General features: G+C 40.3%; 49 protein-coding genes and 1 tRNA gene (2 of these 50 running past the window's edge). 28 read left to right on the top strand and 22 right to left on the bottom strand.

Annotation, left to right across the window (positions count from 1 at the left end):
• From OQE68_RS13390 to OQE68_RS13365, 6 genes are all read left to right on the top strand, one after another.
• Nucleotides 1–4,808: the 3' portion of a HEAT repeat domain-containing protein gene (locus OQE68_RS13390; protein ID WP_180568102.1), read on the top strand. 1,729 nt of this gene lie to the left of the window's left edge; only the last 4,808 of its 6,537 coding nucleotides appear in the window; the start codon falls outside the window, past its left edge; it ends in the stop codon at nucleotides 4,806–4,808.
• A complete protein-coding gene (locus OQE68_RS13385; RefSeq protein ID WP_180568103.1) occupies nucleotides 4,801–6,678 on the top strand; it encodes an SWIM zinc finger family protein in 1,878 nt (625 codons plus the stop codon). The genes OQE68_RS13390 and OQE68_RS13385 overlap by 8 nt, the downstream gene beginning before the upstream one ends.
• A 56-nt stretch (nucleotides 6,679–6,734) precedes the next feature.
• On the top strand, nucleotides 6,735–8,027 hold the full coding sequence (locus OQE68_RS13380; RefSeq protein ID WP_180568104.1) for a retron St85 family RNA-directed DNA polymerase: 1,293 nt from the start codon (nucleotides 6,735–6,737) through the stop codon (nucleotides 8,025–8,027).
• A 171-nt stretch (nucleotides 8,028–8,198) separates the two neighbouring features.
• Nucleotides 8,199–8,486, top strand: a complete 288-nt coding sequence (locus tag OQE68_RS13375) for a hypothetical protein (RefSeq protein WP_180568105.1) — start codon at nucleotides 8,199–8,201, stop codon at nucleotides 8,484–8,486.
• An 83-nt stretch (nucleotides 8,487–8,569) separates the two neighbouring features.
• Nucleotides 8,570–9,745, top strand: a complete 1,176-nt coding sequence (locus tag OQE68_RS13370; protein WP_180568106.1) for a phage tail protein — start codon at nucleotides 8,570–8,572, stop codon at nucleotides 9,743–9,745.
• Nucleotides 9,746–9,880: 135 nt separating this feature from the next.
• Nucleotides 9,881–10,336 carry a hypothetical protein gene (locus tag OQE68_RS13365; RefSeq protein WP_180568107.1) on the top strand — a complete coding sequence of 152 codons (456 nt, stop codon included), beginning with the start codon at nucleotides 9,881–9,883 and terminating at the stop codon, nucleotides 10,334–10,336.
• 47 nt (nucleotides 10,337–10,383) lie between these two features.
• Here the strand turns inward: OQE68_RS13365 and glmS are convergent, their stop codons facing one another.
• Nucleotides 10,384–12,216: a glutamine--fructose-6-phosphate transaminase (isomerizing) gene (gene glmS / locus OQE68_RS13360; protein ID WP_180568108.1), complete on the bottom strand. Its 1,833-nt coding sequence runs from the start codon at nucleotides 12,214–12,216 to the stop codon at nucleotides 10,384–10,386.
• 116 nt (nucleotides 12,217–12,332) lie between these two features.
• Between glmS and OQE68_RS13355 the strand changes: the two genes are divergently transcribed.
• The gene (locus OQE68_RS13355) at nucleotides 12,333–13,079 is read left to right on the top strand and encodes a TrmB family transcriptional regulator (RefSeq protein ID WP_180568109.1); all 747 of its coding nucleotides are present in this window, start codon (nucleotides 12,333–12,335) and stop codon (nucleotides 13,077–13,079) included.
• 504 nt (nucleotides 13,080–13,583) lie between these two features.
• Here the strand turns inward: OQE68_RS13355 and OQE68_RS13350 are convergent.
• Nucleotides 13,584–14,453, bottom strand: a complete 870-nt coding sequence (locus tag OQE68_RS13350; protein WP_180568110.1) for a type 2 periplasmic-binding domain-containing protein — start codon at nucleotides 14,451–14,453, stop codon at nucleotides 13,584–13,586.
• 72 nt (nucleotides 14,454–14,525) lie between these two features.
• Nucleotides 14,526–14,912 (bottom strand): acetyl-CoA sensor PanZ family protein, encoded by a 387-nt coding sequence (locus OQE68_RS13345; protein ID WP_180568111.1) that lies wholly within the window; start codon nucleotides 14,910–14,912, stop codon nucleotides 14,526–14,528.
• Between the two features lie 127 nt (nucleotides 14,913–15,039).
• Here OQE68_RS13345 and OQE68_RS13340 point away from each other — a divergent pair, with 127 nt between their 5' ends.
• A complete protein-coding gene (locus tag OQE68_RS13340) occupies nucleotides 15,040–15,462 on the top strand; it encodes a hypothetical protein (protein ID WP_255490833.1) in 423 nt (140 codons plus the stop codon).
• 17 nt (nucleotides 15,463–15,479) lie between these two features.
• Entirely contained in the window at nucleotides 15,480–16,019 is a 540-nt protein-coding gene (locus OQE68_RS13335) for a MerR family transcriptional regulator (RefSeq protein ID WP_180568113.1), read from the top strand.
• A gap of 8 nt (nucleotides 16,020–16,027) precedes the next feature.
• Here the strand turns inward: OQE68_RS13335 and hslR are convergent, their stop codons facing one another.
• The gene (gene hslR / locus OQE68_RS13330; protein WP_180568114.1) at nucleotides 16,028–16,435 is read right to left on the bottom strand and encodes a ribosome-associated heat shock protein Hsp15; all 408 of its coding nucleotides are present in this window, start codon (nucleotides 16,433–16,435) and stop codon (nucleotides 16,028–16,030) included.
• Nucleotides 16,436–16,451: 16 nt separating this feature from the next.
• A complete protein-coding gene (gene yrfG / locus OQE68_RS13325) occupies nucleotides 16,452–17,123 on the bottom strand; it encodes a GMP/IMP nucleotidase (RefSeq protein ID WP_180568115.1) in 672 nt (223 codons plus the stop codon).
• An 80-nt stretch (nucleotides 17,124–17,203) separates the two neighbouring features.
• Between yrfG and nudE the strand changes: the two genes are divergently transcribed.
• From nudE to OQE68_RS13300, 5 genes are all read left to right on the top strand, one after another.
• Complete coding sequence (gene nudE / locus OQE68_RS13320) at nucleotides 17,204–17,755, top strand: ADP compounds hydrolase NudE (RefSeq protein WP_180568116.1); 552 nt, start codon at nucleotides 17,204–17,206, stop codon at nucleotides 17,753–17,755.
• A gap of 62 nt (nucleotides 17,756–17,817) precedes the next feature.
• Nucleotides 17,818–18,639: a 3'(2'),5'-bisphosphate nucleotidase CysQ gene (cysQ, locus tag OQE68_RS13315; RefSeq protein ID WP_180568117.1), complete on the top strand. Its 822-nt coding sequence runs from the start codon at nucleotides 17,818–17,820 to the stop codon at nucleotides 18,637–18,639.
• 57 nt (nucleotides 18,640–18,696) lie between these two features.
• Entirely contained in the window at nucleotides 18,697–19,488 is a 792-nt protein-coding gene (locus tag OQE68_RS13310; RefSeq protein ID WP_180568118.1) for a substrate-binding periplasmic protein, read from the top strand.
• A 260-nt stretch (nucleotides 19,489–19,748) separates the two neighbouring features.
• Nucleotides 19,749–21,389, top strand: a complete 1,641-nt coding sequence (locus OQE68_RS13305; protein WP_180568119.1) for a peptide ABC transporter substrate-binding protein — start codon at nucleotides 19,749–19,751, stop codon at nucleotides 21,387–21,389.
• 80 nt (nucleotides 21,390–21,469) lie between these two features.
• Nucleotides 21,470–23,089 carry an ABC transporter substrate-binding protein gene (locus tag OQE68_RS13300; protein ID WP_180568120.1) on the top strand — a complete coding sequence of 540 codons (1,620 nt, stop codon included), beginning with the start codon at nucleotides 21,470–21,472 and terminating at the stop codon, nucleotides 23,087–23,089.
• 20 nt (nucleotides 23,090–23,109) lie between these two features.
• On the opposite strand, the gene OQE68_RS13295 is transcribed toward OQE68_RS13300, so the two are convergent.
• The 3 genes from OQE68_RS13295 to OQE68_RS13285 form a co-directional block, all read right to left on the bottom strand.
• Nucleotides 23,110–23,185 (bottom strand) — tRNA-Thr (locus OQE68_RS13295).
• Nucleotides 23,186–23,913: 728 nt separating this feature from the next.
• Nucleotides 23,914–24,039 (bottom strand): hypothetical protein, encoded by a 126-nt coding sequence (locus tag OQE68_RS13290; protein ID WP_255490834.1) that lies wholly within the window; start codon nucleotides 24,037–24,039, stop codon nucleotides 23,914–23,916.
• 483 nt (nucleotides 24,040–24,522) lie between these two features.
• Nucleotides 24,523–25,479 (bottom strand): GGDEF domain-containing response regulator, encoded by a 957-nt coding sequence (locus OQE68_RS13285; RefSeq protein WP_180568121.1) that lies wholly within the window; start codon nucleotides 25,477–25,479, stop codon nucleotides 24,523–24,525.
• Between the two features lie 168 nt (nucleotides 25,480–25,647).
• Between OQE68_RS13285 and OQE68_RS13280 the strand changes: the two genes are divergently transcribed.
• Together OQE68_RS13280 and OQE68_RS13275 are read left to right on the top strand one after the other, a co-directional pair.
• Nucleotides 25,648–26,400: a flagellar brake protein gene (locus OQE68_RS13280; protein ID WP_180568122.1), complete on the top strand. Its 753-nt coding sequence runs from the start codon at nucleotides 25,648–25,650 to the stop codon at nucleotides 26,398–26,400.
• A 289-nt stretch (nucleotides 26,401–26,689) separates the two neighbouring features.
• Nucleotides 26,690–27,160, top strand: coding sequence for a hypothetical protein (locus OQE68_RS13275; RefSeq protein WP_180568123.1), 471 nt, complete (start codon nucleotides 26,690–26,692; stop codon nucleotides 27,158–27,160).
• A gap of 222 nt (nucleotides 27,161–27,382) precedes the next feature.
• On the opposite strand, the gene OQE68_RS13270 is transcribed toward OQE68_RS13275, so the two are convergent.
• A complete protein-coding gene (locus OQE68_RS13270; RefSeq protein WP_180568124.1) occupies nucleotides 27,383–28,945 on the bottom strand; it encodes an alkaline phosphatase family protein in 1,563 nt (520 codons plus the stop codon).
• A 161-nt stretch (nucleotides 28,946–29,106) separates the two neighbouring features.
• Here OQE68_RS13270 and OQE68_RS13265 point away from each other — a divergent pair, with 161 nt between their 5' ends.
• Together OQE68_RS13265 and trmL are read left to right on the top strand one after the other, a co-directional pair.
• Complete coding sequence (locus OQE68_RS13265; RefSeq protein ID WP_180568125.1) at nucleotides 29,107–29,670, top strand: GNAT family N-acetyltransferase; 564 nt, start codon at nucleotides 29,107–29,109, stop codon at nucleotides 29,668–29,670.
• 40 nt (nucleotides 29,671–29,710) lie between these two features.
• The gene (gene trmL / locus OQE68_RS13260) at nucleotides 29,711–30,178 is read left to right on the top strand and encodes a tRNA (uridine(34)/cytosine(34)/5-carboxymethylaminomethyluridine(34)-2'-O)-methyltransferase TrmL (RefSeq protein WP_180568126.1); all 468 of its coding nucleotides are present in this window, start codon (nucleotides 29,711–29,713) and stop codon (nucleotides 30,176–30,178) included.
• 100 nt (nucleotides 30,179–30,278) lie between these two features.
• On the opposite strand, the gene secB is transcribed toward trmL, so the two are convergent.
• The 3 genes from secB to OQE68_RS13245 all read right to left on the bottom strand — a co-directional run bounded on the left by secB (nucleotide 30,279) and on the right by OQE68_RS13245 (nucleotide 31,703).
• On the bottom strand, nucleotides 30,279–30,764 hold the full coding sequence (secB, locus tag OQE68_RS13255) for a protein-export chaperone SecB (RefSeq protein ID WP_180568127.1): 486 nt from the start codon (nucleotides 30,762–30,764) through the stop codon (nucleotides 30,279–30,281).
• A 215-nt stretch (nucleotides 30,765–30,979) separates the two neighbouring features.
• Nucleotides 30,980–31,240 carry a glutaredoxin 3 gene (gene grxC, locus OQE68_RS13250; RefSeq protein ID WP_180568128.1) on the bottom strand — a complete coding sequence of 87 codons (261 nt, stop codon included), beginning with the start codon at nucleotides 31,238–31,240 and terminating at the stop codon, nucleotides 30,980–30,982.
• 49 nt (nucleotides 31,241–31,289) lie between these two features.
• The gene (locus OQE68_RS13245; RefSeq protein ID WP_180568129.1) at nucleotides 31,290–31,703 is read right to left on the bottom strand and encodes a rhodanese-like domain-containing protein; all 414 of its coding nucleotides are present in this window, start codon (nucleotides 31,701–31,703) and stop codon (nucleotides 31,290–31,292) included.
• Nucleotides 31,704–31,923: 220 nt separating this feature from the next.
• On the opposite strand from OQE68_RS13245, the gene gpmM reads away from it, so the two are divergent.
• The 3 genes from gpmM (at nucleotide 31,924) to OQE68_RS13230 (ending at nucleotide 36,347) form a co-directional block, all read left to right on the top strand.
• Entirely contained in the window at nucleotides 31,924–33,474 is a 1,551-nt protein-coding gene (gene gpmM, locus OQE68_RS13240; RefSeq protein WP_180568130.1) for a 2,3-bisphosphoglycerate-independent phosphoglycerate mutase, read from the top strand.
• Nucleotides 33,475–33,689: 215 nt separating this feature from the next.
• Nucleotides 33,690–34,871, top strand: a complete 1,182-nt coding sequence (locus OQE68_RS13235; RefSeq protein ID WP_180568131.1) for a murein hydrolase activator EnvC family protein — start codon at nucleotides 33,690–33,692, stop codon at nucleotides 34,869–34,871.
• A 159-nt stretch (nucleotides 34,872–35,030) separates the two neighbouring features.
• Nucleotides 35,031–36,347 (top strand): S41 family peptidase, encoded by a 1,317-nt coding sequence (locus tag OQE68_RS13230; RefSeq protein WP_180568132.1) that lies wholly within the window; start codon nucleotides 35,031–35,033, stop codon nucleotides 36,345–36,347.
• Between the two features lie 64 nt (nucleotides 36,348–36,411).
• On the opposite strand, the gene guaD is transcribed toward OQE68_RS13230, so the two are convergent.
• A complete protein-coding gene (gene guaD, locus OQE68_RS13225; RefSeq protein WP_180568133.1) occupies nucleotides 36,412–37,713 on the bottom strand; it encodes a guanine deaminase in 1,302 nt (433 codons plus the stop codon).
• A 398-nt stretch (nucleotides 37,714–38,111) separates the two neighbouring features.
• Nucleotides 38,112–38,777, bottom strand: a complete 666-nt coding sequence (locus OQE68_RS13220; protein ID WP_180568134.1) for a TetR/AcrR family transcriptional regulator — start codon at nucleotides 38,775–38,777, stop codon at nucleotides 38,112–38,114.
• A gap of 324 nt (nucleotides 38,778–39,101) precedes the next feature.
• On the opposite strand from OQE68_RS13220, the gene OQE68_RS13215 reads away from it, so the two are divergent.
• Nucleotides 39,102–40,337: an ABC transporter substrate-binding protein gene (locus OQE68_RS13215; RefSeq protein ID WP_180568135.1), complete on the top strand. Its 1,236-nt coding sequence runs from the start codon at nucleotides 39,102–39,104 to the stop codon at nucleotides 40,335–40,337.
• 742 nt (nucleotides 40,338–41,079) lie between these two features.
• Nucleotides 41,080–41,454, top strand: coding sequence for a DUF2750 domain-containing protein (locus tag OQE68_RS13210; RefSeq protein ID WP_180568136.1), 375 nt, complete (start codon nucleotides 41,080–41,082; stop codon nucleotides 41,452–41,454).
• A 452-nt stretch (nucleotides 41,455–41,906) separates the two neighbouring features.
• On the opposite strand, the gene hisF is transcribed toward OQE68_RS13210, so the two are convergent.
• The 4 genes from hisF to hisB all read right to left on the bottom strand — a co-directional run bounded on the left by hisF (nucleotide 41,907) and on the right by hisB (nucleotide 44,905).
• Entirely contained in the window at nucleotides 41,907–42,680 is a 774-nt protein-coding gene (hisF, locus tag OQE68_RS13205) for an imidazole glycerol phosphate synthase subunit HisF (RefSeq protein WP_180568137.1), read from the bottom strand.
• A gap of 200 nt (nucleotides 42,681–42,880) precedes the next feature.
• Nucleotides 42,881–43,615 carry a 1-(5-phosphoribosyl)-5-[(5-phosphoribosylamino)methylideneamino]imidazole-4-carboxamide isomerase gene (hisA, locus tag OQE68_RS13200; RefSeq protein WP_180568138.1) on the bottom strand — a complete coding sequence of 245 codons (735 nt, stop codon included), beginning with the start codon at nucleotides 43,613–43,615 and terminating at the stop codon, nucleotides 42,881–42,883.
• A gap of 23 nt (nucleotides 43,616–43,638) precedes the next feature.
• Nucleotides 43,639–44,283: an imidazole glycerol phosphate synthase subunit HisH gene (gene hisH, locus OQE68_RS13195; RefSeq protein WP_180568139.1), complete on the bottom strand. Its 645-nt coding sequence runs from the start codon at nucleotides 44,281–44,283 to the stop codon at nucleotides 43,639–43,641.
• A gap of 28 nt (nucleotides 44,284–44,311) precedes the next feature.
• Nucleotides 44,312–44,905 (bottom strand): imidazoleglycerol-phosphate dehydratase HisB, encoded by a 594-nt coding sequence (hisB, locus tag OQE68_RS13190; RefSeq protein ID WP_180568140.1) that lies wholly within the window; start codon nucleotides 44,903–44,905, stop codon nucleotides 44,312–44,314.
• Nucleotides 44,906–45,257: 352 nt separating this feature from the next.
• On the opposite strand from hisB, the gene OQE68_RS13185 reads away from it, so the two are divergent.
• The 3 genes from OQE68_RS13185 to OQE68_RS13175 all read left to right on the top strand — a co-directional run bounded on the left by OQE68_RS13185 (nucleotide 45,258) and on the right by OQE68_RS13175 (nucleotide 49,008).
• On the top strand, nucleotides 45,258–45,923 hold the full coding sequence (locus tag OQE68_RS13185) for a fumarylacetoacetate hydrolase family protein (RefSeq protein WP_180568141.1): 666 nt from the start codon (nucleotides 45,258–45,260) through the stop codon (nucleotides 45,921–45,923).
• A 147-nt stretch (nucleotides 45,924–46,070) separates the two neighbouring features.
• The gene (locus OQE68_RS13180) at nucleotides 46,071–47,300 is read left to right on the top strand and encodes a M12 family metallo-peptidase (protein ID WP_180568142.1); all 1,230 of its coding nucleotides are present in this window, start codon (nucleotides 46,071–46,073) and stop codon (nucleotides 47,298–47,300) included.
• Between the two features lie 355 nt (nucleotides 47,301–47,655).
• Complete coding sequence (locus tag OQE68_RS13175; protein WP_180568143.1) at nucleotides 47,656–49,008, top strand: helix-hairpin-helix domain-containing protein; 1,353 nt, start codon at nucleotides 47,656–47,658, stop codon at nucleotides 49,006–49,008.
• Nucleotides 49,009–49,062: 54 nt separating this feature from the next.
• On the opposite strand, the gene OQE68_RS13170 is transcribed toward OQE68_RS13175, so the two are convergent.
• Nucleotides 49,063–50,610 (bottom strand): substrate-binding periplasmic protein, encoded by a 1,548-nt coding sequence (locus OQE68_RS13170; RefSeq protein WP_180568144.1) that lies wholly within the window; start codon nucleotides 50,608–50,610, stop codon nucleotides 49,063–49,065.
• A gap of 138 nt (nucleotides 50,611–50,748) precedes the next feature.
• Between OQE68_RS13170 and OQE68_RS13165 the strand changes: the two genes are divergently transcribed.
• The gene (locus OQE68_RS13165) at nucleotides 50,749–50,955 is read left to right on the top strand and encodes a hypothetical protein (protein WP_180568145.1); all 207 of its coding nucleotides are present in this window, start codon (nucleotides 50,749–50,751) and stop codon (nucleotides 50,953–50,955) included.
• A 249-nt stretch (nucleotides 50,956–51,204) separates the two neighbouring features.
• Here the strand turns inward: OQE68_RS13165 and OQE68_RS13160 are convergent, their stop codons facing one another.
• Both OQE68_RS13160 and OQE68_RS13155 read right to left on the bottom strand, forming a co-directional pair.
• Entirely contained in the window at nucleotides 51,205–54,720 is a 3,516-nt protein-coding gene (locus OQE68_RS13160; protein ID WP_180568146.1) for a LamG-like jellyroll fold domain-containing protein, read from the bottom strand.
• A gap of 296 nt (nucleotides 54,721–55,016) precedes the next feature.
• Nucleotides 55,017–56,402 (bottom strand): aminoacyl-tRNA deacylase and HDOD domain-containing protein, encoded by a 1,386-nt coding sequence (locus tag OQE68_RS13155; RefSeq protein ID WP_180568147.1) that lies wholly within the window; start codon nucleotides 56,400–56,402, stop codon nucleotides 55,017–55,019.
• A 380-nt stretch (nucleotides 56,403–56,782) separates the two neighbouring features.
• Here OQE68_RS13155 and OQE68_RS13150 point away from each other — a divergent pair, with 380 nt between their 5' ends.
• Complete coding sequence (locus OQE68_RS13150) at nucleotides 56,783–57,175, top strand: CBU_0592 family membrane protein (protein ID WP_219339993.1); 393 nt, start codon at nucleotides 56,783–56,785, stop codon at nucleotides 57,173–57,175.
• 114 nt (nucleotides 57,176–57,289) lie between these two features.
• Here the strand turns inward: OQE68_RS13150 and OQE68_RS13145 are convergent, their stop codons facing one another.
• Nucleotides 57,290–57,671, bottom strand: partial view of an MATE family efflux transporter gene (locus tag OQE68_RS13145; RefSeq protein WP_180568148.1) — the final stretch only. It continues 1,022 nt past the right edge of the window; the window shows 382 of its 1,404 coding nt (coding positions 1,023–1,404); its start codon lies beyond the right edge, outside the window; its stop codon occupies nucleotides 57,290–57,292.

Raw genomic sequence — 57,671 nt, 5'->3', positions numbered from 1 at the left:
AGTTTGCCTTAGAAGCCGGCTTGGCAGACCAGTCCACGTCTGCCAAATCCAAATCTGCCAAGCCAAAGCCTGTTGAATCAAAGCCTGCCGAAAAAGCCAAAGAGCTGCCTAAAACCCGCAAAACCAAACTTGCACTCACCACTGCCGACTATGCACCGCTACTGCAAGCCACAGCCAGTTTATCCTTGGATAGCTGCTTGCTCGGTGCACATTGCCTGGCCTTGTTGAATGATCCACGAGCCTTTGGCTTATTACTCCAATTAAGTCGAGCAGAAGACAGCAGTGCACGAGTACGGGTTTGTCATGCGCTAGCCAACTTAAATGACCCACGAACCGATCAGCGGCTACAAACGCTGCTTAATGACTCTGCTACTGAAGTCAGAGACGCTGCATTTACTGCGCTTGCAGCTATTCATGAGAGTCAACCACTCACCGCTGTACAGTTGGGATTAACCAGCCAGCATGCAGATGTGCGTCGCCGTGCTTTGCAAAGCCTGGTAAGGGTGGCCAAAAAAGATGAGGTTTCCACAGTACATGAAGCGCTTTTCCAGCACGCCTTAAACGATGGCACCCCCAATGTGCGTAGTGAAGCCTTTAAAGCGGTGCTAAATCTACCCATGGGTGGCAGCCAGGAGTCAGCATTGCGATTTGCCTTACAGAGCACCCATGCAGATATCCGTCGTGAAGTGCAAACTGAGCTAATAGCCGAGGCCAGCCAAAGCTGGGCCTGGGCCTTGTTACTAGCGTTATTCAGTGATCCAGACCAAGGCATTCGTTATGAGGCCCTAGCCTTCACCTTAAAGAAGACCAAAGGCCGCGACTATGCACCACTGGCTGCTGCGCTGAAGAGCCCCTACCGTGATACGCGCTTAACTGCCATTAGCGAACTGAGCAAAAAACCTGGCGAACAGTCCCAGCAGCTATTGATCAGTGCAATCAATGATAGTGAACGAGACGTTCGTAAACAGGCTATTCAGGCATTAGTGGATGCCAAGGCCAATGCCGCCTTAAAGCAGGCTATGCGCAGTGAGTACCAGGATGTGGTATTACAAGCTGCCAATGCCTGCGCCCGATTAGGTGATGACGCAGCGCTTGAACCACTATTGAGCCTGGTAACGCTAACAAAGCCTGAAAACAAGGACGACGCTAAGCGCTGGCAAGCCACTATTGAATCGGCATTAACAGGTTTAAGTCAGTTACAGTCGCCTGCTTGTGTGCCTGCTGTAGCGCCCTTACTGGCAAGTGACATTAGTGCTATTCGCCGGGCTGCCGCCAAGGTATTGACCTGGTGCTGCGATGTAAACCAGCAGGAAGTGCTAGAGAAGGCCCTGCAACACCAAGATAGTGAAGTGAAGCTCGCTGCTGCTCATGGCCTGGTTTTGCTAGACAACACCCATCAGCTGGCCATGCAACAAGCCCTGGCGCAAAGTCGCAGCCAACCTGAAAAGCTACTTTGTGTGGGTGCACTCATCGGCTTTGGTGATGAGTGCCCCGACAGGCTGAGCAGCTACCTGGATGATCCAGATCATTTAGTGAGCTTTCCTGCGCTGGTCGTGCATTTGCTGCAAGGTTACAAAGGCCAGTCTCCTACTCATCTGTTAGCCATGCTATCAGTCGAAAACCCGATGTTTCGCCTGATTGCCGCCCAAGCCATTGAGCACTTTCACCATCAAGAGGCTTATACCACTCTGCTAAGTGCGCTGTTTAATACTCAGTCTGGTGAAAAGTGGCAGATCAGCAACGACGTGATTGAGCTGTTTGCTGAGCTAGTGATATCCGGTAACAGTCGTTTGCGCTGCAAAACCTTACAGTTATTGGCGCACCTGTTTGCCGACAAGCAAGATGCCTGGGACCACGCCTGGCAGCACCACACCCAACGCTATCAAACAGAAATCAATGGGCTACTGGCAGCAGTAGGAAAACCCAAGTCGGCCAAAACTAAGCCAACCCAAGCCAAGTCAGCAAAAATAAAAGTCGACCAAACCGAGTTGGAGCAAATGGCCTTTGGTACCTATTGTGGTTTGGTCCGTGAGCAAGGCAAAGCAGCCGGTCGCCGTAAGGTGGCTTATACCGATAGTTCCATTATCACCGTACGCCAATCGGCACTCACGCTACTGTCCGCTATGTGTCAGCGTGACACTAGCCTGCTTGCAGCAGCTGAGTCAGTGTTTATGCAGGCATTGGGTGACCCTAACCAGGCCGTGCGGCTATATGCGCTAGACCAGTTACAAATATTAGGTACTGACACTAGCCTGCTTGCCAATGAGTGTCTGGAAACCGGCCATAATGATCTGGGGGTAAAAGCCCTGGAAATGCTGACCGAAGGGGAAAGCCTGAAGCAAGGCCAGGCCATTCTGCAACAGGCAATGGTGAGCCGTACTGATGACCTGGCACTGGAAGCCGCTAAGTTACTACTGAAAACCAGTAACCCCATCACCGTGGCCAAACCTGCCCTGGATGCAGTGGACAGAACCGTCCGGCTAAGAGCCATCGACTGGCTGGCTGATGACTATGACAACCCAAAAGCCCAGACGCTGCTGCATAAAGCACTGAACTCCCGCCACCCAGAAGTACAAGAAAGCAGCACTTATGCCCTGGCAGTTAAGAAAGATACCAAAGCCTTTGATGCACTCGTTACCCTGCTAAGTAACCTGCTACTTGATCACTCAGCCAGAGGCTTTAGCCGTGAACAGCGCCGGGCAATTCAAGCCCTGGTTAAGTTAGGTGACCCCAAAGGAGCCAATGCACTACTCGACCTGATTGAGCAGCTAGAGCCATTGGCTAACACCACTAGCGAGCAAATCAGCACCCTGTTTGAAGCAGCTGGTAACTTTCGAGAAACCACTGTTGCTTCCAGGCTGCTAACCATGATGGATAAGCCGGGATGGCAGCAAGGGGCTTACTTGGCCTTACTCAGCATCAGTGGCTACGACCAGCCTATTGAAGACCCTGAAGATGAAAAGGTCGATAAAAGCTGGCTTGAGCAGCAACACCCCCGCCATGATCAGCTACTGAAGCAGCTGCTAGAGCGTTGTGTTGAGTTAGGCAAAGTTAACCTGATACTGGGCTTGATTGATGCCGCACGCTGGTCTCCCACAGATGCAGTAAACGATGTGTTAGCCACCTTGACTCACCATGCTGACAATGAGGTAAGAGAACTCAGTGTCTATGCCCTTGGCTGGCGGATCAGAAAACGTAACGGCCCTAGTACTGGCGTCGTTAACGCCCTTACCCATCAACACCCTATCACTCAGTTTTGGGCAGCTTACTGCTTGGCCCTAGCTGGTAATGCCCAAGGTATCAGCATCTTGTTGGCTGGGGTCGACACCCTGGCTGACTTAAAACTGCGTCAATATGCGGTGCAAGCATTAGGCAAACTGGGTGATGAGCGTGCCTTGGATACCCTTTTACGACTGGCAAAAGATGACGAGCATGCTCTACAAGAAGTGGCTGCTGAAGCCATTGGTCACTTAGGCCAATCTGATCAGGCTGAAACCATATTTGAGCTGTTGCAGCGCTTTGTCACCAGTGATCGTTGGGGCTTGGTGATTAATGGCCTGCATGGCTTGCGTTACTTTGATACCCATGCTGGCTGGCAGCTAGTCCGAGAAAAAGCCGTAGATGCTTACTTCTTTGGCCGGGAAACTGCCCTGGAAGTACTGGGCTATAACAATGACCCAGCCACCCAAGACCTGTTATTGGCGGTACTGGCAGAAGACGGTGCTAATTACTATGGCTGGGGAGCAATAGCCCTAAACAGTGCCAGACGATTATTTGGGGGTGACGCCTTAGCACCTGATTATGCCTTTTTAAGTTGTGGGGCTGAGGCTTACCGAACAGATGATGACTTCAGCCGTTCATTACAGCGGGTTTGCCAGACTGGCGAAGCCAAAGAAATATTTCGTATTCTGCCTGACTGCGCTAATGGCGTTCGTACTCAACTGGCCATGAGCTTGCTAAACCGAGAGCCATTGCCCCTCAAAGAGGCCACTACCGCTCTGAGCAGTCCTCATATGGAAACCGTGGAAGTAGCCGCAACCTTAATGGGCTACAGCAGTGCTACAGCCAAGGCTGGCATAAAAGCTATCGAAGCCGCACTGGCTAACTGGGCCACTCAATGGGCTGAAATGAGAGAGTTAGAACGTAAAGGCATGAGCCATTACCACGCTGATGAAAGCGAAAACCTCTCTCGAACCCTGCAACGGCTGGTATGGGTAGCGGGTGTAGCAGACTGTAGCGCTGATAGCTTGCTGAGTTTAGCCAATGCTCATCAGGATGACCCTGCCTTCAGTGATATTCGGTTTGCGGTTTACACAGCGCTGGCAACCATCAAGCCCACCAGCGCTATTCAATCTTTAATGGCGGAAGCGATCTTCCATACCGATAGCCGCATCCGTAGCTTGGCAGCCGCTGTTATCAACAACACAAAAGCAACTCCCGTTGAAGCTTTGGCAGCTCAGGCAGTCAGTGATCGGCTGGTTTATCAGCAGCTTACCCAACGGTTCGACGCTAAATCACTGAATGAAGCCAACCTATCAAATGCTCACTTACAAGGGATCGTGCTTCCCCAAGTGGTTAACAGCCAAAATACTGATGCCTTACTGGCAACCACACTAAATAGCGAGCTGGCTGAAAACACTCGCTTAGGGGCTATTGAAGCACTGGCACAGGTCGCCAGCACGAAGGGGGAGTCAGCCTTGGTTAAGGTAGCAACCAATGAGTCGCTGGATGAGGACTTACGCAAAATGGCATGGCGTTGTTTGCGTCGATCTAAGCGGGTAAGGGCAGCAGGAAAAAATTATGAGTAATGATAAAACAACAACGGAAGCGGAAAGCAGCCCTTCCCATACTGAAATAGCCATTGAGTATACAGGGCAAAGCCAGGTCACCACTAAAGACGCTAGTGCTGAGCTAAGCCTGTTTGGCAATATCAAGCGTGATCCAGTAAGTCTGGTGGGCAAAGTTAAGCAACCCATGGCCCTGCGAGAGGCACTTGCTACGCTGTATGCCATCGTTGGTAGTGATTATCGCTACAAACCTAAGGATCGTACGGCGTATCAAGCCTATCGGCGGATGCGTAATGAGTCAGCTAACAAGAATGCCTGGCAAGCCCAGCAAGACTATTTTAGTTGGCTGCTACGTAACGACCCACTAGCCTTTCTGATTTTAGATCCGGTCATCAGTGTGCAGCCAGATCAGCTAATGTTGGAAGTGTTTTCCAAAGATGAAGGCACCTATGCCAATCTGGCCATAGATCTATCTGCCCTGGAGTTGGAAGGCACGCCTACTTGTGGCACCACCAATATCGATTTTAGTGAAGCCCTGAATGACAGCATTCAGCAATTCCGCAGCTATCGAGATGCCACCCTGCGAGTGGGTCAGGCAACTGTTGCCGTAGAGGTTGAAGGGGACAACACTCTAGAAAAGCAAATTAAGGTGCCAGACTCCTGGTTACGAGGCTTTCTCCAAGTACAATCTGCCGCTATGTTGCCCAGTGACAGCTTTAGCCTGGCTCCAATGGACCTGTATAACTGCCTGCGTCAGCTACGCATGAATGCAGATGTAAAAGGCAAACGTCGTGGCTTACGAGTTGAGTTAGTCCCAGGGGAAGCCCCCCGATTAGTGTTAGAGCCCTGGGAAACCGTGATTGAATCCAGTGCAGGCATTTATCAGGGCAAACAGGCCAAAGTGGTTCGATTATGGGGGCGACGTCGGTTGATGTTATTGAAGCGACTACTGCCCTTTATTGAGTCGGTGGATGTGCATATTGCCGGTAGCGGCCTGCCCTGCTTTTGGGTATTACATTGTGGGCCAATGACATTAACCCTGGGATTAACGGGGTTTACTGCCAATGACTGGTCTCAGGCGTGTACTTTTGATTTACTGCTACCCAGAGCATCAGCTACTGATAAAAATGATGCAGGCAATAAAGCGCTGAAAAAAATCATTCAGCACCTCAGTAACAGCTGGTTTGCCAGCCGGGACACTATCGCCACTACAACAAAATTAAAGCAATCAGAGCTCATTGCAGCCTTACAACTTGGCTGCCAACATGGACAACTGATGTATGATATTGCCCACCAGGTTTATCGACTGCGCCCACTGACTAATACGCCATTAGACCTATCGCGATTGGAATTTCGCAACCAGCGGGAACGGAAGGCCCATGATTTATTAGCAAGAAAAAATGCTATCACCATTAGCAGTGAAAACCGTATTTATGGCACTGGTACAGAAATAACGGGCAAAGTAGAAGTTAACGAAGACAAGCGGGATTATCGCCCCCAATTTTTAATGTCGGAAGAAGGCTTTGTTTCAAAAGCAGAATGCAGTTGCAGTCTATTTCGCAAGCAAGGGTTAAAAGCCGGTCCCTGCGAACATTTAATTGCCTTACGACTAGCCTTTGCCAAACGGGAAATACAGCGTAAAAACAACAGTAAATCGCGCAATACGGTTACCATGGAAACCCGTACTTATAGCCGCCGAGATAAACAAGGGGAGCATGTGTATCAGCTATCTCTGGATCATAAACGGGTTAATTGCCGATGGGGACGGGCTGGGTCAAATTTGCGATTACAACGTTTTCAATTTAATTCCGTAGCCATGGCCCGAGCGGATTATTTATCGCGAATCGATAAGCTCATAAGTAAAGGCTATTTAGACGCATCTGCCGAATAATACCCTTTTTGAATGCTTTTTATGCTTTGGGTAAAAAGAATTAATAGTGAAAAAATATGACTCAAAAAATAAATCAGTTATGGAATGCTATCGAAAAAGCCGGCAGCATGAATGCTTATATCGATAGCCAATTACGAGAACACGGTTTTTTAGTTAAACGTCGTGATACCGATAATATGTCTAAGCGTGAATTAGACCGGTATAAAAAAGAACTAAAAGCAGAGGCCGCTGAAAAAAGGCGTTTAAAGAAAGTGGCCTGGCAAGCCTATAAAGCCAATCATATTGTGCATTTAGGTGATGGTGTTTATTGGAATGATCATGACAATTTTGATCGCTGGGATTTAAATAACGCAGAAGAACGTGCGGCTGAAAATGAATTACCAACATTAGACAAACCACAACAGTTAGCCCAGGCACTGGGTATTACCATCCCCCAGTTACGCTGGCTGGCTTTTCATCGAGATGCCGCAACTGAATTACATTATCGTCGCTTTACTATCCCCAAAAAAGACGGCAGTGATCGTGCTATCTGGGCACCTAAAACCTTGCTAAAACGAGCGCAATATTGGATTAATGACAATATCACCCGTCAGTTAGTCGTACATGGCGCGGCGCATGGGTTTATCGCGGGACGTTCTATTTTAAGTAATGCTGAGGTGCATACCAACGCAAAAATTGTGCTAAAAATGGATCTGAAAAACTTTTTCCCCACTATTACTTTAAAACGAGTAAAAGGCTTATTCCGCAAAGCAGGCTACCGCGAGCAAATTGCCACTTTATTGGCTTTATTAGTCACAGAAGCCCCAAGGGAAGTCGTTGAAGATCAAAACAAAACCTACTTTGTTTCAATGGGGCCACGCTGTTTGCCCCAAGGCGCTCCAACCAGCCCAATGATCACCAATGCATTATGTTTAAAGCTTGACCGACGGTTAACCGGCTTAGCTGAAAAGTTTGGCTGGCGCTATACCCGATATGCAGACGACTTAACTTTTAGCCTTCCTGATGGCAAAGATAAAGAACCAAACTTAGGCAAGCTGATGCATGTAATCAAACAAATCGTCAAAGATGAAGGCTTTATCATTCACCCTGAAAAAACCCGAATCACTCGTAAAGGTGGACGACAAAAAGTCACAGGCTTGGTCGTGAACGGCAAAGAAACGCCACGTGTACCCCAAAAAACCAAGCGGGAATTACGGGCCGCAATTCATAATCTTAAAAACGGCAAACCACTACGGGAAGGCGAGACCCTAGCGCACCTTGAAGGGCTGGCCGCATTTATTTGCATGACAGAGCCAGCGTTAGGACATAAAATGTTGGCTCAGTTAAAAGATATAACCAACGCTTTGTAAATATACTCTTCGCGAATGATTATTAGGCTTTGTTACCATCGCTCTTCACCCCAGTCATTTAGCTTATCTAAACTCCTGGGGCTTCATCACTTGGTGGCCTCGCCTAGATAACCCTTCGCTTTGAGTATATACCACTTACTTTTGCATCTAAAAATGATCCGTAATAGGTATATGCCTCAAAATATTCAACAAACTTTTTGCCTACTTAAATCTGAAGCTCACTTGCTAGGAAAGCAAAGCTATATTAAATCACGGATTGAACAGAGCGGCTTTACCATCACCGAAAAATGGTCAGTTCGACTGACTTTCGGTGATGTTTTCCGTATGTATCAAGGCTGGGTACCCCGCATTGCCACGGTATTACGCCTTCCTCCCCTGTTTAAACTCGACATGTACCTGCTAGAAGGCCAAGACGCTATGCTACATACCTATGACTACTTTGATGTATTTGATGAGTGAAATATTTCACCTGATGCTAGCCCTTGAAAAGGAGGAAAATAGCGCTTAACAAATTCTAAGCAGGAAAACTCAACACTTAAACCATGAACAAACAATACTATAACTTACTTACTGAAGTCGGTAAGGCAAAACTCACCAACGCCACTTTAATGGGTGGCAAACTCAAACTCACTAAAATTAAAGTGGGTGACGGCGGTGCTGATGAAGGTAAAGAAACTTTCCCTAACGAATCAGCTACCAGCCTGATTAGAGAACGCTGGACGGGTAATTTAACCAACCTCTCCGTTGACCCATACAATAAAAATTGGGTAATTGCAGAAGCCTTAATTCCTGTGGATGTCGGTGGTTTTTATGTAACCGAATTTGGTTTGTATGATGATGAAGGCGACCTGATTTGTATTGGCAAATACCCCAGCACCTATAAACCATTAATTCCACAAAGCAGTGGTACATCCAACAGTCTTTACCTAAAGGTTATTTTACAAATTGCGAATGCCAGCAATGTTGAATTAAAAGTAGATTTATCGATTGCAATGGCATCACGGGAATATGTAGATGACAACTTTGTAAATAAATCTGGCGGTATTTTTAGCGGCGATATCGGAGTAACCGGTGAAATTTATGCAGGGGAAAATCACGATAAGCAAGTGTATCATGAAGGACATAAACCAACCAAAGTGGATGTAGGACTGGGTAATTTACCTAATGCGAAATCTGATGCCATTAGTGATAATAGCTCAGATAAATTGGCTACGGCTAAAGCGGTGAAGAAAGTTTATGATAGGGTTTCACAGCACTTAGCAGCACCAGATCCTCATCAGCAGTACCTTAAAATTACAGACTCAACTTCAAATGAAGAAATAAATAGCAGTGAAGCTGATAATAAGTATGTTACTCCTAAGAAACTACGCTTTGGATTTAAATGCTCCTTAAAAGAAAATGGCTATATTGCATTTCCATCATGGCTAGGTGGGATAATTTTACAGTGGGGAAAGGTAAATTTTATTGGCCCACCAGGTTCAACTAATTCAAACAAAGTATCTGTTACAGGAAGTTTTACTATGCCTTTTCCAAAGTCTATATTTGCTGCTGTTGCTACAGGAATCAATAACGACCTTCCCACAGAAGGTGAAGAGTTAAACATAGCTATAAGAGGAGTGAGTAATGAGTCGTTTGATTTTCTTGCAACCCGTGTAACAGGTTCAAATAGCAGCGCCAATGAAAAGGCTGCATTGATGTATCTTGCTGTTGGGCACTAGAATAGTTCTTCAATTAAAAAGGTTTCATAGAAGATCACTCGCTTTGAACTATAAAAAAATAAACTTAATGGCTTTTTGATAATTTTCATACTAAAATAACCGCTTATCTAAGCCAACTAAAGCTATCAATACACTATGAAAATCAACATCATCCCACTCCTTTTTATTATTTTACTCTTGCCTGCTTGTGACTCTATTGACCCCAAAGATAATACAAAGGCAAGAGAGGCTTTAGTAGGTACATGGAAAGGAAATGGTGATTATGATGTTGAAAACTCAGGTACCGAAGATTACTGGAAAGCGACTCGATACGCTGATGGGCAATATGACTTAGAAATACTAACCTTAGACCCTAATAAAAAAACCTACGAGTACTACAAAGAAAAAGGTCAGTGGCAGGTGAATGATGGGTATTATACTGAAGTTTCTACTGATAATGATGAAACTAAGTATATTATTCTTGATCTTTCAAGCAAGAGATTCGATTATAATGATGCCTCTGAAACTGATCATAGCTATTATATCCAAGAGAATCGAGTTAAAAGCTCGTATAGTCTAAGAAAACCACCTAGTGGTTATACAGAAAAATAGCTTTATTATTCACAAACCAAGCCTTGGCACTCCCAAGGCTTAATACCTTATATAACCGTCACACTCTTCGCTAGATTTCTCGGCTTATCCGGATTATGCCCTCTTTGAATAGCCAAATAATAAGCAAGTAATTGACAGGGAATAATATGAGTAATAAGGCTTGCTGAATTATCCGTCACAGGAAGTTTAAGCATATAATCAAATAACTCATTTGGTTGTTGGCTAATACCGATGATCATGCCGCCACGAGCTTTTACTTCTGAGGCGATTGCTGTCATATAGGTAGCATTGGTTTCATCCATAAAACAAATAACTGGGGTACCTTTTTCGATTAGCGCTATTACGCCATGTTTTAATTCACCGGCGGGAAATGCCTCTGCATGGATATAACTGGCTTCTTTTATATTTAATGCACCAATTTTACCTGCACCAATAAAATGGCGGTTGCCTAACAAGTAAACATTATCGCCAGTTATCTTTTGAGCCAGGCTTTCTATAATTTGTAGGTTTTCATCGTTAAAATAGTGGCTTAGTTGATGAATAAGTTGCTCAATTTCGACTTTAGCCGATTCATACTGATGAATAACTGTTTTAGCTAGTAAATAACCAAAAGTTAACTGAGAAGTACTGCTTTTGGTGGAAAGTACACACACTTCAGGACCTGCATAGCTTAAAAATGCAAAGTCAGATAGCCGTGACAACATGGCTCCCGGCATATTCACGACACTGGCAACCAGTGCTCTTTTACGTTTGGCTTGCTCGATAAAATTTAATGTATCAGCCGTTTCGCCACTTTGACTGATTGCTATGAGTACATCATTAGGTTCTATTGATGCCAAATAACTTTCAGATTCATAAGCCGGTATAGGCGTGGCAAAAATACCCGCTATTTCCCGTAGCATTGCAGCAATTTGCTCCCCAATAAAAAATGCTGCACCGGCCCCTGTGATAAATACATTGTTGGCATTATTGATAGCTTTGATCATTGCTTCCAGCTGTTGACGCTCAACCGCTGCAGCTCTTGGAATAGTTTCCCACTGCTGTTGGATTTCTTTGATCATGAAATGGGAAAAACCTTCACGGGAATGCTCCAGCTCCTGACGTTCAAGTATTTGCCAATCAGGCTCAACTGATTTATTTGTATGTAAATCGATGAGTTGCACCCTATTTTGTTCACAACAAATCATTTGCAAGTCATTAACTAGTAAACAGGTATGGGTATGTTGTGCAAAGGAGTAATAATCTGACGCAAGAAACAGCTCATCATAACTGTCGGCGGTTATATTATTTGGCTTTATCCCTGCAATTAAAGGTGAACCATTACGTATGCCAATTAACAATTGAAGTTCAGCACAAATCAATACTAGGGTGTTTCTTCCCTCTAGTTTTTTAAAGACTTGACTGATAGCTGTTTGATAATCCTTTGGGGTAAGCCTGCTTTCTTTTTGAATTTCATCTTTCAGTTGTAGCTGGTTTAACTCGTTTTCAATCAAACGAACAATGACTTCCGTATCGGTTTCACTTACAAATTTAACTTCTTGTAAAACAAGCTGGGTCTTTAGTGCCTGATAATTTTCGACGATACCGTTATGAACCAGAGAAAATTGCTTAGAACTAGACACATGGGGATGACAGTTTGTAATGTTTACCGCACCATGAGTAGCCCAACGAGTGTGGCCAAGTGCCATGGCTCCTTTCACATCAATAGGCGTAATATCCGCTGTTTGGAGTGGATCAAGTGTTTTATACACTTCGATACTGTTCTGTATTGGGATTGCTAATCCCCAGGAGTCATACCCTCTATACTCCAAACGCTGCAAGCCTTGAACAACTGTCGTCACTGCATTGTTTTTACCAATATAAGCAAATATACCGCACATTGTTTGTCATTCCTCTACTGACATTATCGTTTTAATGAATGGCTAGCCTATTGATAGTGCAGCATATATAAAGCATACTTGGGTGAATAGACTAGTTGTCAGCAGAAATTTGACAAATGAATATAAAACAGGTGCTAGCCCAGTTAGATTTAGAGCCTCGAGAGGTTGATGTTTACTGTGCCTTATTGACCCTTGGCACAGCCTCTATCAGGGATATTGCGGAAAAGTCAGGCGTCAACCGTGGTACAACCCATGAGATTCTTAAACATTTATTAAAACGTGGTTTAGTCAGTTTTTATCCTAAGGGTAAACGCCGTCACTTTTGTGCCGAGCCACCTGATAAGCTATTAGAGTTGGCGACTGAAAAACAGGAAAGACTACAGTCAGCAACACGACACCTAACAACTGATATTATTCCAGATTTAAATCGACTCAGATCTGAAACCGGTTCACCCCAAGTAAAATACTATGAAGGAGATGAAGGAATAGAAAAAGTATTAAAAGACATTTTAAATACGGCTGAAAATAGTGAATCAAAAACTTATGACGTTTACTCTTCTAAAGCCATCCGAAAATATCTTTATCGACCTTTCCCTAATTACACGCTACAACGGGTAAAGCGTAATATTCGTGTTCGAGCTATTGCGATTGGCAAAGGTGGCGAAGAGGCACCTCTCTCAGAACGGAAGTGGATTGACGATGGCAATAATGGCGGACAAGCCAGTTATGTAGCCATTTATCCGCCCAAGTGTGCCATGATTTCTTTACAAGAAGGGAATTATCCAACTGCGGTTGTTATTGAATCTGCAGCCATTAGCCAGGCATTGCAGTTATCATTTAGTACGCTTTGGCAGTTATTATAAAAATATATTTTTATAATATGTAGAATCAAGACTTTGGTGCAATTAAGGCTCATAAAGCACCAGCACAAGCTGAAGCAATAGCTACTAGAATTTGTGGTATTTCCATTAGAAGCTAACCACACGCTACCAATCAGCCCAATAAATACACCACTAGAAAGTGCATATACTGCTGTTCGGTAAACATGCCGATCTTTTTCTAAAGGCTCAGGCCTTTTTAATGGAACCGGAGGTGGCGGTGTATTACTGTTTTCGCTACTTCCCCAGTTTTCATAATCTAAGCTTTCCGTTTCACTTTCCATTAACATCCTTTTTAAGTTGGCATTGACATGGTTACCTATACTCCTGTAAACAATAGCTTATGGGTTTCCCCCGACTTGTCTTTGATGTATATCTCTGCTCCCTGCTCAATTTGGCTAGCCAACATTGCTGCCAGGAAAAGCGAATAAGAAACGGCGCCCGCTTTACTTCGGGCATGGATAATACGCTGTAGCTCAGTGGTATTGATTAAGGATTTAATAGTACCCAGTCAGCCACATCAGGATTAATAAATTTTGACTCTAGATAGGCTCGTTCGATTTCTTTATTTTTTCTTAAAATAGCTATTCCTTTATTCAAGTGCGCATAGATTTTATCTGCATTCTTTGATTTTTTCGATACGACAAAACTACGCTCACCCAATAGTTTGACTTTAATGCCTTTTACTGGCACAAGGTTTATATCTTTTAATTTTTGCACTTTATGTTGAGTCTGACTAAACTCAAATAGCGTAAAATCAGCCCTATTGTTATTGATTAACTTATACATAGATTCCAAACCATTGGTTTCATAAAGTGTATCTAGCCCAAAGCTTTCCATAGTATTCCAGTCGATAACCCAATTTTTTATCATCACCCCTTTAAATTTTTTCAACTCATCTAGGGATTTGACATTAGCTAATCGGGTATTGCCTGCCTTAACATAGACACCCTTAATAAATCCTCCTATTGGAATAATTGGCTCTGTCTTATAAAGTACAGATTCGTCAATTTCGTTTTTCCAGATCGTTTCTGCCGGAATGTTTTCTCTGCCTCTTTTTACTTCTGCTAGCATTCTGGAATAGTTTGGGTAAAGGGTAAGCTGAAGATTAAACTTAAGATCACTCTCATATAATGCTCGACAAATTAACATTAAATCAACCGTCGCTCGATTAGCAAACTCCGAGTGATAGGTTTTTAACATTTTACAGGGAACAGCTGTGTTCCAATGTTGAAAGTTCTCATACACATACTCAGGTGCAGCTATCTTTACTTTAATTATTTCTCCAGCAATACTACGTGAAGACAATAATAAGTTACAAATAGTAACAGTAACTAGTAGAAATGATTTCTGTGCCATTTTTTAACTATACCTTTTAACTACACCCAGCAATATGTCTTCTTCTGAGTGTAGTCAAGCATACAGAAAGTATTATATTTTGGTGGCGTGTTTTTCAAAGTATATTATTGGTTTATCAGTCAGTAACTGGCACCCAGCCTTAGCTGCTTGTTTAGTCAGTACCTGCAATATTCGCTCACCCACTCCCCGGCCTTGATTTGGCAACCCAACACACAGCAGCTCTACATTCCACTCTATAACTGCATGGCTTATTAATACCCAACCAATCAGGCGACTATTAAAACGAGCCCCGTATAAGTTGAAAACAGCTTTATCTATCCCCAACCAAAATTGCTCAAATGTAGAAGGTAAGTCCGAAGTAGAAATAAGTGTACTTGCCACGATTTGCTGATAGCTTTTATCTATATCCTGGTAATCTTGCTCACTAATGTTAGTCAATACTTCTACAGTTACTGGCACTTTGCCTACTCCTCTCCAACCAAACAGGGGAAGTATACCCTAAAATTCATTCACGAAGAGTATATATTGACCTGTCTATAGCTTTATACCTTAAGGTGAGGTTTTTACACCCAAGATGGAATGTGATATGCCACTTTCAGACCAAGACTTTATAGAACAATTTGAGCAACAAACCTTACCTACAGAATATTTCAACCATGTAGGTCACCTTCGCTTGGCCTGGTTGTATCTACAGCAATATGAACTGAATGCTGCTATTAACAAAACCACTACAGGCATTCAGGCTTATGCTAATCACTTAGGGGTTAAGGATAAATTTCATCATACAATTACAGAGGCATTGGTCCATATCATCCACCATCGTACTTTAGCAATTGTTGATAGCAACTTTTCTGATTTTTTGTTAGCCAATCAGGATTTAGTGAATAATGCTAAGGATGTGCTTGGCCAATATTACTCAGCATCAGTTTTATTTTCTGCAGAAGCTAAAAAACTGTTTGTTGAGCCTGATAAACTTGCTTTTAACAACAGACAGTCAGAAATAAGCTAAAGGATTCCTCTAAAACTATGTTCACTATTGGTCAACTTTGTAAGCAATTTAATTTGTCTCGCAGTACTTTGTTGTACTATGACAAAATAGGCCTGCTAAAACCTTCCGCCCGTAGTGAAGCTAATTATCGCTTATATACTGAAGCTGATAAAAAGAAAATGGAGTTAATCAACACCTACCGTCAAACAGGTTTATCTCTGGAAGAGATCACTCAAATTGTAGATAGCGATGAAAGCAAAAGCTGCTCGATTTTAGAGCAGCGCCTACTACAACTCAACAAAGAAATTAATCAATTACGTCAGCAGCAACAGGTAATAATACAACTTATTGAACAACAATCTTTACACGCAAAATCCCGTAACATCAACAAAGAACAGTGGGTTCAATTACTAAGGGCCACAGGGTTAACTGATGCAGACATGACCCGCTGGCACATTGAATTTGAAAAGGCGATGCCAGAAGGCCATCAGGATTTTTTAGAATGTTTAGGTATTGATGAAAAAGAAATAAAAGCTATCCGTGCCTGGTCAAGACAAGGTGATAGCCTTCCTGAGTAACTTTTATATTAGTGATCCATTTTATCCTTAAACTGTCGAATATCCCGCCGCTGCTTTTTGGTTGGGCGTTTATCTGGTGACAACTGACTGGCATACACCGACTTTCGTTCAGCCACTTTGGCTTCTCGCTTGCTGATACTCTCAGCTGTTTCTTCATATAACAGTTGCGCTTCTGGTGCTCCACGACGCTGCTCAGATAATGCCTTGATGATAATAATACGCTCATCCCAACCCTGACGAATCGTTAATTGATCACCAACCTGTGGCTCTTTGCTGGGTTTGGTCCGTATGCCATTATAATGAACCTTTCCTCCCTCAATAGCTTCTTTAGCTAAGTTTCGGGTTTTAAAAAAGCGTGCTGCCCATAGCCATTTATCTAAACGAACTTTATCGCTTCCTTGACTGTTTTTTGCCATTAATAAATAACCTCTCTTATACAGGCAATAAGTCATGATAATTTGTTACTGCCTCAAACTCTTCAGTATCTCTTAATTCTTTCGTACTATCTGGCTGCTTTATTGCTAGCAGGTGTTTAACACCATATTCTTTTGCTGATCTTAAAATAGGTAAGCTATCATCAATAAAAAGTGTACGCCCACCATCAAACGCTATACGCTCACTCAACCCCTGCCAAAACAGTTGTTCCTCTTTTGGGTAGCCAAACTCATGGGAACTAATTAGCAAGTCAAAGTATTGGGCTAACTCAACCCTTTCCAGCTTTAACGATAAACTATCTTGGTGAGCATTGGTAATCAGCACTACCTGTTTATTTGATTGATGAAGTGCTCGCAAAAACTCATCCGCACCGGGGCGAAGGGTAATTAAGTGTTTTATTTCCTGCTTAAGCTCAACCATATTCAAGTCTAGCTCTTGATTCCAATAGTCAAGACAATACCACTCAAGCTTACCCATCATTTGCTCAAATTTAGGATAAATATGGTGTTTTGCTTCATCAATTGACAACTGGTGCTTCTCAGCATATTTAACAGGCACATGCTCCAGCCAAAAATGATTATCAAAATGTAAGTCCAATAAGGTGCCGTCCATATCGAGAAGCACTGTATCAATTTGTTGCCAATCCAACATACTATCCCCTTTTGACATACTGTACCCTTTTGAGTTGATGCGCCCATTTGAGTTGAAGTAAGCAAGGAGTATGATAGCTTGTTTAAAAGGGGAAAAAAATGAAAACCAAGCCAACCATATTAGATCAAAAAATAGTCGCCGAAAGCCGTCTATTTCGTATTGAACAAATGGCCTTACGTTTTAGTAATGGTGCCGAACGAGTTTATGAGCGGCTAGCCCCACGAGGCACTGGCCATCAGGCAGTGATGGTAATTCCATTAGTCAATGATAATGAAGTGGTATTAGTTCAAGAGTATGCAGCAGGCACTAACCAGTATGAGTGGTCTTTACCAAAAGGGCTGGTAGAGCCAGGAGAAGACCTCTTAGCTGGCGCAAACCGAGAGTTGCAGGAAGAAGCAGGCTTAGCAGCTCGACAGCTAAAAGAGCTGACTGAGTTTAGTCTTTCACCCAATTATATGTCTCATAAAATGAAGGTGGTTCTGGCTCAAGACCTTTACCCTTCTCGACTGCCAGGTGATGAACCTGAACTACTGGACACTTGCCGGCTCCCTCTAGAGCAGTTATACGAATGGACAACTCGTACGGATTTTACCGAAGCAAGAGCAATTGCTGCGTTATTTTATTTAAAAGAGTTTTTAGCAAAAAGCTAAATGCTCTAACTCAATTTGTTAGTCAAAGTGAATGGCTTGTTACTTTTCGCAAAGGATAAATTATGAAACTTCTGATTGAGCCTTTACTTTTAATCTGCCAACAAGCAGGTAAAGCTATCATGGATGTTTACCAGCAACCTGACTTTCAGCAGTGGCAGAAACAAGATCAGTCGCCCGTCACTGCTGCAGACTATGCATCCCACCAGATTATTATTCAAGGCTTACAACAACTTGCTGATCAATACCCCATATTATCTGAAGAGTCTGCAACCATCCCCTTTAACCAAAGGCAGCAATGGTCACGCTATTGGTTGGTTGACCCCCTGGATGGCACTAAAGAGTTTATTAAGCACAATGATGAGTTCACCATTAATATTGCTCTCATTGAAGATCACCGCCCCATATTGGGAATGCTCTATGTTCCAGTTACCGGTGAATGTTATGCCGGTGGAGAGAATCTACCTCCTATGCATTGGACCCCTGAAAATCTCTCTTGGCAGCCACTTACTACCTATTCTCAGGATAGCCAAACCCTTTCTATTTTAATGAGCCGAAGTCATCTATCTGCAAAAGATCAACAACTATTGGATAACTTAAAACAAGAATTCTCCGTGAACGTGGTTCATGCAGGTAGTGCCATAAAATTTTCTTGGTTAGTCACTGGCAAAGCAAACTTATACTGTCGTTTTACACCAACCTCCGAGTGGGATACTGCCGCAGGCCAAGCAATAGTTGAGTCAGCAGGTGGCATCATGCTTTCCTCCTCAGGCCAGCCCTTTACCTATAACCAACAAGAGTCTCTGATTAATGGGCCTTTCCTGGTTACTACCCTAACAGGCTCTAGCTTTGAAGTTCTCAATAAGATTTTCCAACAAGCCATTTAACCAGATTAATTGTTGCTATTATTGTAGATAAGTCAGTCTTATTACTTTGAAATAACAGTGCCCTATAAAGTCATTGCCTTATTAATCTACTGTTTATTTGCTACCAGCAGTTTAAGCTATAGCGCTCCATTCAAAATTGCTACCTTCCACTTTCCACCCTATGAGTACACAACGGATGAAGGTATTACTGGTATCTCTGTTGATATAGTTAAAGCCGTTTTTAAAGAAATGGAAGTTGAATTTAAACTTATAGAGCTTCCTTGGTCGAGAGGGTTAAGAGCTATAAAAAAAGGAAATATAGATTGTTTTTTTGAAGTTTTATGGAAGCAAGAAAGAGAAGCTTATATGGATTACGCCAAAGAAGTGCTAATGCCGGAAACAGCCTCTTTTTTTGTGTTGGCCAAGTCATCTATTCAGTTCACAAGAGGCTTTTCATCACTAGCTCAATACAAAATAGGTATGCGACAAGACTTTAGCTATGGCTCAAGTTTTGATAAGTCAGTTGACAGTAACCAGTTTAAAATCATCATTAAACGAACTAAAAATGAAGATTTATTACGTATGCTAAATACTGGAGAAATAGATTTATTAATCGGTGATAAATATGGCATCTTATATCTTTACCAACGTACTTTTATCAGGCATAAACACGCTATCAAGCGCCTTAAACCCGATGTAGAAGATACGCCCAGTTATATGGTATTTACCAAACAGCACGATTTATCCGCGCTTCGTGATCAATTTACCAAAGCACTACGCCAGTTTAAAGCAGATGGCCGTTATCAGCGGATTATCAATCGATGGGAAAAAATTCTTCAGCAAAATATAATAGAGAACACACCGCCTTAGTCTTTAGCATCCTCCTTCAATAATTGACACACAATCAAACATACTCACAACACTACATAGATGTTGACCTGCACTCAAGTGACTGGCAACTGTGTGATGTCACTAATCAACCAGCTATTGCTTCTACAACAGTTTTTAAGTAGTTTGAATCTGTAAGCGAAACACTGCTTACCAAGCTTTTACTTGATTAAAAACGACTGAATAGTCGAAAAATAAATAAAAATGGCTTAACCAAAATTACCATTAGGAGAGTAGACCCTGTGAAACTAAACACAATACCTAAATTAATAGCAACGGCTATAACTACAGTAGTTATCACAGCAGGGGCTGGACTTAGCTTCCCCTCAATAGCAGCAGAAGTACCAGCAGGTGTCGAGCTTGCAAAAAACCAAACACTCATTCGAGGTATTGGTGCTGAGCCTGGCTCATTAGACCCGCAAAAAGTAGCCGGTAGTCCTGGCGGATATGTTGTAAGGGACTTATTTGAAGGATTAATGACAGAAGACAGATATGGTAAAGTAATACCTGGTCAAGCAGAGTCCTGGACAGTCAGCAAAGATAAATTAGTCTACACTTTTAAGCTACGTGACAGTGCGAAATGGTCAAATGGTGATCCAGTAACCACTTATGACTTTGTGTTTGCGTTCCGTCGAGCAGTCGATCCAAAGCTAGCTTCCAATTATGCCTGGTATATAGAGTTAATGGGTGTAAAAAATGCCTCCAAAGTGATTAAAGGTGAAGCCAAACCTTTTGAGTTAGGGGTTAAAGCCATTGATCCTAAAACCCTCGAAATCACTTTAGCTAAACCACTTCCATATTTTATTAAAACTCTTGCTCACTACACAACATACCCCGTACACCAAAAAACGGTAGAAAAGTTTGGCGAAAAATGGACTCAACCTGAAAATATAGTAACTAATGGCCCATATAAATTAACCAAATGGATAGTTAACGAGCGTATGGAGTCAGTTAGAAATAAATATTATTGGAATAATAATAAAACTGTTATTGAACATGTTGCTTATCTGCCTATTGAGTCATCTAATTCTGAGCTCAACCGCTACAAAGCAGGTGAAATGCACTTAACTCACACTATACCTGAAGACCACTTTAAAGTTTTACAAAAAACCATTCCAGATGAAGTGAAAGTCCATGGGATGATCTCTACCTACTTTTATGTGTTTAACACCAAGAAAAAGCCTTTTGATGATGTCAGAGTAAGAAAAGCCTTAGCATTAGCAGTTGACCGAAGCATAATAACAGATAAATTACTCGGTATGGGGCAAATACCCACCTTCTCACTCACTCCTCCGTATGTGGACGGCTTTAAAGCACCAGAAAACCCTTACAATAAAATGACCCAAGCTGAACGAGTAAGAGAAGCTCAGAAACTCTTAACTGAAGCAGGAATAAATAAAGATAATCCATTAAAATTTGAAGTTTTATATAACACATTAGAGTCCCATAAAAAAATTGCACTTGCTGCCGCCTCTATGTGGAAAAAAAATCTAAAGCATGTCACTGTAGAGTTGGTTAATCAAGAATGGAAAACCTATCTAGAAAATAAAAGGCTAGGTAATTTCACCGTCGCCCGTTATGGCTGGATAGGTGATTATAATGAAGCATCTACTATGTTAAGTATACTAGGCACATCCAGTGGTATGAATGATGGAAAATATTCAAACCCTGAGTACGACAAGCTACTAGATATGGCTTCTATAGCTAAAGATCCAAATAAGTATTATCAGCAGGCTGAAGCGATTATCGCCAGAGACATGCCAATTATGCCCATATACTTCTATGTAAGTCATGTTTTACTTAAGCAAAATGTAGGTGGTTATGCTAATGCCAATCCCCTAGAAAACATATACTCAAAAAACCTTTATATTACTAAAAAATAACTATTCAACCCTTAAAGAAATGGATCTTCTTTAAGGGAAATAAAAAATACAATAAATATAATAAAAAATGAGGCCTACCCATGATAAGAAAATTCTTTCTTATTTTAACCACCTTTATCTTCTTTAACTTTTCGTTTAACTCCCTCTCTCAAGCAGCAGATGTTCCACAAGGGATTAAACTGGCTAAACAACAAATATTGTATAGGGGGAACGGGTCTGAGCCCACATCCCTAGACCCACATCATGTACAAAGCAATGTTGGGGGAAGTATCACAGGTGACTTATTTGAAGGCTTGGTTAGTCAGAATGAACATGGTGACATTATTCCAGCCGTTGCAACCCGCTGGAATATAGCAGATAGCAATAAAACCTTTACTTTTCACTTAAGAAAAAATGCAAAATGGTCTAATGGTGACTCTGTTACTGCCCATGATTTTGTTTATAGCCTCAAGCGAGCAGTAAACCCAGTAACAGCTTCAGAGTATGCCTGGTATTTAGAAATGGCAGATATTATTAATGCTAAAGAAATTTTGGCCGGCAGGAAGAAACCATATACACTAGCGGTAACTGCGTTAGATGATTATACCTTACAAATTAAACTAGCCAACCCCAAGCCCTACTTTATAAAAATGCTTTCCCATTACACTATGTTTCCAGTCCATCAAAAAACGGTAGAAAAATTTCAAGATAAGTGGACTCAACCAGGTAACATGGTCAGTAATGGTGCTTATCAGCTAACAAAGTGGGTAGTCAATGAACGGGTTGAGGCTGTGCGTAACCCATACTATTGGGACAACCAAAGCACAGTTATTAATAAAGTTGTTTTCTTACCTATCGAGTCTAACAATGCTGAGTTAAACCGCTATAAAGCAGGAGAACTCGACTTAACCAGTACTATTCCACCTGATTTTTTTCAACGTTTAAAAAAAGACTCTCCTAACGAGCTTAAAGTTAAACCTCACTTAGCTACATACTATTACGTTTTTAATACTAAACGTAAGCCATTTAATGATGTAAAGATTCGAAAAGCGCTCTCAATGGCGATTGATAGGAATATCATTGTTAATAAAGTACTAGGTGAAGGCCAACAAGTAGCTTTTGGCTTTACACCACCTACCATTAATGGTTTTATTAAACCTGATAATCCTTACGAAAAACTTTCTCAGCAAGAACGCTTAAAAATAGCGAAAAAGCTCTACCAAGAGGCAGGTTTTTCAAAGGATAAACCACTCTCTTTTGAACTAATTTATAATACTAGTGAAGGTCATAAAAAAATTGCTTTAGCTATTGCTTCCATGTGGAAAAAGCATTTAGGGGTTAAAGTGAGGATTAATAATCAAGAATGGAAGTCATTTCTAAGCACTACTCGACAAGGTAATTTTGATGTAGCCAGAGCTGCATGGATTGCAGATTATAACGAGGCCTCTTCTATGCTGGATGTAATGATCAGTAATCACGGCAACAACGATGGTAAATATAACAACCCAGAATATGACGAGTTAATGCTAAATGCAAAAAAAGCAAAAGACCCTTCACCATTCTATCAACAGGCTGAAGCAATTTTAGCGAAAGACATGCCTATTGCACCAATTTACCATTATGTAAGAGTGCGACTGGTTAAGCCCCATGTTGGAGGCTATATGAATAAAAACCCAACAGATCAATTGTATTCAAAAAATTTCTATATTCTGAAGCATTAGATTATTTGCAAGGGGGAATGTGGTGCCGGCACCAAGAGTCGAACTCGGGACCTACTGATTACAAGTCAGTTGCTCTACCAGCTGAGCTATACCGGCACTGCAGAAAAGAATGGTGATGATAGTTAATCGAAACACCTCTGTCAATATATCCTTCGTGAATAGCTTTTATGGATTATAGAGATACAATACAACGAAAAAAGCCTGCTTATAAAATAAGCAGGCTTTTAAAATCTTGCCATCCTTGATTCAAGTTCCCTTTGACTTAAAGCTTCCATCTAGTCCTATTATTCAGGACAGTCCTTGTATCTTCCTGATACTAATGGGCCTGAATTCCTTTCAGTATCCCATGGCTTTAATCCATTTGATTCCTTTGCTACGTCGCTGAATCTGATAGCCATTTTGCCTTTGCTTACTTACTTTGTCATTCAGCAAAGTAGCAAAGGTTTGTAGGATATTTGCCATACCGAGTTAAGTTATTCACCCATTGCGCGCTAAACAGCCAGAAAATTCCATATCCTCCGTGCATATCTAACGCGAAGGACTATTCAGGACTCGCTTGTTACTACTATGCGCTACCTAAGCCTAAGAGTGGCTCACGAAAGCTATATTACAAACAAAAAGCCCACTACATGAGTGGGCTTTTTGTTATCGTCCATGATGCTGGATTCCTTCCAGCTTTCCTTTTACCTCTTCCTTGAGGCTATGAGTATAAGCCATTCCTTACAAGCTAAGGTCTTCCTTGACCTTTGTGGTGCTTCCTTGCTTGGAACAGGCTTCAACATCGTTGTTATTATCAAGTATTATTGATTTTCTTGATAATAACACTAGCCATGATCTATAAGTGCTGTGCGATATCGACTATTTGTTAAGTGAAAATCAAGGGCATTTGCCTTTTCAAAGCCGTTTTTACTTGCCTCTATTTCTACTTTTTCTACTTTTTCTACTTTCAAGCAACTGAGCTTTTTGAGCTGGCTTAAAGCAAAAAGCCCACAAATAGTGGGCTTTTTGAGGTTCCATGTGTAGTCAACGTCCTGTTAACTGATAATCCTAAAACTTTGTGCAATTGCGTTAACTTCCTGTTCAGTTCTTCCGTTAACCTATTCCCTTTGCTTGATCCTACAAGCAAACTCCTACTTCCCTGATCTGATGAATTCCTTTAGCATCCTTAGCTTTAGACCATCAACGCGATTCCTTTGCGTCAATTTCCGATAATTCCTTTTCAGCTATCCTTAGCTCAATTTATCCTTAACCCAGTTCCTTTGATTCCTTTACAATACTGGTTACATCCATTTTCAATTAACTAGCGCAATCCTTGCGAGGTGCGTCCTTGCACCGATCATCCTTGACCACCTACCCCAACGTTCCTTGCTGAAGTAATGCAGATCATCATAAGTGGGCTTCATTATGAAGTATCAATAAGTAGGATTCATCGGCTAAAAGCCAGCTTGTGTTGTAGGAGATTTGCTATTCAGCTTGTCCGCCATACTCACCAAACAGTTTCGCCCCTTTGCTTTGGCTTTATAGAGGGCTGCATCTGCCTGGTCGAGTAGGTCATTAAGCTGATAGTCTTGAATGGCACATTCATTAGCTACCAACCCAGCACTTACTGTTAAAAACTCTGCAATTGGGCTGCCTTCATGAGGAATCTTCACCTGGCGAATAGCATTAAGTAAGTTTTCTCCTATTTGCCTGCCACCCTCTAAGTTTGTATCAGGCAACAACACTACAAATTCTTCCCCACCAAAACGAGCAATCATGTCTACAGAGCGCTTTAATTGATGCTTTACGGTTTGAGCTACTTGCTGCAAGCATTCATCACCAGCCAAATGGCCGTAGGTATCGTTATATTGCTTAAAATAGTCTACATCAATCATCATTAAGCATAACGGGCTTTTTCGACGCTTAGATCGTTTTAACTCTCTTTGTACTGCTTCATATAACCCACTCCGATTAGCAACACCTGTAAGTACATCTTGCTTACTCATTGCTTCCAGCTTGGCATTAATTTTATTCAGTTCTTGCTGGGAACGAACAATACGCTCCATTGCCTTAACTTGTGCAGAAACCAAAGCGGGCTTAATAGGCTTAACCAATATACCATCACCACCTATCGTCAATGCCTCTGCATACTCATCATCATCTGTGCTAGCGGTAATGAAAATAATAGGTAACCAGCTGTCATATTCTTCACGAATTCGCCGTGTGGTTTCCAAGCCGCCCATTTTGGGCATATTAATATCCATCAAGACCATATCAATGGCTGTACATTGCATAAACTCTAAAACTTGACAGCCATTTTCTGCCAAATAAGGAATATGCCCTGCTTTGCTAACGACTTTAGCTAAAAGCAGTCTAATTGAGGGAGTATCTTCAGCAATTAGAATATTCAAAGACGTTACCTATCCCTGGCATTACATAGCAGACGTATTTTTATTAACTAGTATATACACTTATAGAGATTGCTGCCGATAAATAAAATATACATAACCTTGCCGCAGCAATAAGAGCTAACTAGGCTTAAGGTGACTAGCGATGTAACATAAACAGGCGTAATAAAAATGTTTCAGTGGCTTCGCAGACAACGAGAGGAAAAAGCTCCTTCATATGATGGTAATAATCTACAGGTGCTATCTAAACTATGTCAGGAACACAGTTTTATCGATGTTCAACCTGTAGATACTAACCAAAATTTTCGAAGTATAATTCTACAATTATACCCTGAAGAAAATTATTTATTAATTGACGAGCTATACCCTAATCCTCCAGAGAAATTACTGGAGCCAGGTAATTTATTAAACATTAGTTGCCATGACCAAGGCTTTCGTACCCGTTTTCAGTCGAATTTTTTAGGCTATGAAAACTTTGACAACATGCCTGCTTATCGCCTTTCAATGCCTATTGATTTGCAACATGGGCAGAGAAGATTGAACTTTAGAGTAAGTATTCCCGCTGAAGACTTTATTCGTGTAAGCCTTACAGGGTTTGGGCCTGTTACAGCCTCTGGACGTATTATTGACTTATCTAGCAGTGGTATCTGTTTAAAATTAATGGGTCCACCTCCTGATGGCTTGCATCGAGATGGCCTTGTTGGTAATTGCATTTTTAAATCAACAGATGAAGAGCATATTAAAAGTAAGCTCTTTGTTACCCATTTAGAGTTTAATCGTAAGCCAATCACTCACACTATAGTGGGAGGACGGTTTATGAATATGGAACCTCCTATTCAGAAAAAGCTCGATCGGTTTATTGCCAAATTACAACGTGAACAAAGACGGCAATCTCTGGCTGCAAATGACAGCCACCCTATTTAATTGCAACAAAGCTAAAAGCCTACAAACGTGTATATTTCATCAAACCACAGACATTTCTATCATATGACCTGTGAGCTCAAAGTCTTTCACTTTTTAATGTGAACAGCTTGGCAGAACCCGTTTATTAAAAAAATATAACAAAAAGCACCCATTATACTTATACCTAAGTCAGCAATACACAAAACACTTTCTGTACCTACCAGTATTTATTTGAGCAAGTAATGGTGAATACTAAATAATTATTAATAACAAATTACATGTAGGCACATACATATTGGAGGGAGTCACCATGGAACTGGTCAATTACTTTAATCAAATAAAAGAAGCCTGCCGAGAAGTTGTTACTCTTTATGAACGCGCAGCCAAAAGCAACAAAGTCAATAGTGAGAAGTTTTTACTACTAGAGGAGTTGGTACAGATGCTAGAAGCAGAGTTTTGCCCACTATGTAGAACGATTATTACCAAATACCGTATAGTGGGTATCTGTTTGCCTGATAAAACGTTAAAAAGAAAGCTAAGTTATTTATTTGATGAAATAACAGACCACTTGCAAGGAGTAAGCAACCGATTACAAAAGCAATTTAACCAGCTAAAAACTAACGTCGACTATATTCTATCATTAATTCCTGTCGTCGCCTTAGTCAAAGATGTTTGCATATATGCAAAAAATTTATTAGATGATTTTTCCAATATAGAAGACATTTGTCAAATAGCGATAGGAAAAGTGAATCCTTCGTTATTATTTAAAGAGTGCGCTTGAAGAACTGTATCGTTTTAATTATATATTCAGATACACGACGTTTTAAACAAAAGTTATTTTTAGCTTTTATAAATTTATGTAGAATATTCTAGCTGTCGCAAAAAATATAACGTAAGTTTAGTGTTTGATATGGAATAACCTGCTACCCCATATCCACTCGCTTTTTCGTCCCCCAAAGAGGGGGATATTCCTCAGAGCAGGAGGGCAGCACAGGATAAGTATTTAACGAGACTGCTGTTGTTGAGCTGTCTGTTGGTCATTCAACTTAGCTGCATGAGCCATTACATGGTAAATATAATTTTGCTCATGGACACCATGAAATAAATGCGCCCAAGGGCCTGAAGCATATATAGCTACATCTTCACCACCATGGGTTTCTGAGGACATTGGCAACAGCACCTCCTGAAAATAGTTTTTCGATTTAGTATTAACATTAACAATATTCATTCGACCAGGTTGACGCTGCCCAGATTGATCGTTAGCAGCACCCTGGCCACTGTAATATCCTAATGTTGTATAGGGTAATCCATCTGCGGCTAGAGTAGGCGATTTATTAGGCTGCCCTTTGCTATTATTACCAACAACTTTACCTAAAATTGGATTGCCTCGTGTAGGATAACCTCCCATGGTAAAAACATGGCTATGATCAGCGGTAACAATTACCAAAGTTTCACGTGCGTCAGTCATTTTAATGGCTGTAGCAACCGCTTTTGAAAATTCAATTGTGTCATGCAATGCGCGGTAGGCATTTCCTGCATGATGTCCATGGTCGATTCGCCCTCCTTCAACCATTAGAAAAAAGCCATTCTCATTTTTTTGTAAAATTTCAATGGCTTTAGCAGTCATTTCTGATAACGATGGCTCTCCTCCTTTATCATCATTTCTATCTGCTTCAAAAGCCATGTGCGAGCGATTGAATAACCCTAATAAATGATCGACATTTGCCGCCTTAATAGACATAAACTGTTGCTCATTCCAAACATACTGGGCATTATTATATTTCGTTAACCATTCAACAGTTAAATTCCGTCCATCTTCTCGTGCCCCAGTTTTATTTGGTTCTTCAGGATCAACCTGGTTATCTGGCAAAAAGCTTCTGCGTCCGCCTCCTAATGCTACTTCCAACCCATTACCATACGGGAACTCAATTAACTGCCTAGCAATATCTTTACAACCAGCTCGCTTTGCGGACGAAGGCATATCGTCATCATCCTCCCACCCCCGTTCAGGGCTATGGGCATAAGTAGCAGCAGGTGTTGCATGAGTAATTCGAGCTGTTGTCACAATACCTGTAGCCATTTCTGCTTGCTCAGCTTGCTCCAATAAAGTCATTACTTTATTTCTTTTAGCTGTCTCACAATCACCACGCGCCACTTGTTGATTAACTGAAATAACACCTGCTAGGGTTTTTACCCCTGTCATCATAGCAGTCATTGTTCCTGCTGAATCAGCCGTTTGTTGATTGGTATTATAGGTTTTTGATAAACCAACATAAGGCAACCTTTCAAATGCTAATAAGTTCTCTTCTCCTGTTTTACCCTTTAATTGGCCATCTAGAATTCTGGCAGCTGTGACTGTTGATATGCCCATACCATCACCAACAAACAAAATAACATTGCGAGCAATTGAAGTATTTGGTTGTTGGTGAACTGCTTTTGCTACCGCTTGCTGACCAGCTTCAAACCAGTTATCTGATATAACTGGTTGAGCAATAGTTATCATTGGAATAAAACACCAACCAGAAAGTAAGTACTTACAGATAATCCGTTTCACTGTTAATTTCATTATAACTTTCCTTTAACCATCCTTCCTTAACTGTCGTAAAGTTTAAGCTGCTTACACTTATTACGAACGTACTATTAAAATTAATTATTATTGATATTGAGCCACTTTTTTATGTCAGTAAAATGACGATCTTTTTATAGAGAAGTGTAAAGCAAATTTATATGTTTAAACAGCTTAATACCAAACGCCTGACAGGAGTACCACTCAACTTATCTTTAGTTGACCAACGACTTTCTGCTATTCAGCAGTCAGCACCTCTTGTTGGTAAATGGTTATATTGGTGCAACCCTAATTACTCTGCAGCCACTAACAAAGAGTGGGTTGAATTCTGTATTGCTCAACAACAACTTAAGACAGAGTTCAACTTTGCTTTTATTGGCAAAAAAAACCAAGAATATATTGGTGAAGCTAGAATCAGCGGTATTAACTTTCCCCATGGTTTTGCTAATCTAAGCTATTGGGTTAACGCTAGTCACCTAAAACAAGGTTATGCCTCTGAAATAATTACTGCTGCTGCCCAGTTTTGCTTTGAAGAGCTTAATTTGATTCGAGTAGAAATTGTTGTTGATATTGATAATCACGCCAGTATTAAAACGGCTAAAAAGGTGGGAGGTCAATTTGAAGGCAGGTTACGTCATCGCAGTAGAACTTCAGGCCAACCACGCGATTCTTATATGTTTGGTCTATTTCCTGACACATTACATGCTGAAATAGAAGCGGTATAATACCTTTAAATAAAACCCCAGCTTTTGAGTATTGACCTCTATGCTCCATATTGTGCTATTTGAGCCTGAAATTCCTCCTAATACAGGCAATATCATCCGCCTATGTGCGAATACTGGTTATCAGTTGCATTTAATAGAACCTTTAGGGTTTGATTTAGATGATAAAAAACTACGTCGAGCAGGCTTGGATTATTCAGAGTTTGCAAAAGTGGCAGTACACGAATCTCTCTCTGCATTCTGTCAATCGGTTAACTATAACCGCTTATTTGCTATTAGCACTAAAGGCTCTACCCTCCATACCTCAGCTCAATATGAGCCTAATGATGCATTATTATTTGGCCCAGAAACCCGTGGACTACCCAGTAATGTTTTACAAAATGAGGTAAAACCCGAACATATTATACGACTACCCATGAAGCCCAACAGCCGTAGTATGAACTTATCTAACTGTGCTGCAGTGATGATTTATGAAAGCTGGCGGCAACTAGGATTTAAAGGTGGGGAATAATATATCACTGACAAACTGAGCTACAACCAAAAAAGGGGCTAAGGCCCTTTTTTGGTTTAATTCAATAACAAACAAATACTTATAAAAAGAATATGACAGCTTATTGAATAGTTTCTGGCTGCTGCTGTTGTTCACGTTGTTGCAGAGCTTGAGCATATAGCGCATCAAAATTAACTGGCGCCAACATAATTGGAGGGAAGCTGCCACGTAAGACCAAGCTATCAATACACTCACGAGCATAAGGGAACAAAATATTAGGGCAAAAAGCACCCAAGGTTTGATGCAATGAAGCGTCATCTAAGCCTTTTACTAAAAAGACGCCAGCTTGTTGCACTTCAACAACAAATGCTGTTTCTTCATTGTTAGTAACAGTTACTGTTAGAGATAAAACTACCTCAAATACCCCTTCTTCAAGTTGAGTGTTCTGGGTATTCAGATCTAAGTTAACCTGTGGCTGCCATTCTTTCGTGAATATCTCAGGCGCTTTGGGCGACTCAAATGAAAGGTCCTTCACATAGATCCGCTGTAATGCAAACTGAGGTTGGTTCTCTTCGCCAGCTGCCTGATTTTGTTGATTTTCAGCCATTTATGTAATTCCTTAATTAATTTATGTCATTTAATACTCTAAGCAGGTCAGCAATACTAACTCAGCTGACGCACTTCGTCATGCATCACCAGGTTGGCCTGTGACAGCAACCATAGCACTAATCGATGTTGATGTCGCAAAATAAAGACGTCACTTGTTGGTTACTATAGCCTGCACGAGTGATTTTTAGAGGTACCTTGTATAGAGATATAGTGCTAATGGGTTTCAGCAATCAGAGGATCAAGCTTACCTTCACGTTCTAAGGCATACAGCTCATCACAACCACCCACATGCCGCTTACCAATCCAAATTTGTGGTACTGAGGTACGCCCTGCTTTTTCAGCCATTTTCCTACGTACCGCCGGTTTACCATCCACACTAACCAGTTGATAAGGCACTTGCTTGCTATCCAATAAGCGCAGCGCCCGGATGCAAAAAGGGCAATAAGCTGAGCTGTAAATGGTTATGTTACTCATCTTTCTTTCACTTCCTCAGCAACACATATTCACTAACAAAACCCAGACATTACTTTATTACAGGCAGGTTTTCACTTGTCCAGGTTTGCATACCACCTTGCAACCTAAGCACTTGCTCAAAGCCAGCAGCTTTCAACGCTTTACCAGCGGCACTACCTTGTTGTCCCATTTTATCAACGATAATAATGGGCTTGTCCTTGTGCTTTTCTAGCTCTTTCATCCGTTCAGCAAACTTGGTAGATGGAATATTGATAGCATTAACAATATGCCCCGCTTGAAATTCCTTACCATCTCGGACATCTACCACTATTGCATCTTTGTTGTTTACTGCAGAAGTTAGCTGGCTGGTGTTTATTGTTGCACCTGCTTTACGCCCTTCGGTATAAATTAAAGCCGCTAGTAGAGCTAAAAATGCAGTAACCAAGTATGGATGGTTGACAACAAACTCTATCAATTTCTCCATTTGTATTCAGACCTTGCGATTAAATAAGGGTGGCAAGTATACAGGTTTCAACTACCAGGCTAAACAGTTAGATTATCAACCTTCATGCTTCACCTACTATCAGTGCTTTAGATCGGACAAAGTGTCTAGGATCACAGGCTTAATAGACCTCCCTTTAGAATCTCGCTAATATCTCTCTACCCGCTTTTTGTACCATTTACTATGAGCAGCACGAATCCATATGAGTAACCAACGACGTACTACCGCATTACTTATCCTTGATGGTTTTGGCTATAGCGAAACATCAGAGTCCAATGCTATTGCAGCCGCTGAAACGCCTGTTTGGGATAAGCTCTGGGAACAAAATCCTCACAGTTTGATTTCAGGCTCTGGGATAGATGTGGGATTGCCTGATGGCCAAATGGGCAACTCAGAAGTTGGCCATATGAACTTAGGGGCAGGTCGGGTTGTGTATCAAGACTTCACACGCATCACTAAGGCCATTGCAGATGCCTCTTTTTTTACCAACCCAACCCTGACAGAAGCTGTAGACAAAGCCATTACTGAAAACAAAGCCGTTCATATTCTAGGCTTGTTATCTCCCGGCGGAGTACATAGTCATGAAGACCATATTTTAGCCATGATTGACCTAGCTGCTCAGCGTGGTGCTCAAGCCGTTTATGTACATGCATTTTTAGATGGTCGTGACACGCCTCCACGAAGTGCTGAAACATCACTAAAACGCATCGAAGCCAAACTTTCAGACCTAGGTGTAGGCCGAATTGCCAGCTTGATTGGCCGCTACTTCGCTATGGATCGCGACAACCGTTGGGACCGAGTTGCCGCTGCTTATAACATGCTTACCTTAGGTACTGGCGATTTTTCTGCAGAGGACCCAGTTACTGGTTTGCAAGCAGCTTATGCTAGAAGTGAAAATGACGAGTTTGTTAAGGCAACCATCGTTACTCCTGCAAATCAGAAGCCTACCGTTATTGGCGATGGTGATGCAGTTGTGTTTATGAACTTTCGTGCAGACCGCGCTAGACAGCTAACACGTGCATTCGTAGAAGACAGCTTTAGTGGCTTTGAACGTATTAGCCGGCCTAATCTAGCGGGTTTTGTTATGCTCACTCAGTATGCTGCTGATATTCCTGCACCTTGCGCATTTCCGCCTGCATCATTAAAAAACACCCTCGGCGAATATTTGGCATCACTTAGCAAAACTCAGTTACGAATTGCAGAAACAGAAAAATATGCCCATGTAACCTTTTTCTTCAGTGGCGGCGAAGAAACTCCTTATAAGGGCGAAACTCGCATTTTGGTTAACTCACCCGATGTAGCCACATATGACCTAAAACCTGAAATGAGTGCCCCCGAAGTCACTGATAAGTTAGTTGAAGCAATTATCAGTGGAAAATACGACTTAGTGGTATGCAATTATGCCAATGGCGATATGGTAGGCCATACCGGTGTTTTTGATGCCGCAGTGAAAGCGGTTGAATGTCTTGATGAGTGTATTGGCCGGATTCTTAAAGCGTTAGAACAAGTTAATGGTCAATGTTTAATTACCGCTGACCATGGCAATGTCGAACAAATGAGTAATGAAGAAACGGGGCAGGCCCATACAGCCCATACTTGTGAACCTGTACCACTAGTCTATGCTGGACCCAAAGCGATTAAGATTAAAGATCGCGGTATTCTGTCAGATATTGCCCCTACAATACTTAGCTTAATGGAACTACCCATTCCAGAAGAAATGACAGGAAAAGTATTAGTGGAGCAAGCAAACTAGTTTCATCACAAATACTTACTCCCTCATAAGCCAAAAAACAAGTTAAAAAACTTGCGGAATTAATCCACTGTTTCTTTATCTAAAAACCCAATTTATAAGTTGGGTTTTTGGTTTTCATGAAGTTTCTTTGCGACATCTCCAATTACCAGGCATACTTAAAAAAACACCTTCTGGTGTGTTTCTTGAAATGTTTCCAACTACAAGTGTTGTAATCAATGTTGAAATTTATCTTTTCTTTGACAAAACAACTTTATAAACCTATTTGTATTTGTTTAATAAGTGGCACTGCTTTACTTAACAGCAGCGTTAGCTGGGCTAACCCAGAATTACAAGAAAAAGAAAAACAGTTAAAACAATTGCAAGCTGAAATTAAAAAAACCCAACAGCTACTCAAAAAAATCCAACAACAACGCTCTAACGTACAACAATCGTTGCAAACAAGTGAGCAGGAAATGGAACGGCTTCATAAAAAAGTGCAGGAAATTGAAAGCCGGTTGCAGGAGGGCCAGCAACAATTAAAAAAGCTCCATACTAGGCAGCACCAGCTCAGTGTTGCCAAGCGTCAGCAACAACAACAGTTAGAACAAACGATGTTACTGGCACTGTATACAGGTCAAAACTCTAATATAAAAATGTTGCTGAACCAGCAGCAGCCTACCGATGTTGCACGCACCCAGAAGTATCTTGGCTATCTTGCTCAGGCCCGTCAGCAAAAAGTGACCGAGTTTAATCAAACCATCCAGTCGTTAACTCAGGTTAGTCAACAGATTGAAGCAACCAACACCAAACTAACCCAGCAGCAGCTTGCTTTAGCTAAACAGCAGCAGGCACTTACAACTCAGAAAGCAAAAAGACGCTTATTACTCAAACAGCTTGAGCAAGAACTGGCAGCTAAAGACCAAACACTGGCCTCACAGCAGAAAGAGCGGTCAGAGTTAGAACAAGTCCTCAAAACCTTAGCAAAAACAATAACACCACTGCCTCTACCAGGCACCCCTTTTTATAAACAACGGGGCAAACTCCCCTGGCCAATCCAAGGAAAAGTGACAAACCGCTATGGTAGTTTGAAAAAACAAACTAAATTAAAGTGGCAGGGTCTATTTATTCAAAGTAATGAAGGCTCTCCAGTATCGGCTGTACACCATGGCAGGGTCGTGTTCTCAGATTGGCTGAGAGGGTCAGGGCTGTTAATTATTGTGGATCATGGCGGTGGCTATATGTCACTGTACGCTCATAATCAAACGCTATTAAAAGAAACAGGCGAATGGGTAAAAGCAGGTGAAGCAATTGCAACAGCTGGCAATACAGGCGGAAATAATGAAACCGGGCTTTACTTTGAGATAAGACACAAAGGTCAACCACAAAACCCAAGCGGGTGGATCGTTGCGGGAAGATAGTTGCCCGTCGATGTCGATAAAGTAACCCAGCAACAAATTAGCAGATAGAGATCACGAATTGCGAGGGCCTAAACAGAGGATGTTACCAGGACAGTGGTTTTACCGCATCTCATAGGATATAAATACCTTAATAGAGAGCTATTCAATCGAGAGTTTTTAATGATCAGCAAACGCTTAAAGTTTTCCCCTTCAGTTCGTCATCTCGCTTTCGCAGTGACTGCCCTTGTTAGTAGCCTAGCGTTTGCCGAAGCCGAGCCAAATCAGCCCTTAAAAGGTCGCTTGCCATTACAAGAACTTCGCACCTTTGCAGAAGTATTTGACCGTATCAAAGTGGCTTACGTTGAGAATGTTGATGACAAAACCCTTCTAGAAAATGCCATCAAAGGTATGCTAACCGGGCTAGACCCCCACTCTGCTTACCTCGATCCCAAAGACTTTGAAGACCTGCAAATCAACACCACTGGTGAGTTTGGCGGGCTAGGCATTGAGGTTGGTATGGAGAACGGATTTGTCAAAGTCATTGCCCCTATCGACGATACACCTGCACAACGTGCTGGAGTAGAAGCTGGAGACCTAATCATCAAGCTTGACCAAAAGCCAGTAAAAGGCATGGGCCTAAACGAAGCTGTCGAAATGATGCGTGGCAAGCCTGGCGAACCAATTACATTAACTATCGTACGTGAAGGTAGCAGCAAGCCATTTGATATTGTGATCAAGCGCGACATCATTAAGGTACAAAGCGTCAAATCCAAAGCACTTGATGAAGGTTATGGCTATATTCGAATAACCCAGTTCCAAATCGATTCTGGCGATGAAGTGGTTAGTGCAATTAAAAAACTAGCCAAAGCCAATAAAGGTAAACTGAACGGACTGATATTAGACCTAAGAAACAACCCAGGTGGTGTATTACAGGCAGCAGTGGATGTTTCTGATGCTTTCCTGAAAAAAGGCGTCATTGTTTACACGAAAGGTCGTATTCCAAACTCTGAACTGCGTTTTAAAGCAGATGAAAAAGACCCATCCAATGGCGTGCCTGTTGTTGTATTAATCAACAGCGGCTCTGCTTCTGCTTCAGAAATTGTTGCAGGCGCTTTACAAGACCATAAACGCGCTATCATTATGGGAACCGATAGTTTTGGTAAAGGCTCCGTACAAACAGTATTACCCCTTAATAACCAGCGAGCATTAAAGTTAACTACAGCTCTGTATTACACCCCTAATGGTCGTTCTATTCAGGCTCAAGGTATCGAGCCAGATATCACTGTTGATAGAGCCAAAGTCACTAAGCTTGATCAAGGCGTCACTTATAAAGAAGCTGATCTGCAAGGGCATTTAAATAATGGTAATGATTTAAAAGATAAACCAAATGCTCTCAAAGCAAAGAAAGTGGATAAGCAGCTAGAAAGTGATAACCAGCTACAGCAAGCGCTAAGCCTTCTTAAAGGCCTAAGTATTGCTAATAAAGCCGTTAAATAAATAAAAAGCCGCTAGCTTAATAAAGTTAGCGGCTTTTTTATATCAAAAATTAACAATGTATATTTTAACGCTGATAAGCTAACTGCCCCATAATATAAGTAGCAGCTACTGCTCGATCATCCCCCAATGTTGTTAGCACAAATAATTTTTCAGCTATATCTGTCGTATGCTGTAAGCGATATTTGATCAATGGAGTTGCTTGATAATCCAATACTACAAAATCAGCTTCTTTACCCTTGGTAAAATTACCAATTTTACTGTCAAGGTTAAGTGCTTTTGCTCCACCCAGGGTAGCTAAATAAAATGACTTTAAGGGTGACAGTTGTTGCCCTTTTAACTGGTTGACTTTATATCCATCCCCCAGTGTTTGCAACAATGAAAAACTGGTTCCACCACCTACATCAGTGCCCATCCCTACCTTAACACCATATTTTTCCATTTTTGCTAGATCAAACAGCCCACTGCCTAAAAATAAATTGGAAGAAGGACAAAAGGACAAAGCAGACCCAGTTTCTGCCAACCGCTGGCATTGGTGATCACAAAGATGAACGCCATGAGCAAAAACAGACCGACTACCCAACAGTTGATGTGTATCATAGACATCCAAATAGTCTTTGGCATCTGGAAACAGCTGTTTAATTAACTCAATCTCATCAGTATTTTCAGATAAGTGAGTATGCAAATAAACATCTGGAAATTCTTGTAGCAGTTGCCCAGCCTTCGCCAACTGCTCTTTACTTGAGGTAATAGCAAAGCGCGGTGTTACTGCATAAAGCAATCGATCTTGCTGATGCCAGCGCTCGATCAATGTTTTAGATTGCTGGTAGCTCGACTCTGGCGTATCCAACAAATACTCTGGCGCTTGACGATCCATCATCACTTTACCAGCAATCATCCGTAAACAGCGGCGCTGTGCTTGGCTAAAAAATGCATCTACCGACTCGGGGTGAACTGTACCAAAGACTAAAGCAGTGGTAGTGCCATTGCGTAATAGCTCATTTAGAAATACTTCTGCTACTTCCTCTGCATGCGATGGGTCAGCAAAAGCCTTTTCTGCGGGAAATGTATATTTTTCCAGCCAATCAAGCAGCTGCTCACCATAAGAGGCAATCATTCCCGTTTGAGGGTAATGAATATGGGTGTCGATAAACCCAGGCGTTATTAAGCAGTTGGGATAGTGATTAATTGATACAGACTCTGGCAACAGTGGCAACATTTGTTCTGCTGGTCCAGCGTTATCAATATACCCATTTTTTATAATTAACAGTCCATCAGGATAATATTGATAAGCCTGATCACCTGCACTGGCAGGGTCTGCAGTGAAGTGCAGCAAAGCTGCACGAACAGCGGTAATAGTGTCTGACATAGACTCTTTCTCTTAGGTTCTTGCTAAAAAGATGTCTTTTCGGGGCTGGCAGCACGCTACCAAAAACTGCTGAAACAGTAACTCCCCGTAACCTCAGCACTACTGCAAAGTGCATAAAACACTGCACTATACGCACAAAAACCAAGCCCATGGCTTGGTTTTGCTAATAACAAGAGGTTAGTTTGTACTATACTTAGCCAGTATCCAGCGCTCTAGCCGCCTGATAGCCCAACCAAAAATCTGGGCTATGTTGATCTCACATCAAAAACCTGACCACAAAGACAAACTGTAACGAGCATAGCTCGAATATCACCCGGTGTAAATACTTCCAGAACACCGAAGTAGAACCTCTAATTCTGGCGTTTCAAGCGCTAGCCAACATTCCAGCCGTACTTAGACTAACGCTTGATACCACAACCCTTGAGAATAATTTGGGTAATTTGCTCAGCTGCCTGTTGGTAGTCTTCATCTGCTAAGTTCTCTTTACCTAATACAGCTTTCACTTGCTCACCAAAGTCAGCATAGTGCTGAGTGGAAGCCCAAATTAAAAACAACAAATGGTAAGGATCAACTGGGTCCATTTTGCCTTGTGCTATCCATGCCTTTATGACATTCGCCTTCTCTGCTACCCAGTTTTCAAAGTCAGTTTCAATATATCGGCTTAAAAAAGGAGCACCATGAATAATTTCACTAGCAAAAATTCTAGATGCCAGAGGGTTTGTTTTAGAGTACATAACCTTTGAATGAATATAAGCTGCTAACGCCTCAGCAGGATCATCATCTGGCTTAATATCGTTAAAAGCAGAATTCCATAGCTCAATGATGTTATGCAATACAGCACCATAGAGGTCTATCTTACTTTTAAAGTAATAGTGAACATTTGCTTTTGGTAGTCCAGCACGTTCTGCAATCTTCCTTACTGAAGCCCCTTTAAAGCCATGGTTTACAAACTCAATTTCAGCGGCATCGATAATCAGCTGCTCATTTTGTTGGCGAATTTTACCAGTAGGCTTGCGTTGTTTATCAGCCGCCGCTTTTGTCAAGATATTCTCAGTACTACTCATTAGCTAGCCACATCAAATGTTAATTGAATCAGAAAGTAGGCTGTGCTTCTACAAGCAACCTTTCGTTAAGAGGTGATACCATTCACTTAGGGTATACTTACTGCAAGCTGTGCTCAAATCCTAACCTCTATAGACTAGCCTATCAAAGCTCGTCGCTACTCCCAAGCAATAACTGCAAAAGGTTCTGACAGCCATTAACCGTCTCAACACCGCAAAAGATTGAAGACGTAGGAAGCATAAAGGGCCAACAATTATTAGAGGTGCCCTAAACATGAGATATTCGCTGCTAATATTGTAGTAATGCGTTTGTTGTTAACTAATAGTATGTGGTCTAAAAGTATTTCTCTTTTAATTTTGGGGGTAGCCTTTAATGTTACCGCGCAACCTCCTAAAGTCTATTTAGATGTCTCTGTACTGAACTTAGGCGGACCTATGGGCTCTGCATTTCGGTATTTAGCCACTGAGTTTCAACGCCGCCACCCTGGAGTAAAAGTAAGGTTACATACAGAATCTGATGCCAATTACAAAAAAAAATTAGCTGAATGGTTATCTGCCGAGAAAGGGGTAGATGTTTTATATTGGCAAGCAGGTGAACGTTTGTTTAAGCTAGTGAGAGAAGATTATCTAAAACCCATAACCTCACTGTGGCAACAACAAAAATGGAACAATGCATTTTCTCTAGGCATGCAAAATCTGGTAAAGCTTAATAATGAGTTTTATGCTGTACCATTTAGCTATTATCATTGGGCAGTTTATTATAAAAAATCCACTTTCAAGAAATTAAATATTACCCCACCAGCCAACTGGAGTGAACTTATTTCATTATGTAAAAAAATAAGAGAAAAACAAAAAACACCAATCGTCTTGGGTAACAAGTACTTATGGCCAGCCGAGTCCTGGTTTGACTATATTAACTTAAGGCTTAATGGCATAGAATTTCATCAAGCGCTGTTAGCCGGAGCTATTTCGTATAAAGATAAACGAGTTAAGCAAGTATTTATTCACTGGAAGGAGTTGATTGAAAATAAATGTTTTAACCCATTACCTGAAGAGTACGACTGGTATGAGGTTTTGCCAGAAATCAACCGAGAAAGTGCAACTATGATGTTAATGGGTCATTTTATCACCAGCAAAGCATCAAAAAATCTGATCAACGATCTTGATTTTTTTCCTTTTCCAGAAATTAATCCGTCAATTCCCCAGTATGAGGAAGCCCCTACAGATGTCTTTACCATTCCTCATAATACCAAAAATCTAAAACTGGCAGAACAATTCTTAATAATGGTTGCCCAACCTGATGTGCAAACTACTCTAAATCAAAAAATGAAATTTCTACCACCTCGTTTAGGTGCAAAAGTAAGTGATCAAGTACTTATCAAAAAAGGGAAAGATCTACTCGATCAAGCTAAAGGAATAACCCAGTTTTTTGATAGGGATGCACCCAAGCCCATGGTAGATGTGGCTAACCAATTATTTGCAGAATTTCTAAAAACAACAGAGGTGGAGTCAATCACAGATAAACTGGAAGCAGCAAGACGTAAACTATATAACTCACAGTAACGATTTATTTCAAATTCACACACTTCTGTTGTACTGTTTCATCAAGCACATAAAAGGATAGGCTCTATATGGATTCCTGGGGGAGTTATACTAATAACTCCCCCAGGAATCCATATAGAGCCAAATATTATTTAGTTTTTAACTTTGTCGTAGCACTTCATGTTAAACAGTCATCAATCAGACGATTATTATCATATTGAAGTGCTACGCTCTTAAAGCTTCAGCTTCTAACCCACCCCACCTACTCTATAAAGCAAACTGCTTTCATCTTAGTTCTCTATCAACACCAAAAACCCATCACATGAATTATTTATTTTTCTTAAACACAGAGTTGCCATCAAATACTATTCTTCCCAACAAGCAAGGCTTTAAATTAATCAAATAAAGTTTATGAGTAAAATTCATAAACTTTATTTGTTGAGAAATATCACCATACCAATTTATAGTAGACATACGACAGTGGAAGCGGTCAAGTGGTACTGTCTCCATTCAATATAGGCTCCAGCATGACTAATAACTCACTTCGTTAGACAGCTGCGCTAATTGTTAGAGTTACCGTTCTTGACACTTCCTGTCGTACTACTGAGCCCTGCATTGGGGTTCGTTTATTTATCCTGTTCTCAACTTGTGTAGAGTGTATCTATAGAAGAGGAATGTACCTCTGGATTAAGGGGCATTATTGCCCCTAATTTTTTTTATTCTTATTTATATTTTACTAATAACAATTAATGGGGTTAATAAAATGCAGTCTCCATTGTCCGACGACCTTGCCACTATTATCACTTGGCCTCGCTTAAAGCGTTATTGTTACTTTTTTGAAGAAGCAGTTAGCACAAATCAAGTTTGGGCTTTATTTAGAGAAAATTGGGCTATCGAACAATCCAACGGTTATCATATTTTTCCTCTTTGGCCCAACGAAGCTTTTACCACTATTTGTGCTGTAAAACAATGGCAGAATTTTAACCCAATACAGTTTAATATAAAAACTGTATTGGGTGAGCTAATCCCTATATTGGATAATAACTTATGGTTTCCGTCTATTTTTCAAACGCCTTTTGACAGAGGCACAATTATCAATACTCAGTTACTAAAAGATGACTTACTAGACTTAATGTAAAAAAAATATTTTTTATTGTTGGGTCAGGGATACTCCGCCCCTTTTGCCAGGCTCTGCTGTCCTGGCTTTTTTAATCACCAGAAACAGAATACAATTGTTGCATGGTATTAACTATTAAAAATTTCAATAAAAAAAGCGGTAACAAAGTTACCGCAAAAAAACGCTCGCTTTGTGAGTGATGAAACGGTTTGCCCATCACTCTGTCCTTCATGAACAACTTCTTCAAGAGTAATTAAAGAGTACGCCAGAATTTCATTTTATGAAACAGTATCTATTAATATAAAATAAATGAGATACAGTAATAGTAAAAATTAAGTACTTACATTTTCTTTGGTCATAAAAAAAGACCATACAAATGGCCTTTCATTAAAAAACAAGTATTCACTTTACCTAATCTATACCTATCACGAATCATTTTTAGGTGTAAAAATAAAGTGGTATATATAGGCTCCCTATAAGCGCATTTCTATTCCCTGCTCACTAAGGTACTGCTTAGCTTGTGGAATTGTATATTCACCAAAATGAAAAATACTAGCAGCCAATACAGCATCAGCTTTACCAAGTTTGATACCGTCAACTAAGTGATCTAAATTGCCTGCGCCACCAGATGCAATCACTGGAATTATTAGTGCATCACTAATTGCATGAGTTACTCCTATGTCATAACCATTTTTAACCCCATCCTGGTCCATACTGGTTAAGAGAATTTCACCCGCACCATACTGTTCCATTTTTCTGGCCCATTCGATAGCATCTAATCCTGTCGGCTTTCTACCACCATGGGTAAATACTTCCCATTTTTCTGGCTCACCAGGTTTGCTTACTTTTTTTGCATCAATCGCTATAACGATACATTGGGCACCAAACTTAGCTGATGCCTCAGCAACAAATTCTGGGTTAAATACAGCAGTTGTGTTAATGCTGACTTTATCTGCACCAGCATTAAGCAAGTTTCTAATATCTTGCAAGCTACGGATACCACCTCCAACTGTTAATGGGATAAACACTTCGCTGGCAATTTTTTCTACCGTATGAATGGTGGTATCTCGTTCTTCATGGCTGGCCGTGATGTCCAGAAAAGTTAATTCATCCGCCCCCTGTTCATTGTATCGTTTGGCCACCTCTACCGGGTCACCCGCATCACGAATATCAACAAACTGAACACCCTTTACTACCCGGCCATTTTCTACATCCAGGCAAGGAATAATTCGTTTGGCTAATCCCATTTTTTACCTCACGGCTTTATACCCTTCTCGAATAATTTTTAGGGTTTGTTGTCGTCACTAAGCACCAAGGATGGTGTGAATGCAGTTTATGCAGGAGCAATAAGCTGTCTTCGCCCCAATCATTTATAAAATACATAAACTCATGGGGCCTCATCGCTCGACGGCCGCCCCTAAAAACCATTCACTTTGGCTATTTTTCTTTAGCTGTTTTGATCACAATACTGCTGAGCTTCAGCCACATTTAAGCTTCCTTCATAAATAGCTCGGCCAGTGATAGCTCCCTCAATACCATCCTTAGCTACAGCTTGTAGGGCTTTAATATCTTCTATATTTGTGATACCACCCGAAGCAATTACAGGAATATTAATCGCTTTGGCCAATGCGTGAGTGCTGATAACATTCACCCCTTGCATCATGCCATCTCTAGCAATATCCGTGTATACAATGGCACTGACTCCATTACCTTCAAACTGACCAGCTAATTCAGTTACTTCAATATCTGATATTTGTGCCCAACCATCAGTAGCTACTTTGCCATCTTTTGCATCCAAACCAACAATGATATGACCAGGGAATGCTTTACATGCCTCTTTCACAAACGCTGGTTGCTTCACCGCTTGAGTACCAATAATCACATAGCTCACTCCAGCATTCAGGTAATGCTCTATAGTGGTTAGATTACGGATGCCGCCACCTATTTGAATAGGCAGTTTAGGATGAACCTTAGCAATCTGTTTAACAATTTCACCATTGACAGGCTCACCTTCAAAAGCGCCATTTAAGTCAACTAGATGTAGCCGGCGCCCACCTTGCTCTACCCAATGGCTAGCCATTGCTACCGGGTCTTCAGAAAACACGGTAGCATCTTCCATATCACCTTGACGCAGTCGAACACAGGCACCATCTTTTAAATCAATAGCTGGAATAATTAACATTAGCTTATGTATACCTTTCGTAGTTAACCTTCACCATTCCAAGCCATAAAATTAGCTAGCAACTGCAAGCCGGCTTGAGCACTTTTTTCTGGGTGAAATTGCACAGCAAATAAATTATCTTGCGCTACAGCGACATCTATTAAATGCCCATATTCACAGCGACCTTTCACAACAGCAGCATTATCTGCTTTTACATAATAACTATGGACAAAATAAAACCGACTACTTTGAGAAATGTTTTGCCACAATGGGTGCTCTATTTGTTCAACCTGATTCCAACCCATGTGGGGTACCTTTAACTTTTCACCACTGCTATCAGTTAGCTCCCGGCCAAAGAATTTCACTCGACCTGGCAACAAGCCTAAACAATCTACACCATCATTTTCCTCGCTGTAATCAAACAGCATTTGCATACCAACACAGATGGCTAGAATTGGTTTATTTGTAAAGAGCTCTGTAATTACCTGATCAATGCCCGCTTGATGGAGTGCAGCCCGGCAGTCTCGTATTGCTCCTACACCAGGAAATACAACTCGATCAGCCGCCTTGATCTGTTGTGGATCACTACTTACAGTTACTTGTACATTTGGGTTTGCTACTGCTTCCAAGGCTTTTGCAACAGAATGCAAGTTACCCATACCATAATCGACGACGATAACTTTGTTCACTCAACCGATTCCTCTTAAATAGGCCTTTTTATAAACAGCCTTTGGTTGATGGTGTTATCCCTTGCATTCGTGGGTCAGATGTCACCGCCATGCGTAGTGCTCTGCCAAATGCTTTAAATACAGTTTCTGCCTGGTGATGAGCATTTTTGCCTCGCAAATTATCCACATGTAGCGTCACTAAAGCGTGGTTAACAAAACCCTGGAAAAACTCATGGAAGAGATCAACATCAAATTGGCCAATCATCCCGCGCGTAAATGGCACATGAAACTCTAATCCAGGCCGACCAGAAAAATCCACAACCACCCGGGATAAGGCTTCATCAAGAGGAACATAAGCATGGCCGTACCGTTGAATACCTTTTTTGTCTCCTATTGCTTGATGAAAAGCCTGTCCCAGTGTAATACCAATATCTTCAACTGTATGGTGGGCATCTATATGCAGGTCGCCTTTGGCTTTAACATCAATATCAATCAAACCATGCCGTGCAATTTGGTCTAGCATATGATCTAGAAAGGGCACTCCCGTTTCGAACTGAGCTTGTCCTGTACCATCCAAATTGATAGTGATTTTTATTTGAGTTTCTAAGGTATTTCGTTCTACAGTGGCTTGCCGATCAGCCATACAACACTCCTGGAGCAATAAGCTCCACCATTTATAGATAATGATATGTTTCGCAACACTTTCATATAAAAGCTACTGGTAAGTAGTATTATGGTTATGGATAACCTACGCCAGAGAATTATATACCGAACAGTACCCATTGGTCAGGAATTTTCCCTCTATTAATTAACTGTTATTCTGAGCACCTAAGACATTACTATTAATGTATATACAGTTTATTTTTGTGTATATACAAAAATAGCTTAATTTATAGGTAAAACTTCAGTTATGCTCATATAGCTAAAACAAATGCTTAAGAAGTAAATAATATAGCCAACGTTCTGGCTATAAAGTGAATACTAGGAGTCATCAAATGCAGCAATACCATCATAAATGGATTGATGGAAGCCCTATCAACTTATCATGCAATAAGGTTGTTTGTATTGGTCGAAACTATGCCGCCCACGCAGCAGAGCTTGATAACCCCATTCCAGATACTCCGCTATTGTTTATCAAACCTACTACAGCCATTGTTCCCCTCGAACAACCACTTCAACTACCCGACAATTTGGGTGAAGTTCACTACGAAACTGAGCTAGCCATATTAATTCAGCACCCCGTAAAATCCGCTTCTCCAGAAGCAGCTGTCAATGCAGTTGGTGGTCTAGGTCTAGCTTTGGATTTAACTCTGCGCGACTTGCAAAGCCAGCTAAAAGAAAAAGGACACCCCTGGGAAAAAGCCAAAGCATTCGACGGCAGTTGCCCACTCTCTCCTTTTATTCCATACCATGCCAGTATGCCGCTTGATAATTTACACTTTGAGCTGAAAATTAATGGTCTGCCTGTGCAACAAGGTCACACCAAGCTAATGCTTACTTCAGTTGCTAATTTAATCAGCTATGCCAGTCAATTTTTCACTTTATTACCGGGTGATGTAATATTAACGGGCACACCTAAAGGTGTTGGTAAATTGGCTTCAGGAGATCAGCTAACTTTACAATTGCAGGACTATGCACAATTTTCAACAAGCGTTATCTGACCAACAAGCCAAAAAAACTATAAATAGCCAATATGAAGCATATAATTTAGCAGTTACTTTAATTGCGTTTTACCAAAGCTACATTTAATATGCTGTCATATTGAGTTCACGAAAATTATTAATAAGAAAAATAAAGGAAATATATCAATGAAAATGGATTTTAAAGCAATAGTGCTAATGTCATCTGTTTGTCTGAGTGGGATGACATATGCAGCAAATAACCAACTTTACAGTTTTCCTCCTGTTTATCAAATTAATGGCGATTACTCAGAATTATTTGATGCACAACAAAAACTGGTTGAGCAACAACAAGCACAGACAGCCCAGCTAATCAACATTAACACTTCCTCTCTAACTAACTTGCAAAAACAACAAAAAATTGTACTCCCCCTTCCACATAAGAAAATAACCCTTACTATCACTGAATCCAAACAAACTCAGAATGGCCAATATATAACAGCCACTAGTGATAAAAGTAATGGTTCCAGCTATTTATCTCTTATTAAAACACCTCATTACATTTTGGGAGACTTACACCATCAGGGCCAGTTATACAGAATTAAGCATTTACGCGACGGTAGTTACAGCTTATTAACAATGCCTAAACAGCAGCAAGAGTCTATTCGAGATGTACACATCGAAACACCAAGTATGGTCAAGTTTCCAAAACTTGATATGAGTCGGCTGGAACGAAATAAACGCCATGAGTTAACGGTGATGGTTGCCTATACCCAACGAGCTATCGATGATAATGATGGTATTGAAGGGGTTAATGGCTTAATTCAAAAAGCTGTTGAAGAAACCAATCAGTCTTACCAAAACAGCAACATTCCTATTGATCTGACTTTAGTACATACCGTAAAAACTGGTTACACCGAATCATACTTTGATATTTACACGGATGTTGAAAACTTGAAGGGCAAAGAAGATGGCCACATGGATGACCTTCACCAACTTCGTGATCGCTTCAAAGCAGATATTACAATCCTACTAACTGGCACAGGAATGGCCTGCGGTGTAGCACATACTATTATGGCAGACCCTTCCACAGCCTTTGCTTTAGTAAAAGATAGTTGCGCGACAGGTTATTATTCCTTTGCTCATGAAATAGGTCATTTACAAGGGGCCAGGCATATTATTACCCAAGACGAGTCATTAGACCCTTTTACTTATGGGCATGGCTACTGTAATTCTGTACCTGACACTTGGCGTACTGTTATGGCTTATAACTGTGATGTTTCAGGGTTAACCCGAATTCCTTATTGGTCAACCCCATGGGTAAATTATGAAGAAAGCACTACAATGGGTGAAAGTGGAGTTAGCAACAATGCGTTAGTGTTACGCAGAACAGCACCATACATCTCCTCATTCCGTTAAATTGTACCCCTATCGCTCGTAAAAACTGTTTCCCCCTTTGAAAAAGAGGGGGTAGAGGGGATTTAAAGTCATAATAATGTGGTAGTGTTGTACGAAACCTTATTTACATACCGTAATTATTTAATCTCTCCTATTTTTTAATTTGTTAACTCCCGTTCCCTGTGATTCATTTCAAACAATACACAAAGCCACGCTTTGAGTACGTATTGTTAAGTGATTAACAAACCTCTACAATTGTCTATTTTATTTACAACCAAAACAGTATATTAGTTGAGATCAAATATTCACTGATTAATTTCCAAATATATCCTTTTATACTGGATATTAATTCACCTCATGGTGTAGCGGAGGCCTAATGTTTAAGAAATTGCTCTATTTTTTCAGGAAAACAAGCAGCCATACCACAAAAAATATAAGTGTTAATACTGTAGCTAAAATCAATACAACTAATGTAGATAGTTTAGATAATAGTGTTGAAAAAATTATTGAAGAAATAGAACAAACTTTTACAGACTGGCAACATACAGGCTTAAGCTCTATTCACCCAACCGAAGTGGAACAGTGTGAAGCATTAATTGAAAAGCTATCTGAATTAGAGCAGGAACAAGCATTAGAAAGCAACAAGTCAGAGTGTTTGACAGCTCAGCTGAATAACATAAAAACAACTATGCAGGTTTTTTCCAATAAAGACAACACTGCACCTGATAATATAGAACAAGCTGAAATAAAACAGCCTAATCAAGATAAAGCTATTGATGAAACAGTAAATGCTGTTGCTGAAGCAGAAAGTATTGAAGAGCAAACATTCACAGAGACTGAAAAGCAGCCAGTCGACACAGATAATACTCAACAACAACCAGAAACTGCTAGCCCCTTTGAAACAGCTGATACTATTGAAAAAGCTTATCCAGTAGGCATAGCTACCAACAGAAGTACAGTAACTACGCCAGCAGTAACTGAGCCATTAGTAAATAATTCAGTTACTGATGAGTCAACGGTTGATGAGCAAGAAATAGATGAAGTCACTGATAATACTGCTGAAGAAGTTTTTGAAACAACTATTCACTCTAGCATGACTGCAACTGCTAGTAACATATCTGAGCAAGCCCCTGAAGTAGCTGAAAAGGCTGCAAACTCTACTCAGCAAGATTCTGAAAATGGCAGTGGTGTAGATACATTAATCTATCTCCCCAAACTCTCATTAAAAACACCACTGGCTTGCCTCAAACAAGCACAAATCGCCGAAAAAAGTAGTGAATATAAAAAGCTACCCAAACGCACCAAAAACATGCTTGATAAGCATGGTGAGTGGGTTAATCCTTCTGCTGAACTGCCTTATCAAACAGACATAGCTGTTGAAGACAAACCAGCATACCTAGCTTTTCTACAACAGCTATTAGATACTCTTGAAAACAAACAATTAACGTCCGAACAAAAAGTCGCTGAGCTAACTAAAGTTGAAGAACAAGAAAGCTGGCAGCCATTCGTAACCAGCCATTTTGGAAACGACGAAGATTGGAAAATTGCCAAGAGCATTGAGCAAGAAGTAAAAAGTATTAAAGGTATCAGTACTAAACTCGCAGTGCTGCTATTTAAACAGGGTTACACTAGTAAGCAGGCTATTTGCAACGCACCTGATGATGTATTACTTGCCTTACCTCGTGTGGGCAAAGCTACCTTGGAAAAAATACGAAACTCAAACAAATAACACCGAAACAAGAGTGGCTTATTTACACCTTATTGATATAGGCTGCTCTTTTTATTAAAAATTCGAACGTGGCAGTTTAGCATTAGATATATTCCTATCAATAATTTGCTGTATTACCCCCTCTTCTTTCATACTTTGTATTTCAGAATTAAATTTTTCAAGAAAGGATGTTGCATCCTTGTTTGAAAAGTCTGCAGAAAGAGCAAGGTAACCAGCCTCTTCTTCAATTTTAAAAATTTCCATAATATCTTCAATTTCTATACTAGGATATTTGTTTTTTAGTGCTTTCAAATACCACTGTATTGTTACACGATCATTGATATGGCAGTCTAACCTGCCAGGAGCAAGCTTACGAATAGCATTTTCAGGCCCAGAAACCTTGGTTGCATTAATTTCATTGTTATTAACACCTTGCCAAAATTTATTTCCTCCCATAAGTACACCCAAACTCAATACAAATCTGGCATGTTTTAAATCATCAGGCCAAGCCTTCAGTTGTTTAAAGTTAATTCCTATTTTCATTAAGTTTTTGATATTACAAAATACCGTTGATATTTCCTGCATAATGGGAATAGAGTAATATCCCAAAAATGGCCGCTTAGCTGGAAAATAATGGGGCGGAAAAATACCTTCAGCTTTACCTGATTTAACCATATGTAACGCCCGTTTCCAGGGCATTAGCTCGATTGTAATGTCTTCACGCCCTATTCTTTTAAATGCTTGCTTAATGATTTCCGTATAAATCCCTTTAGGAACACCATTATCCAAATAAGAAAAAGGAGGATGAAGGCTATCACCCACTACGATAAATGGCTTACTCTGGTCTGAAGATATAGTCGGTAACTTTTCAGAATACCGACCCATTATGACATCTTCCATAATTTTATCGATTATTCCTTGACTCTTTAGCTTAGCTAATCCCTTATTAAATCTTTCTAACCACTCTTTTGCTCTAGGCACTTTATTAGATATTAATAGATACCACTGCCGCTCTTGAATTGCTCTATGGTGATTAGTTAATATTTTTTGATCACTTCTAGAGAAGTTTTTTGCTAATAGCTCATAGCCTACTTCAGGCTCAATAATAAATAATTGTATTCGATTTGAAATTAGTTTTTTAAAATTAATTATATCTGTATTTCCTATCTCCACATCTATTAAACTACTGTCAGCAGCTTCTTGTATTTGCTCGCCATAAAAATAACCACGAGTCACTCCTATTTTGTATTGCTTCAAATCTTCTATAGTTTCCCAGTTAAACTTGAGATCCTTTCGATGAAAAAACACATGGCGTAATGTTAAAACAGGGTCACTAAATAAAAAGTACTTGGCTCTATCTTTATTTTTTGACCACAACAAAGTAGCATCAATCTTACCATCCTTAGCCGTTTCCATAGACCGCTTCCAAGGGTAAAATATATAGACAACCTTAATTCCTTCTAACGCAAACGCTTCAGTCACTATATGCGATCCTGCACCATATTCATTATAGTGCTGAGATAAAAATGGCGGCCACTCTCCGCTAGCAATGCGAATTCTTTCTTCACCGAGTACTACGGGTGATATAAGTATCCAAAATATCAACAAGAGTTTATATTGCATAAAACATTATCCACCTAATCTTACCTCTATATTATAGGCGGCTAATAAGTAACTTGATTGCAGTAGCAAGTGCTTTAACAAATGAATGGAGGTAAATACTTCTTCGCACAATCAATAACAGCTTTTATCTGATGAATTTTGTCAGCACCAAACCCTCAGATAGTTGCAGATGCTGTGGCTAAGGTGATTGCTACAACACCTGGTTCACGACCATTTCGAGCTGTGGTTGATAAGATAGGAATGGGAGAGCCGATTGAAGCCTACAACCAGCAATTGGCTGCATTAACTAAAGACATTTACCAAACATTTGGTACTGCTGAAATGTTAGAGCTGAAAGTACAGTAAAATATAATACCTTGATTAAGTGCCTCCATCGATTTTTGGAGGCTCTATTTATTTTATATTGGATAAATTGACAATTTAGATTCAACAGCTGGAGTCTGGAGTATAGTCAAACTATACCCATCATGAATCATTTTTAGGTGTAAAAATAAGCACCGATTCAGCTATACTCCAGCCTTTAACATCTCCCAACAATATCTCTTGCCAGTTATTATGAATATTGTGTACCAAAGTTATCAATCCACCTACTGTCTATTTTAAATTATTATTTGAGTATTTATTACCCACCATGCAAGTATTTTTCACACTCCTACCAGCTATACTAAATAATGCTAACTTAAGCTCGGTTGTGATGTTTCCTGGCCGATAATAACTACCTGTGTCTATTTCCGGTTCATACCTTCCATCATTCAGCCATAAGGTAACTGACTCTACTTTTTTACAAGGGTTTGGATTAACAACTTCCCAGATATAGGCCGCATTCGACTGCATCGGACCAGCTGGTACATGCAATATATCTCGTGCACCGTAAGCAATTCTGGTCATATCATTGGTCTGATGTAGATAAACATCATTACCAAACCGAACAGGCTCTTCATAAGTGGTTCCATCTGTATAATTAAGAGTTAAATATGCAATCTTTCCACCATCCCTACCATCATCTGTTGTATAGTAATTTCGATACATTTGTTGGATTCTTTGCATATAGGTGGTCATTGATAATGACTGGTCAGGGCCTTCCCAAGCACTACTGATAACCAGTGAAATTGATGAAACTGACCCGTTAATAGCTTGTGTAGTGGATTTAGTTCCTTTAGCAGACAGAACCAATGAGTTTGGAGAGTCCTCTGGTAGTGTTTGCACTACTGAGGCAAAGGATTCAGCAGGTTCACTTCCTTTCATTACCACCTGTGAAAAGTCAAATCCTGGGCTAGCTAAGCTCCAATCATTAGTTTCACCAATCAAATCTGCATTATAATTTTCAATGGGAAATACTTTGTAACTATCACCTCCATATATATTTGGGTTAACGGAAGTAATTCTAGAAATATCAACACCATACTTACTAGTAAACTCCCAAAAATGTGGTAGATTCTTTTGATTTGTATTCCAGAACAAATTAGCTTCATGCACTATTTTTGAAAATGACCAATAGTCAGCATATCCTTCTGATACTTTTCCTTGTGCAGTACTGTTCATTACAGAACACCAAGGATAAGGTGATGACCATTTATTAGAATACATAGTCTCTGTTTCAGTCATTGTAGGCAAATCATAAGGTGATGTATCAGCTTTATTACTTGAGTAAATAACTGTATCAAATCCACCCTTCTTGAGTTTTTTGATAAAACCTCGTTCGTAGTGCTTACTTCTACTAATCCAATACATAGGCACTATATTCGCGCAATTCTTTGCAAGAGTCGATAGTTGAGCATCAGCATGGAAAGGAGGCCCTCCATTTCTGTCGGGTGTAAGCCCATCGGCCCAGAATCTTACTTCCTGCATACCTAATTCACTTAGATATTTACATTGACGAATAATACTGTCAGACCACACCACTCTTGGCTCCATGAATCTACCTGGGCCCTGAGTAATAAAATCTTGCTCTTCAAATGGAGCACCATTTACCCAGTAATCACCCAATGACTCATCATGGGCAATATTAAATGTTTTTTCTGAAGGGAATGCTGATAATATGTCTTTATAATAAGTATCTGTCAGTGTTTGATAACCTGGGTTAGTTGTATCAAAGAAGTGTGAATATATTTTTCCATTTTTTTCGACCCATGCCCATTCTGGGTGTTTTTTTCTAAACAGTGCACCACCGTAGACTATGGGTACAACCTTTTCAAAATAGTGTTGCTTAGTAAAATGAATTAGTTTTTGCATTTCCTCAGGGGTTAAAAATCTATCCCAAATATAATAGTAACGTCCGTCTCCAATAGCTAAATTACCCAAATATAGTTGGAGTTCATTTACTTTAAATTGACTCAAAGTTCTACGGACTAGTTCCTCCCAGGTTTTCATATCCATTTTCAATTTATCCTTATACATTGTGTAATGAAACCCTCTATTACTTGTATCAGGATAATCAACTATCAAGCCAAAAGGGGAAACTGGCTCAGTTTTCTTAGCATAGTTAAATTTTAAAATTTGTAATAGCGAGACACTAGAGAGGTAGCTACCTGCATAATCTTGCCCAGCTAGAATAATGCCTTTTGAATCTACCTTTAATACATAGCCCTGTCCTGTATTTGACATACTGTGGAAGTATCCAAGTAAACCTTCATCAGCTAATATTGTTGATATATTTTTAGCAGCAATTGTACCAACTAAAATAGAGTTATATGGACGTTCGTTAGCTGTCCAAGGTCGTATTGAAAGGTTAAATCCGAAATAACGTTTTATTTCAGCTCTAAATGTCATAGCACTTTCAATACTTTTTAAATCAGGGACATATATAACTGTCTTACTGTTTATAGTAAATTTTCCAAACTTACCGGGGCTACTCCAACTGACTTGTTTTGGAACAGGAAAAATCTGCGGATAAACCCTATTCCTAACTTCACCAATACCATTGTTACTGCCAATCTCTTGCATTGATAAATTATCTAACCAAAGCATAGGTAAAGGGTCATTCTTGTTCATATCCTGCACTATCTGTAAAGCAGTGAGCCCTTCTTTATAAATTCGAAGTTCATCTATCCTGCCATCAAAGGTATTGATAAGTGTCTTATCATAACTACCAGTATATAGGTCATTATAAGAGAGCTGTAAGTCACCAAATACTTCATCATTTTTATACTGCTCTTTACCATTGATATAAATCTTTAGATCATAGCTTCGATAGCTTACAGCGACATGATTCCAATTGTTGGTATGGGATAAGAATTTTGCTTCATGTGTTTGAATATTTAATCCATATCCTCTAAAAATAATTTTATTATCTACAAGATACAGTTCAAAACTCCCTTTTTTTCCAATAATTGTTCGACGTACTTGATCCGAAGAATTTCTCGGCGCTATCCAGACTGCAATAGTAAACTCATCTTTTAAATTCAAGGAGTCATCATGTGGAATAACCACTGCATCGCCCTTGCCATCCAGGTTTAAACCAATTCCATATTTTCCTTCATCTAGTGCCGCATTACCAATAAAACTACCATGATTAGTAAATTCGCTAATATCATGCACATCGTTATTTCTTACTACATTTTTTGAGTAGTCATAATCATGATAAAGATACAAACGCTCCCAACCACGAATACCAACCCCGCTGAATTGCGGACTAATATAAGCTACTGCAGGTTTTGTTGCTTTTACATGTAGCTCTCCATATGTCCATGCATCCGTATCTTCAACACCAAATAAGGAGTCAACATAACCTATATTTGTATCAGAGGCATCGTACATTCTCATTCTGATACGAACAGATTTTAAGTCTCTACTTTTATAGTAGAAGCCAAATTTATAAAACTTCTGATTTCCTGCTGCTAGATGATTACTTGGCTTAATACCAGAAACAGCATCTCCCCACTCTTTATCTCTAACAGGAATTCTAACTGCTTGTTCACCATGATAAGCATCATTCACTATTTGTGGCAAAAAACTCGCGTCACTTCCAAACCATTTCCAGTCATCGGGTCTTCCTCCAAGATCTCCTTCTTCAAATGAAGCATTAGGCAACATTCCATAGCTCGTAATAGAAACCACAAACAATAATAAAAACCCTGTTAACTTTAAAAAACATTTTTGAATAATTAACATCGCTTAACTCCCTTAAGCAAAGTTATAAATGTGCAAAAATTATTACATTCAGTGTAATTTACTCTTTAGGGCATCTTTAATACATTTATCCCGTTATCAACATCACACACCACTTTCTTAAGTCTATATAAGCTTAAGAATTTCACTCATAATTTTCGTGAATATTTCTATTAGTCTATATAGATTATATAAAATGAAGCCTCTAGAAAAGATCTTTATTAAAAGTGAAAGGGCCGACTAGAGGCCGACCCTGTTGATATGGAAGACAAATTAAGTTAGTTACAAATATTGTACACTTACGCTGCCAAGCTATTTCCTAACATTTCAACATTATCGTGATTTTCCACTACATTACTGATCACCTCAGCCACCTGCTCGGGTGCAAGATTCAAACGTTGATATAACTCATCAGGAATTTGCTCATAAGGTGCATCACCTATCCCCTGCTTTTTCAGCAGCCTTTGTACCATATAAAGTAATAAAGCATACTGTGAATATTCACCATTATAATTTGGGGAGTGTTGGAATCTTATAGCGACTACCAGCTCTTCTGGCATATCCCAATAATGCATTAACCAGCAGCAAACCTGATCACGAGTTACACCAATTAAATAGCGTTCTATTTCTATATGATTAATGTGTTGATTCACTTCCATATAACGACATATATTTGAAAAATGATCTGGAAACACATAAGCCATAACTAAATAGCCAAAATTATGCATTAGCCCGCTTAAATAAGCCAAACCTTTATCTAACTTATTGGCTCCTGTCATTTTACGCACCATTTGCTCAGCTGTCACTGCTGCGTAAGAGGCTTGCTGCCAAAATGGAGTGTAACCTCTTGGCTGATCTTGCGGCAATTCAATGGTTTTATTTAAACACATTGCTACAGCAATGCTCATAATAAAATCAAAACCAAGCACCCGGGTAATAGCATCTTTTACATTTTTTATTTCTCCTCTTACACCATAATAAGGAGATGCCGCCCAACTAATAACTTGAGCAGCCAAACTTGGGTCTGACTCAACAATTTTAACTAATTGATTAACATCAGCATTAGGGTCTGAACTCAGTTTCAGTATTTTTTGTGCCGTTTGAGGCAATGGTGGTAGATCAACTGTTTCTTCTAGCTGAGCCCTCATGGCTAACTGAGTGTGAGTATTCACAGCCTGAGTGATTTCAAAAATATCTTGCTGCCACGTTTCAGGGCTTTCAGCCGTTTCAGCCACTTGTACACTGAATTGCGATTGAGTATAGTGACTTGACAGTTTTTTATAATCATCATTTGTTATACTTATTAGCCGTTCTTTTTTACCACTATCAAGCCATAATGGTTCATCAGATTTAAATAATTGGCTATCAATGATGACTGGAAAGTCAAATAATTGAGGAATTGCGGGCAAGGTTTCTAGCTGGTTATTCTCTAATAGCTTACTTAGTTTCTCCCCCTCAATTGCGGTAAGTTTGCGGTTGAATTGTGAGTTAAAGAAGTTTAAGTCGATGATATGAGTTCGTGGACAAATTACCATCACTCTTCCTTTATCATCTTCTAACAAAGTACAATAGATAATATTAGATAAGTTCTGGTTATTATCATTCAGCTCTTTATACTCACCAGCTTTAACTGTAATACCCTGCTGCTTCAAGATCTCCTTAACATTTTCTGGAATATTATTCATGTCCCAACCTAACTGATAGTCTAAATGACATAATTATAGCCTGGGTATTGAAACCAGACCCAAAACATGAAATATAGTGTAAAGTCAGATATTTATGCGTACATCTCTAGCGTTAAACTATTGTTATCTACTGTTCAGTTATCATGCAGTTTTATAATAAAACAAGCCGCAACATCCAGTAAAAGTGATATATAACCATGGTTTCATTTCTGTACTGAAGGGCATTCAAACAAACTTATACCCCCCATAAAATTGCTTATAAAATGGTATTGAAAAATTAAAAATTTCAAACACACAAACCAACATATTGCTTTCATCAATAAGAAACAGTATTTTTACTTTTACAAAAATCTGAGTTCAAAAAATTTTCGAGAAAAATAATGCCAGCAAACAGAATTTATTTATGGACAATAAGCGCTACCATTTTAACCTTGATAGTTGGAGCGATAGCAGGAGCCATTACCGAGCACATTCTTATACCTTACTCAATAATAAATAACCCGGTAGACCAATTAGGTTTATATTTTCATATTATTGGCTTAACGGGTATGATTGCAGTTGTTACTGCTTACTATGGGTTGATTTCAGACTGGTGGGATAAAGGTGACTTTACATTTAATGCTATCAATTTATACGGTGGCATCATGCTTCTTATTTCATTATGCGTTCATTTTAACCTAGGTTCATTTATCATTGAAATTTTCTGGATCGCTATTGCAATTAAAGGCTTACGTAATTTTTCACAAAATAATAGCTTACCAAGCTCTAATTAATATATAGCCAATACGAATGGCTTTTAGGTGAAGCCATCAAGTAACAAAACCCTAAAGGTTATCTAATGATAACCTTTAGGACAGGCACCTCTCATAAACAACCGACATTATGGTTTAAACATATTTTTCAATTCTGCTATTAGTGATTAGCTCTCCAGAGTCCGTGTGACCAACCCGTGTCGCTTTTTCAAATAGCCAAATCAAGCTAATCGCTGCTGCAGCCAACCCTGCTGCCAACCCCCACCAAACACCAGTCCCCTGCCACTGCCAGTAAAAACCAAGCAATAATGCAACAGGCAAGCCTACCAGCCAATAACTACTAATTGCTAGCAGCATTGGGCGCTTTGCTTCTTTTAGCCCCCTTAATGCCGAGCTGGCAATAGTCTGTGATCCATCAAAAATCTCAAAGTAAGCAGCAATAATCAATAACTGACTTGCGATAAGAAATACCTGCTGATTTTCTGGATTATTTTTATCCAAATACAAGCCAACAATT

Source organism: Spartinivicinus marinus (assembly GCF_026309355.1).
GTDB classification, from domain to species: domain Bacteria; phylum Pseudomonadota; class Gammaproteobacteria; order Pseudomonadales; family Zooshikellaceae; genus Spartinivicinus; species Spartinivicinus marinus.
Note: the sequence above shows the minus strand (reverse complement) of the source record. Positions and strands in the feature narration are given on the sequence as shown.

Bases quoted from the DNA above. Each gene is read 5' to 3' on its own strand.
- OQE68_RS13385 (WP_180568103.1), top strand. From the start codon at position 4,801: ATGAGTAATGATAAAACAACAACGGAAGCGGAAAGCAGCCCTTCCCAT.
- OQE68_RS13380 (WP_180568104.1), top strand. From the start codon at position 6,735: ATGACTCAAAAAATAAATCAGTTATGGAATGCTATCGAAAAAGCCGGC.
- OQE68_RS13375 (WP_180568105.1), top strand. From the start codon at position 8,199: ATGCCTCAAAATATTCAACAAACTTTTTGCCTACTTAAATCTGAAGCT.
- OQE68_RS13370 (WP_180568106.1), top strand. From the start codon at position 8,570: ATGAACAAACAATACTATAACTTACTTACTGAAGTCGGTAAGGCAAAA.
- OQE68_RS13365 (WP_180568107.1), top strand. From the start codon at position 9,881: ATGAAAATCAACATCATCCCACTCCTTTTTATTATTTTACTCTTGCCT.
- glmS (WP_180568108.1), bottom strand. From the start codon at position 12,216: ATGTGCGGTATATTTGCTTATATTGGTAAAAACAATGCAGTGACGACA.
- OQE68_RS13355 (WP_180568109.1), top strand. From the start codon at position 12,333: ATGAATATAAAACAGGTGCTAGCCCAGTTAGATTTAGAGCCTCGAGAG.
- OQE68_RS13350 (WP_180568110.1), bottom strand. From the start codon at position 14,453: ATGGCACAGAAATCATTTCTACTAGTTACTGTTACTATTTGTAACTTA.
- OQE68_RS13340 (WP_255490833.1), top strand. From the start codon at position 15,040: ATGCCACTTTCAGACCAAGACTTTATAGAACAATTTGAGCAACAAACC.
- OQE68_RS13335 (WP_180568113.1), top strand. From the start codon at position 15,480: ATGTTCACTATTGGTCAACTTTGTAAGCAATTTAATTTGTCTCGCAGT.
- hslR (WP_180568114.1), bottom strand. From the start codon at position 16,435: ATGGCAAAAAACAGTCAAGGAAGCGATAAAGTTCGTTTAGATAAATGG.
- yrfG (WP_180568115.1), bottom strand. From the start codon at position 17,123: ATGTCAAAAGGGGATAGTATGTTGGATTGGCAACAAATTGATACAGTG.
- nudE (WP_180568116.1), top strand. From the start codon at position 17,204: ATGAAAACCAAGCCAACCATATTAGATCAAAAAATAGTCGCCGAAAGC.
- cysQ (WP_180568117.1), top strand. From the start codon at position 17,818: ATGAAACTTCTGATTGAGCCTTTACTTTTAATCTGCCAACAAGCAGGT.
- OQE68_RS13300 (WP_180568120.1), top strand. From the start codon at position 21,470: ATGATAAGAAAATTCTTTCTTATTTTAACCACCTTTATCTTCTTTAAC.
- OQE68_RS13280 (WP_180568122.1), top strand. From the start codon at position 25,648: ATGTTTCAGTGGCTTCGCAGACAACGAGAGGAAAAAGCTCCTTCATAT.
- OQE68_RS13275 (WP_180568123.1), top strand. From the start codon at position 26,690: ATGGAACTGGTCAATTACTTTAATCAAATAAAAGAAGCCTGCCGAGAA.
- OQE68_RS13270 (WP_180568124.1), bottom strand. From the start codon at position 28,945: ATGAAATTAACAGTGAAACGGATTATCTGTAAGTACTTACTTTCTGGT.
- OQE68_RS13265 (WP_180568125.1), top strand. From the start codon at position 29,107: ATGTTTAAACAGCTTAATACCAAACGCCTGACAGGAGTACCACTCAAC.
- trmL (WP_180568126.1), top strand. From the start codon at position 29,711: ATGCTCCATATTGTGCTATTTGAGCCTGAAATTCCTCCTAATACAGGC.
- secB (WP_180568127.1), bottom strand. From the start codon at position 30,764: ATGGCTGAAAATCAACAAAATCAGGCAGCTGGCGAAGAGAACCAACCT.
- grxC (WP_180568128.1), bottom strand. From the start codon at position 31,240: ATGAGTAACATAACCATTTACAGCTCAGCTTATTGCCCTTTTTGCATC.
- OQE68_RS13245 (WP_180568129.1), bottom strand. From the start codon at position 31,703: ATGGAGAAATTGATAGAGTTTGTTGTCAACCATCCATACTTGGTTACT.
- gpmM (WP_180568130.1), top strand. From the start codon at position 31,924: ATGAGTAACCAACGACGTACTACCGCATTACTTATCCTTGATGGTTTT.
- OQE68_RS13235 (WP_180568131.1), top strand. From the start codon at position 33,690: ATGTTGAAATTTATCTTTTCTTTGACAAAACAACTTTATAAACCTATT.
- OQE68_RS13230 (WP_180568132.1), top strand. From the start codon at position 35,031: ATGATCAGCAAACGCTTAAAGTTTTCCCCTTCAGTTCGTCATCTCGCT.
- guaD (WP_180568133.1), bottom strand. From the start codon at position 37,713: ATGTCAGACACTATTACCGCTGTTCGTGCAGCTTTGCTGCACTTCACT.
- OQE68_RS13220 (WP_180568134.1), bottom strand. From the start codon at position 38,777: ATGAGTAGTACTGAGAATATCTTGACAAAAGCGGCGGCTGATAAACAA.
- OQE68_RS13215 (WP_180568135.1), top strand. From the start codon at position 39,102: ATGTGGTCTAAAAGTATTTCTCTTTTAATTTTGGGGGTAGCCTTTAAT.
- OQE68_RS13210 (WP_180568136.1), top strand. From the start codon at position 41,080: ATGCAGTCTCCATTGTCCGACGACCTTGCCACTATTATCACTTGGCCT.
- hisF (WP_180568137.1), bottom strand. From the start codon at position 42,680: ATGGGATTAGCCAAACGAATTATTCCTTGCCTGGATGTAGAAAATGGC.
- hisA (WP_180568138.1), bottom strand. From the start codon at position 43,615: ATGTTAATTATTCCAGCTATTGATTTAAAAGATGGTGCCTGTGTTCGA.
- hisB (WP_180568140.1), bottom strand. From the start codon at position 44,905: ATGGCTGATCGGCAAGCCACTGTAGAACGAAATACCTTAGAAACTCAA.
- OQE68_RS13185 (WP_180568141.1), top strand. From the start codon at position 45,258: ATGCAGCAATACCATCATAAATGGATTGATGGAAGCCCTATCAACTTA.
- OQE68_RS13180 (WP_180568142.1), top strand. From the start codon at position 46,071: ATGAAAATGGATTTTAAAGCAATAGTGCTAATGTCATCTGTTTGTCTG.
- OQE68_RS13175 (WP_180568143.1), top strand. From the start codon at position 47,656: ATGTTTAAGAAATTGCTCTATTTTTTCAGGAAAACAAGCAGCCATACC.
- OQE68_RS13170 (WP_180568144.1), bottom strand. From the start codon at position 50,610: ATGCAATATAAACTCTTGTTGATATTTTGGATACTTATATCACCCGTA.
- OQE68_RS13160 (WP_180568146.1), bottom strand. From the start codon at position 54,720: ATGTTAATTATTCAAAAATGTTTTTTAAAGTTAACAGGGTTTTTATTA.
- OQE68_RS13155 (WP_180568147.1), bottom strand. From the start codon at position 56,402: ATGAATAATATTCCAGAAAATGTTAAGGAGATCTTGAAGCAGCAGGGT.
- OQE68_RS13150 (WP_219339993.1), top strand. From the start codon at position 56,783: ATGCCAGCAAACAGAATTTATTTATGGACAATAAGCGCTACCATTTTA.